The sequence below is a fragment of the Gilliamella sp. B2824 genome (genome assembly GCF_026536245.1).
In the GTDB taxonomy this organism is placed as follows: domain Bacteria; phylum Pseudomonadota; class Gammaproteobacteria; order Enterobacterales; family Orbaceae; genus Gilliamella.
This window is the reverse complement of the sequence record NZ_JAFNON010000014.1, coordinates 1-54,621: the sequence shown is the minus strand read 5'-3', so window position 1 is coordinate 54,621 and position 54,621 is coordinate 1. Positions and strand designations below refer to the sequence as shown.

Genomic DNA, 54,621 nt, shown 5'->3' with positions numbered 1-54,621 from the left:
CTAAGGCTACAATTTTTTCATAGTAATAATTTATCTTATCCCAATCATCAGGATAAAAACTTGGGTCATCTTTATACTTTTCATAGATATATGACGTTAATTCATTGAGCTCCTGAAGATAGTTGTCATGTTGCTCTTGTGTAATTAAATTGACCGCCAAAGCATGTCTGAATTCATTTTTCATGGTACTTTCGATTGTTTCCACTCGTTCTTTTTGGTCTCGCATACTGCACTCCTTAGGTAGTTTGGTGATATTAACGGCTGAATTATAACCAAATTTTTAAGGTCGTCCAAGCGGAAAGGCTCGCTATGCGTTCCTTTCCACCTGTACTAAAGGATAAAATTGGGTGGGTTGTCAATAGGTTACTGCGTCAAATGCTCGCTCGTTCACTGCGTGACTGCGACCTCCGCTTTGCTATTGACAATAGCAACACTGTGCAATTATTAACATAAAATGTAGACAACACTGTATATAAAATTGAATTCATGATCTGAATCAATACGTTAATTAGACAAATAAAAAATAATCATCTTATCGTATGAAAGTACGGTAAAGTTCGGGTGTCACTGAACATCCGAATTTATCTATGAGTTTAGTTCGTATAATTATATTATGCTAAATTCTGTATTGTTAGACGGTAAAGTCGGCCAACATTATACAATCTGCGACTTCAACATAACGCATTTTACATTATTCGAATCTTCGAATGTTATGAGATGTTACACATACTTTTTAAATAGATAGTAAGCACTACCACCTAATAATATTGTGATGGCATACAGTTTCCATAAACTATGCCAGATAATAGCAAAACTGACATTTTTTAGATAAATCTGCTTTGTTAGTTCGACAAAATGGCGCACCGGATTAATTTCTGTTAGATATTGTAAAAAAATTGGCATGTTTTCGACCGGCGCAATAAATCCTGATAATAATATTGCCGGCATCATAAAGGTAATAATACCAATAAATGCTTGTTGTTGAGTTGAACAAAGTGCAGAAATAAATAAGCCAAATCCAACTAACGATAATCCATAACTAAACATACATAAATAAAAATAAATGAGTGATCCTTGAAAGGTAATGCCATAAAGAAAAATGCTGGCAATCAGTATCAAACTGCCTTGTAACATGGCGACAATAATTGCTGGTATTGCTTTACCAGTAAAAATTTGCCAAGTCATTAAAGGTGAAATGCGTAACTGGTCAAGGGTACCTTGTTCGCGTTCACGTGCTACCGAAAGTGAGGTGACAATCATAACGCCGATAGTCGTAATTAACGCAATTAAGGACGGTAAGATAAAATGTTTATAGTCTAAATTACTGTTGTAACGATGACGGACAATCAATTGACTACTATTTTGCCCTAGTTGTTCTTGCTGATATTGCATAATAATTTGTTGAATATAGCTAGCAGCAATTTGCGCACTGTTAGACTTGCGACCATCTAAAATAATTTGGATTTGTGTGGATTGCCCACTAAGTAATTTTTGCGAGAAATCACTTGGAAATTGCACCGCAACTAAGGCTTTTTGATAATTAATTGTATCACTAATGGCCTGCTGTGAATCGAGTACTAATATTTTAGAAAAAGAACTCGAATGTGCAAATCGATTAATTAACTCTGAACTCGGTTCATCTATTGTTGGTCTATACACGGCTATTGTTGCATTGGTGACATCAAGCGTAGCAGCAAAAGGAAAGATAAAAATTTGCAGTAAAACTGGCATGACTAAAATAAGACGGGTTTGTTTATCTTGCCAAAGTAGGGCGAGCTCTTTTTTTATTAGAGTCAAAGTTCGATATAGGGTTATTGTGTTAATCAATTTTATCATAGTATTTGTTCCGGTTATCTTAATCTAATTGCATACGGGTTTTTTTTAATATCACCACAAATAAAAGACAGATGCAGATGATTAAAAAAAACGCATTAATTAGCATTACCGATACAATATCGCCGGCTAAAAACAGCGTTTGTAAAATATTGACGTAGTAACGAGCTGGGATGATATAAGTAACGAGTTGGATAATGGCCGGCATACTATTGATTTCAAATACGAATCCCGAAAGCATAACGGCTGGTAAAAATGCCGCGTTTAATGCAATCATAGCTGCATTAAACTGGTTGCGGGCTAATGTTGATATCAATAAACCCAGTTGTAAAATAACCAGTAAAAATAAACTACTCACAATTAATAATAGTGTAATCGAACCGCGAAAAGGCACTTGCATGATGCCCACCGTCACAATTACACAAATAATTAACGCGAGTAGACCAATTAGATAATAGGGAATAAGCTTTGATAATAAAAACTCTAACTTAGTCATTGGCGTTGATAATAACGCTTCCATCGTGCCACGTTCCCATTCACGAGCAATCACCAAAGCAGTTAGAATTGAACCTATCACTGTCATAATGATCGTGATAGCGCCAGGCAAAATAAAGTTTTTGCTTATCGCCGCTGAGTTAAACCAAACGTGCGAGGTTATTTCAATACCTTGACGATGGTCAATCAATCGTTGTTGATTTTGCTTTTGTTGCCAAATTTGCCATATGCTCGTTAAATAACCTTGTACAAAATTAGCAGTATTGGGTTCACTGCCATCGGTGATAAGTTGAATAGTTCCTTGGTGATTTTGTACTGCTTGCGCAAAATTAACGGGTATGACAACTATCCCTCGAATTTGTCCGGCGCTTAATTTTGTTGATAATTCATAGCGGTTATTTGAAAACACAGGATCAATAAAAGGGGAACCATTCAATTCTTGTACAAAATCATGAGCCGGCTGACTTTGTTGTTCGACTAATACACCAATACGAATTTTGTTGGAATCTAAACTAATACCATAACCAAATAGGAACAATAATAACAAGGGAATAATAATGGTGATTATCCAGCTACTTGGATCACGAAGGATTTGCTTAATCTCTTTGTTACACAGTGTCAATGTACGGCTGAATGAAAACATCATAATGTTTTTCCTGATTTAGCATCAACGACCAGTTTAATAAAAGTTTGCTCCATAGTTGCATTGTCGGCGACGGATTGCTTTAATTGATTTGGTGAACCTAAAGCAATTACTTTGCCACCATTAATTAAAGCGATACGATCACAATATTCAGCCTCATCCATAAAGTGCGTTGTCACCATAACCGTTACACCTTTTTCAACCAGACTATTAATATGAACCCAAAATTCACGACGCGTTATCGGATCGACACCTGATGTCGGTTCATCTAAAAAGACAATTTCGGGTTTATGCATCAAAGCACAAGCTAAAGCTAAGCGTTGTTTGAATCCTAGTGGCAATGATTCAGGTTTTTTAGCTAACATAGGCTCTAAATCGAATGCGGTTATCATCTCGTTCATGCGTTGTTTTTGTTCATCTGCCATCAAGCCATAAATCCCCGAAAAAAAGCGCAGATTTTGATACACACTCAATTTATCATATAGCGAAAAGCGTTGCGCCATATAGCCAATTCGTTCACGTACTTGGATCGCACTTTTTTTCAGATCTAACCCCAAGACTAAGGCTTTTCCGCGACTAACAGGCAATAAGCCGCACATCATTTTAAACGTTGTTGATTTACCTGCGCCATTTGGACCTAATAAACCAAAAATTTCGCCGCGTTTAATGGTAAAATTTACCTGATCTGTGGCAATAAAGCTGCCAAAAGTTTTTGTCAAATCTTTGGCTTCGATAACAATATCATCGAGTGATCCCGATATTTTCGGCATAATTTTACTCAATATCGATTCTTTATGAGTAATACCGCCAAGTAAATCGATAAATGCATCTTCAAAACGCCCACAAGTCGGTTTACTGGTAATATCGGGGATAGGCAGATGCTTTAATATTTGCTCAATAGATTGATCTGATTTTATAATCAAGCGAATATTATCGCCTTCAATCACACCGTCACTTACTGCGGGTAATTTTAAAACTGATTGTAATAACGTTCGATTTGATGTAGATGAAGAAAGCAAGTAAACTCGATTGGCAACGCGCTGGGTTAGCCGTTGCGGTTGTCCTTGAAAAAGTAATTCACCTTTATTAAGCAATAAAATGGATTTACATTGTTCAGCTTCGTCAAGGTAAGATGTACTCCAGATGATAAGCATCCCTTCATTGGCTAACTGATGCACCATTTGCCATAGTTCCTTGCGTGAAATCGGATCAACGCCAACACCCGGTTCATCAAGTAACAAAATTTGTGGATCGCCCAATAAAGTACAAGCTAGACCAAGTTTCTGCTTCATCCCGCCGGATAACTTACCGGCTAGTCGTTCAGTAAAGCGCGCCAAATCGGTAAATTTAAGCAGTTTATCGAAAATTTGCTGACGATCTTCGCTTTTGATATCACGTAGATCAGCAAATAAATTAAGATTTTCTAACACGGTCAAATCTTCATAAAGACCAAACTTTTGGGGCATATAGCCTACAATTGTCCGTAGTTGATCGCGGTTTTCTATCGGGTTTAATCCTGCAACAGTAATTTGGCCTTCACTTGGCGTAAGCAACCCTGCTAACATTCGTAACAAGGTAGTTTTGCCGGCGCCATCCGGACCCACCAAACCAGTTACCCCATGTGCGGAAAGGGTTATCGATAACGGCTTTATAGCAATTGTTACCGGTTGATTGTTTTGCACAAACTGTTTGGTGACCTTGTCGAGTACAATTTGCTGATGATTTTGCATAATGTCACCATTATTGTGAAAATTTAATGGTTACCGGCATACCTTGACGTAACATCTCATCTGCTTGCCCTTCACCGGTTTGGTTAATTTGAATTCGCAAACGGTAAACTAAATCAGTGCGTAATACGGGGGTTTCAACCGTTTTCGGGGTAAATTCTGCCGTAGGAGACACAAAGCCAATTTGGCCGATATAGGGTCTGTCCGGCTGAGAATCGGTATATACATAAACGGTTCGACCCGGTACGGCTTGACTTAAATTGACTTCATCGATATAAGCCCGTACCCAAACTGGCCTATCTAACGAAATCGCATAAATCGGTGTGCCTGCACTCAACATCGTACCGGCTTCAACTGCGCGAGTTAAAATGGTGCCGTCAGTAGGAGCATAAAGTTCGGTATCCGATAAATTAAGTTCAGCTTGTTCAAGCTGAGCTTTTGCCACAGCAACGGTTGCTTGTGCTGATTCAATTTCCTCTTTGCGATAACCGTTAGTGAGTTGATCTAGTTTTTGTTTTGCTGTCTGTAAATTGGCTTTGGCTTGATTTCGCAAGGTTAAGCTGTTATCCAGTTGATCTTTAGATATCGAGGCGGATTTAATCAATGTTGCCATGCGTTGATAATTGCTTTCGGCATAATCATAACTCGCTTGATACTGTAAGACTTGTGCAGCAGCTTGCGCGACTTCTTCTTTACGATAGCCGGTGGTGACTAAATCCAATTGCGCTTGCTGCATCATTAAATTGGCTTTCGCCTGATCTAAAGCAATTTGATAAGGTTTAGCATCAAGTTTAGCTAATAGATCACCTTGTTTGATATGATCGCCTTCTTCATGATTCAACTGCATTAAGCGACCTGAAACACGAAAACTACTATTCACAGTGCGAATATCGACATTACCATATAAAACCAGTGAAGCCGGGCTTTTATAAATAAACCAAACGATACAACTTATTGCCAAAATGAATAATAATATTAGAGGTATGAGCTGTTTTTTCTTCATAACTATTCTCGCTTATCGTTATTCAGTAAGGTGCTTTAAAAGTTTAGTTAAGATTGAACGTAACTGCTGCCGTTCTTCCTGCGAAATAATTTGCCAGGCAGCAACCACTTTCTGTTCGATAGGGGGTAACTCTTTTTTAAAAAAATTAGTCCCCTTATTTGTCAAAACCAGACAGTGGGAACGACGATCGTTCGCATCATCTTGACGTTCAATCAGACCATTTGCGACCAAGGTTTCGACACTACGGCTAACTTGGACACGCGAAAAATTGGTTAACTGACTGACTTGTGACGGCTTCACGCCGTCAGGTTGATGCCAATAAATTACCAGTAAAATAGCAAATAATTTGTCATCAAGCTGATACTGTTGATAAGTTTGGTTAAGATTTTCTAACAGTGTTTCGGTACTAAACTGCAATAAACGAGTCAAAAAAATCTCATCATAGTTGAATGAAAGTCCACGAGATTTAAATTTATCAATCAGTTTTTCAACGGTTGTAATAGGGATCGCCATAAAAAAGCCTTATTAAATTAGTTTCAATTGAAACTATATCAAATGAAACTAATTTTAACAATAACAATTTATAGCATTCATTAACAGGCTTTTATTTAAATGTTTTCCAATGGTAACGGCACTATTTTGCTGTTGGCTTTTAGTTGATTATTGACCGAATGAAAGATGTAATACCTGATAGAGATTGTGATTAACTAATGTCGGTTTTTCATGAAAAAAAGTGAAAATACAATACATCCATTTATCAGGATTATAGATTACTATCTGTCCTGTTTGATTTTGATGTGTAGGGTGTTTGAAGTCGAACCCTTTTAATTGTGGCTGAGTCGCAATGACAAAGTTTTCTTCTAACATGTATTTACTTTGTACAAAACGATCACTGAGATTGATTTGCGCAACTACGCCTATATGAATATTTTGCCAACCAAATGAAGTTAGAATATTGTCATAATAACCGTCAAATATGAACGTTGTCATGCCTTCTGTACGGCGCCAAATATAGAGTGGGCAATAGCTATTGGCAATATTATCGTTATCTTTTTCTGAAATTAAGTAAGCTTTAAATAATAAATCTTTAAAACCATCCGTTTTGTGGCCATTAGTCATAATTCGTTGTTTGATTATTTTCATATCATAATCAGCCGGTAAATTTATTTTATATTGCATTGCTTGCATAATTTGTCTCCTTTCAATGTTTGATTTAGTTTAGAAAAGGAATTGAGATTTGAATAATCCTCATTTATGATTGGGGTATCAAAAAAAGTGATAGGTACTGTTTTTAAATGAATTTTAAAGGATTATTGATTTTTAAAACGGTTTATGAGGTGAATAGTCTTAATAAAGCCGCTAAAATTTTGGGTTATACTCAATCAAACTTGACGGCTCATTTAAAAAAGATAGAGCATGAGTTAGGTGCAAGCTTATTTATTCGTCGATTTGATGGTGTCATACCTACAGAAGAGGGGCAACAGTTTTATCATTTCGCTATTCAAACACTCGATAGATTTGCACAGCTTAAGACATCATTTAAATTTCGCCAACCTACGCTATTAATTTCTGAACTTCTTTTCCAATTTATTGTGATTGAACAACAAAAATATGCAATTGGCTCAACAGAGATTGTTATAAAAAGAACCAGTGAGATGAACCATGTTATTAATGAGCAATTTTTTGATAATGTGATTACGTTTAAAAAATTTAATCATGCTGATTATTGTTTAGTGGCTACAAAATATTTACCTGTTACTTTTTTAAAAAGCCATTCAAATATCACTCATCAACAACTGCCTATTTTGATTAATAATGATGTTGATTGTCCGCTAAGAGCTAAGACTTTAGCTATATACCAACAGACGAGTAATATTATTACCGTTGATTCTTTAAGCCAATTGTTGAACCTTGTCGAAAAAGGGCAGGGAATTGCATTATTGCCGTTATTTTTGCAAAAAGATAATTTTGAAAAATTTAATGATGAACAGTATTTGATTGCATTTTATTGTTATCAACACCAATCGATTTAGTTTTTAAACCTTATTTATTATTTTTGTGATAATTTGCTGTGGTATTGACGGCGGTATTCGGTTGGTGTGCGTTCGGTTTTTTTTCTAAAAATTCGGCAAAAGTAGTTACTATCTTGAAAGCCCGATGCTTGTGCGACTTCTTTGACATTTAAATCATAATTTTTCAATAGTGATTTGGCATATTCTATACGTACATGATTTAAATATTCATTTAAGCCAATTTTGCCTTCGCGTTGAAATAGATGAGATAAATAGTTAGGCGAGATATAAAACATATTGGCTAAAAAGTCGCGGGTGATATCGTCACAAAAATGGGTATCGATATATTGTCGGATCGCTTGAAAAATGCTTGCCGTTTTCGATGCAGTTTCGACATTGACATTGAGCAGATCTAAGGTATTACTCAGTAGACTTTGTATCAAAAAATGCGCGGTTTGATTATTTTCTGCTGGTTGATTATGCCAAGTTAGTTCGGCGAGTGCTTGAATAATAAAAGCACCGACTCGTGGACCGCGCCTTAACGTATTGATTTGACCATAAGAGGTAAATTGGTTGCCATTCCAATGTAGTAAACTGAGGTTAATTTGTTGTTTGGCAAATAAAATGGTTAAAGTGGTGACAGGCTCTTCTAGAATGGGTTTATTCCAACTATGGACCACAGTATATAAGAGATCATGGGCTGAAAGCGTTTTGTGAATAATATTGCCGGCATTATCAGTCAATTGAATTTGTTGTGTACCTTCCAGCACAATCTCTATCTTCGGAAAATCAAGCTGGAATGCTTGCAGTGTTGGTGCATTGCTATTATCGGCAAAGAAGATGTGATTGATCTTCATTTGTCCGTTAACCAGCTTAGTTAGTGTGTTGTTGATGGATATTTTCATGCTATTTAAGTGAGTATGATATCAAGAAATACACGCTGTTTTATAGAGTATATTCCGTGAATGATGAAAGCAAAGAATAATAAAATATCTTTATAATTAAATGTATTAATTATGTGATCAAGATCTCATTTTTATATTTAGCGTACAAAAATCCAGTAAATAGCAAAATCGTCTTCTAGGCTAACAAAACAATATTTTTTACTATGCTAGTGTCTTATCACTTAGATAATTAACCTATATACCAAGGGGCATAGTATGGAATTATATTTAGATACAGCGGATATTTCAGCAATTAAACGCCTTGCTGCAATATTGCCAATTAAAGGTGTCACGACTAATCCAAGTATTGTGGCAAAATCAGAAAAGCCGATTTTTGAATTGTTAGCCGAGTTACAAGATCTGTTAGGTTCGGATAAAGTGCTTTTTGCTCAAGTATTGTCGAACCAGGCTAAAGAGATGATAAAAGAAGCTGAGCAACTAAGAAAAGCCGTGCCAACTATTGTAACTAAAATACCTGTTAATGCCGAAGGTTTAATTGCCATAAAGGAATTGAGCAAACAAGGAATACCAACTTTAGGCACGGCGGTATATGGAGCGGGACAAGGTTTTTTAGGTGCGCTTGCTGGGGCAAAATATATTGCGCCTTATGTTAATCGTATTGATGCGCAAGGCGGCAATAGTAAAGAGACAATTCAAGAGTTACAGACATTATTAGATTTACATTGTCCTGAATCTATGGTGTTAGCTGCCAGTTTTAGAACACCACGACAAGCCTTGGATTGTTTATTAGCAGGATGTCAATCAATTACGTTACCTGTGGATGTGGCTGAACAATTTATTTCTGATCCAGCTGTGGATGCAGCAATAGTAAAGTTTGAGCAAGATTGGTGCCATGCTTTTGGTTCCTTAACTTATTAATTCAAACTGTGAATACTGTTGTATGCATTGCTCGTAAAGCTAAGCTTTAATTGCGGTATTGAACGCAAAACGGTTAAATAAAAAGTTGGCTATATTTTGGTTATTTTATTGTATGATAATGCTAATAACATGGAATGAAAGGATCTTAAATATGACAGAACAACATAAGAGAGTGATTGTTAATGCAATATTGACAGTGGTTAAAATTGAAAAAGTATCCCATAGTTTTATTCGATTACACTTTACTTGTAGTAAGCCACTCACGATTGATAAGTCTTGGGTTTGTCCACATATTAAATTACTCTTTACTGATCCTGAATCTGGTCAGATTCCTTTTCCACAGTTAGATGAAAATAATAAAATTATTGTTAATGAACGAACTCGCCAATTGGCTCGAACTTATAGTGTGCGTTATTTTGATGAAGCAACACAACAATTGGCAATTGATTTTGCTATTCACCCAGAAGGTTTGGCAACGTTATGGGCACAGCGGGCAACTGTTGGTGATCAAGTTGGTGTAGTTGGGGTTGTATCTAAATTAAACGTTGATGATCAGCAGTTAGTTTTTATGGGCGATATCGCTGCCGTGCCTACTATTAGTTACGCTATTGAGCACTTGCCTGATTATCAAAAAGTCAATGCCTTTATTGAAGTTAATCATCCAACCGATGTATTACCCTTACCCGTTCGTGACAACCAACAAATTCATTGGTTAGTCCGTGACAAAGGACAACCAAGTCAACTGATTGATAGCATACTGGCGACAGATTTTACGGATAATCCACCACTCCTTTTTTGGGGGGGAATGGAGGCATCGCTAGCACAGCAGCTGCGTCGAGCGCTAAAAGACAAATATAGTAATTTACCAGCCGACGCATTCCAAATTACCAGCTATTGGCGTGAAGGATTAGCTGAAGGGCAATTTAAACACCGTGAATAATTAATTATTCTTATTGTATGAATATTCTTGCACATTTACATTTGGCAACATTGGCAAACAGTTCCTTGATTGGGAATAGTGTTGCCGATTTTGTGAAAGGTGATCCCTATTTAGCTTATCCACAAACTATTGCAGATGGCATTATGCTTCACCGAAGAATCGATAGCCTAATCGATTCTTTACCCGAAGTGAAGCAAGCTAAACAGTTATTTAGAAAAACTCACCAGCGAGTGGCGCCTATTGCATTAGATATTGTTTGGGATCATTTTTTGTCTAAATACTGGTCAGAGTATGGTATAAAATCTTATGCTGCCGTAGCTGAATTTAACCAGTTGACTAAAGAGCAAATTGCCCCTTTTATTACTGATTATCCACCCGATTATCAATATTTTATGCAGTCAATGTGGCAAGGTAAATGGCTTGAAAATTATGCTGATATCGAATTTATTGAAAAAGTACTTAAAGGTATGGCCGCGCGAAGACCTAGACTCAGTTTATTAAAAGAGACAATTGTTGATATTAAGCTACATTATTCAGCGCTTGAATCACTTTTTTTTAAGTTATATCCCCAAATGGTAAAATTTGTTAGTTCCAATCATTTTCAAGAAAACAGGCGATTATCGAAATAAGTTTAGTTAATCAACTTACCCGATAATCTTTAGTTATTAATTTGGAATAGTAAGTTTACCGTTTTCTTTCTTAATAACATTGTTACGATTTGGTGATTGTGAAATCGGCACTAAGTTTTTAATGGTAGCATCAAGGGTAATGTCATTATTACTTGCTCGTGGTTTTGTATGAACAACTTGGCTTTCAGGCAGGGTTGCTTTATTCGTTAGATTTGCCCATAACCACTCCATTGCATCTTCACCATAATAATCTATAGGAAGTAAAATGTTTTCAAATGGCGGTTTACCATCTAAATAGCTAGTGTTTTCAACTTCTATGTAACGTAATTGTGAATTTTTACCTTCAACTTGGCTATTTAATGCGACATAAGCTCGTGATGTGTAATCCGGTAATTGTTTGACATTATTACGGCCATGTACAATATAGGTTTTAATTCCATTTAAATTAGCCGAAGCAATGATCTGACCCATACCATATTGAACGCGCGGATCGTTTATTTTTTTATATAAACATATAGCCCCTTTACTATTATAATCAATGTTTTCTTTGCTTTCAGAGCTAGAATAGAAATCCCTTCTAGGTGAAATCACATCTTCATTATTGACCAATGCTAATGCAGTTGAATCATTACCAATCCATACAGGTAAATGTCCATCAGATAATCCCCAAAGTTGCTCAAAGGCGACTTCCTTTAATGGTGCAACTTTACCGGTATAGTAAATGGGATTTTGTTGTGTGCTAGCAACTGAATAGTTGCACATTCTTTCGGTGATGTCGTAGTGTCCGTAAGCGCTAATGTATTGATAAGGTAAACTGACCGTTTCTTTAAAATAAAAATAGGGTAATTGGATATCCATTTCAGGCGTCCACCCATATTTATGCAGCTTTTCAAGCGCTTCTTCAGGTGTGCCTTCTTTTAATAGTTTTGCTTGTTTTAAGTCATTACAGCGGTTTTGTGAAAAAACATATTTATCGGCAAAAGGAATATACTTATCTTTATTGTTTTCGATAATTGCTGGCACAGCACAAGGGATATAAAGTGAAGCGTATGCGCTGTATTCTGCTATCGATTGATATTGAATTTTAACAGGTGTATTTTTACCGAATTGTACGCTAGCGGCTATTTTTTTGGAATAAGGTACAATTTGTGGGTTAACTGCAACGATTCCTTTTATAATGTTATTTTTGTCAAGCTCGCCCGCTTTGAGTGCTGCGCCGCCACCATCACTCGCTCCATAGACTAATACTAATGTATTGTCTTTGTTGTATTTGATTGTTTTATCCGGTGAATATAATGTGTTGATTTGATAAAAGGCAAATTCAATGGATTGTAAAACAAATTCCCCCCAACGCTGCTCTGAATTCTGTCTTGAATGCAGTTGTTTTATGGCGTAGCGGTTGGGATAAGCTTTAACATACCTTTCTCGATTGTTAATATCTGGTTTAAAAAGAAGATTATCTGTTTGTGTTTTGCCATCAATGGCAAATCCACGCTGGTTAGTGATATCATAAATACCGTTGCCTAATCCTTTATCATTGTAAACAACTGCACAGTTGTGACGTAATCCCCATAATCCTCTAATTTGTACATCGTGGGCATTAAATAATCCATCGGAATCGGTGGCAGGCACCGCAACAATACAAGGTTTGTTTTTATCAAAATCCAAGGGGATTTGTAATAATAAACCGACAGTTTCTTCTTTATTTTTAAGGGTAGCTAAAACCTCAGTACCTGCCACTTTGCCATCAAATAATGGGGTTAAGGTTTTACGCTGATAACCAAAAAGAGTGCCTTCTCCTGTTTTAGTATCAATAAATCGGTTAAGTTTTAATTGCCTTAGTTCTTGAGTTGTTGGTTGCGTAGGGTTAGCCTGCTTAAGATTGATTTTAGTTGTTGATAGCGGTGTAAAGCCTAAACCCGCTGTGGCTAAGTCATCGCTATCACCATCATAATAGTTTGTACTTTCGATGGTTAACCATTGAGGTTTTACAATAGTATTATTCTCTTCACGGTTAATATTTAAACGTGTATTACCTTTGGCCTGTACTGTAAAAGCAATCGTAGTTGTAGTAAGCAGAATTAATGATGTTAATATTTTTATAGTTCTTGTGTTCATGAAAATATTTCCTTTTTTAACAACCAAGCTTGTCGTCAAATTATTTTTTATGTTGCTTGCAGTATTAATAATGTAACTATTTTCTAGGTAAATGATTATACACGATATTTTGTTTATTGGGATTGGTTTGGTAAATTAAGATTGCATAATCCCCAAAACGCCGCGATAATTTTTTCTGATAAACGTCTTTTTTGAACACAGATCCCAACGTCAAACGGTTCCATTAAATTGGTTGACCATTCAGTAATTCTTTCCCGAATTCTTTCAGGGCTATTTTCCATAACAACTTTAGGTAATAAGGCTACACCGCAACCTAGTGCAACCATAGAAACAATTGCCTCGTGACCTGCAACTGTTGCATAAATTTTGGGGCTCATAATTTTTTGCTGTTTAAACCACAAATCAATGCGGTGCCGGCTTGGGCCATGTTCCGGCAAAATAAAGGGTATATTATGCCAATCCGGTTTTTTTTGGTGTAATTTATCACTAAATGAGCTATTGAGCTTGGGTATGAGTAACACCATCTCTATTTCACCAAATTTTAAAAATTCGACTCCTGAAGGTAATTGTTTTGGTTTGCCTGCAATGGCTAAATCGACTTGATTGGACTGGATTTTTTCAACCGCATCTGCCGCATCGCCGGTTGAGAGTTTAATTTCTACAAGAGGATAATTAATTCGAAAGCGGTCAAGTATTTCAGGTAAATGGCTGTAAGCGGCTGTTACTGAACAAAATAGGGTTAATTCGCCAACTAATTGTTGATTGGATTGATCTAATTCTTGGCGCACTTGCTGATGCAAACTGATTACTTGCTGGGCAAAACGTTTTACCTTTTCCCCTTCTTGCGTTATTTGTACTTGGCGATTATCACGAATAAAAAGGGCATGACCAAAATGTTCTTCTAAGCGTTGTATTTGTCTGGATAACGTCGAAGGGCTTACATGCATAGCATCGGCGGTCATACCAAAATGGCATGTTTCGCATAAATGTAAGAACAATTTTAAATCACGAATATTCATAACAAAATCCAATTTATACTGAAAGCTAGGTTTTTTTGCAAACTTGCAAAACAGCACCTAATCAATACTAGTTTATGCAAACATTATGCATAGATAAACCAATAACGCAAATAACTGCAATGGTAAAAATTAACAAGTTCTGTTAAAATGCCCGATTATTTTTGTGCAGGATAATTATCGTTAATTTTATGACAGAACAAGCTTATTTAGATGAAGTAAATGCGCGTCGCACTTTTGCTATTATTTCACATCCCGATGCTGGTAAAACAACCATTACAGAAAAAGTGTTGCTATTTGGTCATGCCATTCAAACAGCTGGAACGGTAAAAGGTCGAGGCGCGAATGCCCAACACGCTAAATCCGACTGGATGGAGATGGAAAAGCAGCGTGGTATTTCGATTACAACTTCTGTCATGCAGTTTCCTTATAATCAATGTCTAGTCAATTTACTTGATACCCCAGGGCATGAAGACTTCTCAGAAGATACTTATCGAACTTTAACGGCCGTTGATAGTTGTTTAATGGTGATTGATGCAGCAAAAGGGGTTGAAGATCGTACGCGTAAATTAATGGAAGTAACGCGTTTACGTAATACGCCGATTTTGACTTTTATGAATAAGTTAGATCGTGATATTCGTGATCCTTTAGAATTACTCGATGAAGTTGAGAACGAGCTCAATATTATGTGTGCACCGATTACTTGGCCTATTGGTTGTGGCAAGTTATTTAAAGGTGTGTACCATTTAGCCAAAGATGAAACTTATCTATATCAAACAGGTCAAGGACATACCATTCAAGAAGTCCGTGTTATTAAAGGGTTAACTAATCCTGAATTGGATAAAACTGTTGGCGATGATTTAGCCGCTCAGCTTCGTGAAGAGCTTGAATTAGTGCAAGGCGCATCGAATGAGTTCGATTTACAAGCATTTTTATCCGGTGATTTAACCCCCGTCTTTTTTGGTACTGCATTAGGTAATTTTGGTGTTGATCATATGTTAGATGGCTTAACGGCTTGGGCTCCGCCACCGCAAGCTCGTCAAACGGATAAGCGAAAAGTCGAATCTAGCGAAGAAAAATTTAGTGGTTTTGTCTTTAAGATTCAAGCCAATATGGATCCAAAACACCGAGACCGCGTGGCATTTATGCGCATTGTGTCGGGTAAATATGAAAAAGGCATGAAATTGCGCCATGTTCGTCTTGCTAAAGATGTCAATATTTCTGATGCATTAACCTTTATGGCCGGCGATCGTGAACATGTAGAAGAGGCTTATGCGGGTGATATTATCGGATTACATAATCATGGTACTATTCAAATTGGTGACACCTTTACCCAAGGTGAAGATCTTAAGTTTACCGGTATTCCTAACTTTGCCCCGGAACTATTTCGCCGAATTCGTTTAAAAGATCCGCTAAAACAAAAGCAATTATTAAAAGGATTAGTGCAATTGTCTGAAGAGGGTGCTGTGCAGGTATTTCGACCATTAGCCAACAATGACTTAATTGTCGGGGCAGTTGGTGTACTTCAGTTTGATGTGGTCGTTGCTCGATTAAAATCTGAATATAATGTTGAAGCCATTTATGAACCGGTAAATGTGACCACCGCACGCTGGGTAGAATGTAGTGACGCGAAGAAATTCGAAGAGTTTAAACGCAAATGTGAGCAAAATTTAGCGTTAGATGGCGGTGATAATTTATCCTATATTGCGCCAAGTATGGTTAACTTAAATCTAACTCAAGAACGTTATCCAGATGTCGAATTTAGAAAAACACGGGAACATTAATTGTTATTATTTCTCCATTGTTGTTTAAAAAAATAAAGAGCTGGGTTTTCCCAGCTTTTTTATATTGTAGAGAAATTGAAACAATATAAAATAAAAGCGACTGTCAGTTCTAGTATTGGTACTTTGATGACTCAATTTATTGCAATAACATGGCTGACCAGTTGACTGTCAACATTTACGACAAGATTTAAAGTGCCTGATTTTTAGATAAATAGTCGACCAAGAAAATCAAGATCGATTACGTTGTAATTGACTCGTTTTTCTATCTCAATCCAATATTGTTATTGAACGCAACTTTTGACTTAGTTGATGACTTACATTTAACCAAACCGTTTTTAATCTAGTCATGTCGTCAAAAATGTGGTGAGTAAATTGCCCTAATAGATTAGTGATACATTGTGCTTTCATATTATGAATTACTAGATTATCTTTTAGTTAAGATAGATAATAGAAAACTTACACCTCAATTTTTAATCAGATAAATTTATAGGATTAAATTTTTGAAAAAATTACTAGAAACTGCTGTCAGTTTTCTTTTTTAGTAATTTATTAAATTCATCATAGAATATGACATTTTAGGCGGAGAATATATGCATAAGATAAAAATAACGCTCTTAATTGTGCTAGCTTTTTTTTACTTCAATTCCTCTTTTGCGATTGAAAATAAACTTTCACATCCCGTTTTATTAGAAAAGGTTCAACAAAGTGATCGCGATAATCGCCAATACGAAGTCATCGAACTAGCCAATAAAATGCGTGTATTATTAGTATCCGATCCTAAAGCTGTGAAATCATTAGCCTCGCTCGCCTTACCTGTTGGCTCTTTACAAGATCCTGCCGATCAACAAGGTTTAGCTCACTATACCGAACATATGGTCTTGATGGGGTCTAAAAAGTATCCTGAACCCGCTAGTTTTTCTCAATTCTTAAATCGCCATGCGGGTAGTTATAATGCGAGTACTGCTTCATATAGAACTGCATTTTATTTTGAGGTGGAAAATGGCGCATTTAATCATGCGTTAGATTATTTAGCTCAAGCGATTGCTAATCCTGTTTTAGATCCAAAATTTGCAGATAAAGAGCGAAATGCTGTTAATGCTGAACTGACAATGGCCAGATCGAATGATGGTTTTCGTATTGGACAAGTTGATTCTGAAACAATTAATCAAAAGCACCCTGCGTCACAATTTTCAGGGGGAAATTTAGAAACGCTAAGTGATAAATCAACGAGTAAATTACACGATGCGTTAGTTAATTTTCATAATAATTATTACTCAGCTAACATTATGGTCGGGGTTGTTTATAGCAATCAATCTATTAATAAATTGGCAAAACTTGCTGAAACTACTTTTGGTCAAATTCCTAATAAAAATATTCAAGCCCCAAAAGTTGATCAAACCGCTATGCCAAGTGACGTATTAGCTAAACAAATTACTATGTTACCCGCTCAGCCTAAAAAATTGATGCTTTTACAATTTCCAATTGAAAATAATTTAGTTAAATTTGCCGATAAAAGTGATGAATATATTGCTTATTTAATTAGCAATCGTAGTCAAAACACATTGTCAGAACAATTACAAAAGCAAGGATTGATTGAAAACATTAGTGCATCAAGCGATCCTATTCGTTATGGTAATAGTGGTGTTTTGAGCATTAATGTAAGTTTGACTGATGACGGCCTTGCTCAAAAAGATAAAGTGATAGCGGCTATTTTCAATTACTTACAATTAATACAAAAAGATGGGGTAAAGGATACTTATTACGAAGAACTTAAAAAAGTATTAGCACTTGAATTTAAATACCAAGATATTGAACGAGATATGTCTTATGTTGAATGGCTATCTGATCAGATGTTGCTTTATCCAATCCAAAATATTTTAAACGCTGACTTTATTGCATCGCATTTTGATAAAGATGCGATAGTAAACCGTTTAAAGAGCCTAACGCCAGATAATGCTAGAATTTGGACCATTGCACCAAATCAACCTACCGATAAAGTTGCCTATTTTGTTGAAGCACCTTATAAAATTGATGCTATAACTAGTGAACAAAAATCAAATTGGTCGAATTTAGCAAAAAGCTTTTCGTTTACTTTACCTGAACTCAATCCTTATATTCCAGATGATTTTACGATTGTTAACCCAAATAGCAATCAATCTGAGCCTTTAGAATTTAATAAGCGCGGTAATCATATCCATTTTGTTAGCCAATATTTTGGTCAAGAACCTAAAGCCGCAATTGTCGTTTCATTACGTAATGATCAAGCTTTTAGTGATGCTAAATCTCAAGTTGCGTTTGATTTGCTCGATTATCTTGTTAGTCGTAATCTAGCACAACTTCAATTCCAAGCTAATGTGGCTGGTATTGAATTGTCGACTAGCCGTGATAATGGTTTGATGGTGACAGCTGATGGTTTTAATCAGCACCTTCCCGAAATGGTATTAGCGGTACTTAATCGGTATCAGCAAATAATTGTTGATGAACAAAGTTTAGCCTTAGCTAAATCGTGGTATATCCAAAAATTAGATGCAATTGAGCATGCGAATAGTTATCAGTTAGCCGCCAATCCTGTCAATGCATTGTCTGTATTACCTCACTACTATGAACGTAATTTAAGAAGACAAATCACAGCAGATATCAGTGTTAACGATATTGTAGCTTATCGTGATGCGCTAATGACGCATTCAGTTCCTTATATGCTAAGTTTAGGTAATTTATCGAATCAACGCTCGTTAGATCTTTATCATAAAATTCAAGAAAAATTTGCGTCTAACGCTCAATTTACACCAATTGATAACCTTAAAATAAATGCACCATTAACAGCACGCATTACTCAAACGGCGAAAGCAACTGATAATGCTTTAATGATGAGCTATATTCCGACTAATTATGATCGAAATTCGAGCCGCATCTTGAGTTATACGCTTTCGAAGATTATATCGCCTTGGTTTTTCGATCAATTACGATCTAATGAACAGTTAGGTTATGCCGTTTTTGCTGTATCAATGTCAGTAGGCGATTCTTCAGGTATTAGCTTTATTATACAAAGTAATCAATACGACCCAGCCTATTTGCTAGGCCGTTATCAGCATTTCTATCCAATTATGCTGCAAAAATTACAAGCATTATCCAAAAATGATATAGAGCAATATAAAAAGGCGGTGCTTGAGGAATTGACAATGCCACCTCAAACGTTAAATGAAGAATTAGAACGCTATCTGGCTGATTATCGTTTATCGAATTTTTCGTTTGATTCACGCGATAAGAAAATAGCCGAAGTGAAAAAAATTGATAAGCAAGGCTTAATTGATTTTTATAATAACGCTATTGTTAAACAAAAAGGTTTGGTGTTTGCTTCGCAAGTATTAGGGCAAGCGTCACAAGCTTCGAAAAAACCAGAAGCGATTACTGAATATACTGAATTTGCAGATGCATCAAACTTACAAGATGTTTTGCTAAAATAGTTGACTAAAATGTGGATGTTACCTTAAACATTTTTAGCGAAAATTGGCATTGTTATCACCTTGTGATACACTGCCAAGATTCGAATATTTTGAGTCAATTATGATTAGTGAAGCAATTGATTATTTGGCAATAGGGCAGCGATTACGCGCTTATCGTATTGCCGCCTCACTTAAAGCCGAAGATGTAGCTGAGAGTTTAAGAATTTCAAGAGCTGCAGTTTATCGCTTAGAAAAAGGTGAAATCGTTAAAATTGAAACATTAGAGCGATTAGCACTATTGTTAGACACTTCTTTAGCGAGCCTACTTGGTATTGATACGGAATATTATTCAAGTGGCGAAGGGTTTTTTGAACGTATGCGTCAGTTGGAAGAACAATCAACCCATATTTATTCACACTTTGATCCCTTCTCTTTTTTGCTAACTTCACCACACTATTTATCGCATTTGGCCATGATGCTTGAGGAGTCTGGTGAAGCGATTGATTCAGATAAATATGCGGTGAGTTTATCAATTTTGAAACATCGTAAAACGCAATTTTATCAGTCTGTTCCTAAAGTGATTAATTTAATTAGTTTACGCAATGTTGAGCGTTTTTTGCATATTGGTTTAGTCGGTAATTTAACCATTTCGCCGGGGAAAAAATCGGAAAGAATGTTATTAGCACGTCAAGAAGTTTATCATTTAATTGAACTTTTAGAACACCAATCTTATGCGCCTACAATTGCTATTACTGAGCAGGCTATTCCGTCAATAGCTTTTCAAATCTTTTATCAAGATCAAAATCCGATCTCTTTAGCGATGAGTCCATTTCGTTTGGGGGAATTACCCAATGTGACAACGGGTATTGCTTCAATTACTTCATCATTTGATGCAATCAAGCGATATCGTTCTTTATTTGATAAATTATGGCAAAATAGTGCTAAAGATAAGCAAGCTATAGATTTGTTAAAAGCGACGCTAGAAAAATTTTAAAAAATATTTATAGAGAGTGATTATGTTATCTATAACATTACAACCGATAAAAAAAATTAATGGGACAATCAATTTACCTGGGTCAAAAAGTGTCTCTAATCGAGCATTACTATTATCCGCACTGAGTAAAGGTAATACCCGTTTGACCAATTTGCTTGATAGTGATGATGTCCGTTACATGCTTGATGCTTTAAAGGCTTTAGGTATTAAATATCAACTATCTGATGATCGTACTATTTGTGATATTCAGGGCATCGGTCGTCACTTGCAAGTGACTTACCCTTTGGAATTGTTTCTGGGAAATGCTGGCACTGCGATGCGTCCATTAACAGCGGCATTATGTTTGGGTAACAATAATATTATATTAACAGGCGAACCTCGTATGAAAGAGCGCCCAATAGGGCATTTAGTGGATGCTTTACGTCAAGGTGGTGCTAAAATTGACTATCTTGAAAACGAAGGTTACCCGCCACTGCATATTCATGGTGGTTTTAGCGGGGGTAATATCAACGTTGATGGAACGGTTTCAAGTCAGTTTTTAACCGCTTTATTAATGACTGCACCCCTAGCGGATAAAGATACCGAAATTACCATTATTGGTGATTTAGTTTCGAAACCTTATATTGATATTACAATCAAAATGATGGCGATTTTTGGTGTCACAGTTACCAATCATGATTATCAAAAATTTACCATTAAAGCCAAACAATGTTATCAATCTCCTGGCAATTATTTAGTCGAAGGTGATGCTTCGTCCGCTTCTTATTTTTTAGCCGCAGCGGCAATTAAAGGCGGTACGGTGCGTGTTACCGGTATAGGTAAAAAAAGTTTACAAGGCGACACCCAATTTGCACATGTACTTGAAAAAATGGGTGCTAAAGTGATTTGGGCAGATGATTATATTGAATGTACTCGGGGGGAATTAAACGGTATTGATATGGACATGAACCATATTCCCGATGCAGCAATGACTATTGCCACGACTGCTTTATTTGCCAAAGGATCGACGACAATTCGTAATATTTACAATTGGCGAGTGAAAGAAACCGATCGCTTATATGCGATGGCAACTGAACTGCGGAAGGTTGGAGCTACGGTTGAAGAGGGACCTGATTATATTACTATCGTTCCGCCTGCAAAATTAACGCATGCTAAAATCGAAACCTATAACGATCATCGCATTGCAATGTGTTTTTCATTAGTTGCACTATCCGATACGCCGGTGACCATATTAGATCCTAAATGCACTATGAAAACTTTTCCAGATTACTTTGAACAATTTGAACGATTAAGCGAATATTAATATGATTAAAACTGTTCCCGTCATTGCCATTGATGGACCTAGTGGCGTAGGTAAAGGCACATTATGCCAAGCATTAGCTAATCATTTTAATTGGCACCTTTTAGATTCGGGGGCTATTTATCGAGTATTGGCATTTTCAGCCTTGCAACAAAACATCGCACTTGATGATGAAAGTCAGCTTGTTAAATTGGCGTTAAATCTGCCTTTAACCTTCGATTCTACGGGGGCTGAAGTAAAAGTTTTATTACAGAATAACGATGTCACTAACGCTATCCGTACTGAACAAACAGGCGGAGCCGCATCAAAAGTGGCTTCGTTAAGTCAAGTGAGAGTTGCATTATTACAACGACAACGAGATTTTAAACAGGCTCCGGGCTTGATTGCTGATGGTCGCGATATGGGAACTGTCGTATTCCCAGATGCATCAGTCAAAATCTTTCTCGATGCCAGTGCGCAATCTCGAGCAGAAAGAAGAATGAAACAGTTGCAAGATAAGCAAAATCATGCTAAATTCGCCGAAATTTTGCAGGAAATAACAGCGCGTGATGAGCGTGATCGCAATCGGGCCGTTGCGCCGTTAAAACCTGCTGTTGATGCACTTATAATTGATACCACATCACTTTCTATTCAAGATGTTTTTAATCAATCTATTAAGTATATAAACCAAAAACTCGGGCAATAAATTTATTTATTGCTTGAACCAAGCTCCACAAAAGGATAGGTGGAGTTCCGTAAACAACCCCACAAGACATGATGTAATGTGGACGTTAATATTAATTTAAGTATATAAATATGACTGAATCTTTTGCTCAACTCTTTGAAGAGTCTTTAAATCAACTAGACACTCGTTCTGGTAATATGATCCGTGGTACTGTCGTTGCAATCGACAAAGATGTCGTTTTAGTTGATGCTGGTTTAAAATCTGAATCAGCAATTCCAGTAGAGCAGTTTAAAAATGCCCAAGGCGAATTAGAAGTTCAAGTCGGTGACGTTGTTGACGTTGTGCTTGACTCAATTGAAGATGGCTTTGGTGAAACAATCTTATCTCGTGAAAAAGCTAAACGTCATGAAGCGTGGCTGACACTAGAAAAAGCAGTTGAAGATGCTGCAACAGTTTTAGGTGTTATCAATGGTAAAGTTAAAGGTGGCTTTACGGTTGATCTTAATGGCGTGCGTGCGTTCCTTCCTGGTTCACTTGTTGACGTTCGCCCATTACGCGATACTTCACATATTGAAAATCGCGAAATTGAATTAAAAGTTATTAAATTAGATCAAAAACGTAACAACGTTGTTGTTTCACGTCGTGCCGTTATCGAATCTGAAAATAGCGCAGAAAGAGAACAACTTCTTGAAAATCTACAAGAAGGTTCAGAAGTTAAAGGTATCATTAAAAATCTTACTGATTACGGTGCATTCGTTGATCTTGGTGGGGTTGATGGTTTACTTCACATTACCGATATGGCTTGGAAACGTGTTAAACACCCAAGTGAAGTGGTTGAAGTGGGTCAAGAATTACTTGTTAAAGTGCTTAAATTCGATAAAGATCGTTCACGTGTTTCTCTTGGCTTAAAACAATTAGGCGAAGATCCATGGGTTTCAATCGCTAAACGTTACCCAGAAGGAACAAAAGTAACAGGTAAAGTAACTAACTTAACTGATTACGGTTGTTTTGTTGAAATTGAAACAGGTGTTGAAGGTTTAGTACACGTTTCTGAAATGGATTGGACAAACAAAAACATTCACCCATCTAAAGTGGTTAGCTTAGGTGATGTGGTTGAAGTTGTTGTTCTTGAAATTGATGAAGAACGTCGTCGTATCTCTTTAGGTCTTAAACAATGTAAACCAAACCCATGGTTACAATTTGCTGAATCACACAATAAAGGTGATAAAGTTAGCGGTAAGATCAAATCAATCACTGACTTTGGTATCTTCATTGGTTTAGATGGCGGTATTGATGGTTTAGTTCATCTTTCAGATATCTCTTGGAATATGCCTGGCGAAGAAGCGGTTAAAGCTTATAAGAAAGGTGACGATATCGAAGCGGTTGTGTTACAAGTTGACGCAGAGCGCGAACGTATTTCTTTAGGTATTAAACAATTAGAAGATGATCCTTTCAATAATTTTGCTGCAAACTATAAAAAAGGCACTATTGTTAAAGGTAAAGTAACTGCTGTCGATGCTAAAGGTGCAACTATCGAAATTGCTGATGGTATTGAAGGTTACTTAAAAGCTCAAGATATTGCTCGTGAACGTATTGAAGATGCAACTACTGCACTGAAAGTTGGTGACGAAGTTGAAGCTAAGATTGTTAATATCGATCGTAAGTCTCGTGCGATTTCATTATCAGTACGCGCTAAAGATGAAGCTGATGAAAAAGAAGCACTTGCTGCTGTAAATAATACTGCAACTCAAGAAGAAGCATCATTTACTAATGCAATGGCTGAAGCTTTCAAAGCTGCTTCAAAAACTGAGTAAAAATTGTTTATGTAAAGAGTAAAGAGGGCTTGCCCTCTTTTTCTTTTGTGGTATAAAATAAATCAGTTATTTACCACACAAAATAAATTAGGAGTGACCATGAACAGATCAGATTTAGCCGAAAAGATAGTTAACTGGCGGACACACCTTCCTGTACAACTAGTTGATGATGCTGTAAGAGATATTATCGAACAGATAGCTTTAGCTATGGAAAGTAATGATCGTGTTGAAATTCGAGGTTTTGGTAGTTTTAGTTTGAACTATCGCGCCCCACGTAAAGCGAGAAATCCTAGAACAGGTGGTAATGTTGAAGTTAAACATAAATATATCCCTCATTTCAAACCGGGTAAAGAATTACGTGAACGAGTTAATAATGCTGCCAAAGCATAAGTTTGCATAATATTACAAAAAAACCTTTGACTAAAATCAAAGGTTTTTTTATTTATAACAATTCGGGTATTTATCAATCAATGCTTGCAGCACCATTCTAGATTACCGACACCTCCTCTTTAGCTGTGATTCGTATTAACGTAAAAAATAAGTTTAGCTGAAAATCAGTTTAGTTTTGTAAAAGTTTTTCAACTAATTAATAAAATGGAAGCAATCTCTAGAAATTAGTAAATGGAATATTTTGAGAAAACAGTTATGTGATAGTTTGATAGCCAATCAAAATTAACCCTATCCAAAATCAATGCGGCAACTTTTTTCACTGGATCTATTAGCAATAATTTTTTCTTTAGGTTGTTTGCCACTTATGTTTTTACCTTCATTACCTTCTTATGAACAGTGGTATATGCTGGCTATTGTTCTTATTACTTTTATTTTGATTGTTCCATCAACGTTTTATCGCTTTACAATAATGATTGCGGTATTAATCCTTAGCTTTTTATGGTCTACTGCTTATAGTCATCAATATTTATCAAATGTTGAACCTTATATCGATAAGACCTTGGTTGTGCAAGCTAAAGTCGAAACAATTGATGTTCAAGCCGACAATATAACAGAACCGTATTACATAAAATTTGCCCTAATCAATTCTGACCAGCATTATTTGTCTTTTAATCCGACTATTTCAGTCTATTGGGATCAGCCAATTATTCCTAAGGCCGGTCAAATTTGGCAACTTACGTTGAAAACCAAAGTTAGCCAAGGTTATTTGAATGAAGGGGGTTTTGATAGTCAACGCTTTGCAATTGCCAATAGGCGCCTGTTATCAGCAAAATTAAAACAAGCTAAATTACTTGATGATAAGCGTAATGTTAGACAAGTTATAGCAGATTACGCTTTACCCTATATTAATCTATGTGTTTACCGAGGAATCCTGATTGCGCTTGCTTTTGGCGAACGCACACAAATAAGTGGTGAAGATCGCCTAATAATGATGCAAACCGGTATAGCTCATTTAATGGCAATATCCGGTATGCATATTCTTTTAGTTTTTTATTTTTGCTGCTTTATTGTTAAAACAAGTCTGTTTTTACTTCCAAATCGTTATATACATTATTTTGTACCAATCATAGTTGGTTGGCTAAGTGCATTATTTTATGCTTGGTTAACAGGATTTAATCCGCCAACACTGCGTGCGATATTCGCACTATCAATATGGATATACTTACGCTATCAAAGTTATCATTTAAGTGCTTGGCAAAAAATAAACCGAATTATTGCAATATTACTCTTATTTGATCCGTTGATGATTTTATCAGAAAGTTTTTGGTTATCTTGCTACGCGGTTATCAGTTTACTCTTTCTATCCCAATGGATGCCTTTACCAAACCGTTTTAAACAAAAAAAACGTTGGTATTTAATACGGTTATTGCATCTACAATTTGGCTTAACGTTATTATTATTACCTATACAATTTTTTATTTTTCACGGGATAAGTACTGTTGCATTATTCACGAATTTAATAGCAATTCCACTTATCACACTATGTACCTTTCCTGCTATTTTATTGGCACTATTATTTAGTTTGGTACATTGTTTTTATTTATCCTTGTGGTTTTGCTTTGTTGCAGATAGTTCTCTTAAAGGATTATTTTTATGTTTAAAAGCAATGAATGTATTGTGGTTGACATTACCGGCTAATTTTTATCTACTAAGTTTAATTGGTTGGTTGATGATTATTGTTATTCATACTGAACTTTGGCGTCATTTTTTCGTGACTATATTGTCTATTTTATGCTTAATGATTTCACCTTTTTTTGTCGTTCTTGATTATGTTTGGCGAGTAGACATGTTAGATGTTGGTCATGGACTGGCTATTGTGATTCATAATGGAAAGTCAGCTATTTTGTATGATACGGGTGCTAAATGGGATAAAAATTCAGTAGCACAGCAGGTCATTATACCGTTTTTATTGCAGCATAATTTAACAGTTGAAGGCATTATCATTAGTCACCAACATAATGATCATATTGGTGGGCTGAATATTTTAAAGCGTACCTATCCAAATGCGTGGTTGATGAGTTCATCATCATCATTGAATAATGATTATTTATGTTTAGCGGGGAATCACATTAGTTGGAACCAGCTTTCATTTAATATTTTATGGCCTAAAAAGCTGGTTAATTATGCGCAAAATAAAGACTCATGTGTGATACAAATAACGGATGGTCGATTCTCGGTATTGTTAACAGGGGATTTAGAACGAACGCAAGAGTATCAGTTAATTGAACAATATGGAGTTAAATTATCTTCAACATTTTTACAAGTTCCCCATCATGGTAGTATGAGCTCATCAAGCTATGCCTTTATAAATCGGGTAAAACCGAAAAGTGCATTGGTGTCGACTTCGCGCTATAATGCTTGGAACTTACCCGCAGATAAGATTACTTTACGTTATCATGAACTTAACTTAGATTATCATGTTACTGCAAGGACAGGTCAAATTAGTCTATTTTTTAATAAATTAACATGGAATATCAAAACAATGCGGGAACAAGTTCGTCCTAGGTGGTATCATGATTGGCTTGGGCGTTTACCTATTTATGAGTAAAATAATAGCCAATATCGCCATATTTATATTACGTCAAATATAGCAGTAATGGTAACAAAACATAATCAAGTGATAATAAATGATGATTGAAAAATTATGGTATGGTAAAAATAGATTATATTGGTTACTTATTCCTTTTTCTTTGTTGTATGGTTTGATTGTTTTTATTCGTCGCCAGTTATATCGATTCGGTCTTTTAAAATCATGGCATTCACCTGTTCCGATTGTTGTTGTTGGCAATTTATCCGTCGGCGGTAATGGTAAAACCCCTTTCACGATTGGTTTGATTCAAGCTTTACAAGCTAAAGGGTTCCATGTTGGTGTCGTTTCACGGGGATATGGCGGTAAGGCTGATTCTTATCCCTTAATTTTAGATAACAATACAACAACAGCCCAAGCGGGTGATGAACCGGTTCTGATTTATCAACGCACTCAGGCGCCTGTTGCGGTAGCACCGAAACGAGTTGATGCGGTCAAAGCTTTATTAAAACACTATCAGTTAGATGTTATTTTGACTGATGATGGCTTACAACATTATGCGCTAGCTCGTAACATAGAAGTTGTTGTAGTCGATGGTAAACGTCAATTTGGCAATGGGTGGTGGATTCCTGCTGGTCCAATGCGAGAGCGACAAAACCGTTTAAGATCAGTCGATGTGATCATCATTAATGGTGATAGCGATAGTCTGTTACCCGAGAAATATCCCAATAAAACTTATACTATGCAATTGGCTCCCAACTGTGCCATTAATTTGCTTACTCAAGAAAAAAAGCCATTATCTTCGTTACAAAATATCTGTGCTGTTGCTGGAATTAGCAATCCTAAACGTTTTTTTGATATGTTAACAATGATGAATGCGGATTTAATTAAAACGGTATCCTTTGCTGATCATCAACAATTTACTTTGCCATTGTTAGCAGATATTGCAACTGATCAACAAATCATTTTAATGACAGAAAAAGATGCAGTAAAATGTCAGCAATTTGCATTACCAAATTGGTGGTATCTACCTGTAGATGCCATTATACCTATGCCAGCAATTAACCATATCTGTTCATTATTAGCGGATATAACATCACATAGAGAATAAAATATGAAAGCGCTTCTTCTTAATGCTATTGCATGCCCTAAATGTCACGGCAAATTGCAATATGATAAAGAACATAATCAGCTAATTTGTCAAACTGATAAATTAGTTTTTCCTGTAAAGGATGGTATTCCCGTATTACTTGAAACCGAGGCGATGGCACTGACTCAAGTAAAATTTAATCAAGAATAGAACATTACAAGGATTAGTTATGAATTTTTCTGTTATTATTCCAGCAAGATATGCATCAAGCCGTTTACCTGCAAAACCTTTAGCAGATATACACGGTAAACCGATGATTGTACGAGTGATGGAACAAGCAAAAAAGTCATCGGCAAATCGAGTCATTGTTGCAACCGATCATCAGCAAGTTTTCGAGGTGGTAAAAAAGCATGGTGGAGAAGTGATTCTAACCAGTGATAAACATAACTCGGGGACTGAGCGTCTGGCCGAAGTCATTAATACCTTTCAATTTGCCGATGATGAAGTGATTGTTAATGTTCAAGGTGATGAGCCACTGATTCCCCCTATTATTATTGATCAAGTCGCTGAAAATTTAGTCAAATATAAAACAGGTATGGCTACTTTAGCTGTACCTATTGAGTCGGTTGAAGAAGCGTTTAATACTGGCGCTGTTAAAGTTGTGATGGATAAAGATGGTTATGCGCTCTATTTTTCTCGAGCGACTATTCCTTGGGAGCGAGATCGCTTCGCGAAAGCTAGCAATTTATTCAATCAATCCAGTATTGGTGATTTTTACCTTCGCCACATTGGTATTTATGCTTATCGAGCAGGTTTTATTCGTCAGTATATCAACTGGGCACCTTCTTCACTTGAGCAAATTGAAATGCTTGAACAGCTTAGAGTTCTTTGGTATGGTGAAAAAATTCATGTTGCAGTTGCTAAAGAGTCACCCGCCATTGGTGTTGATACGCAACAAGATTTAGAAAAAGTCAGAGAGTTATTTAAGGAGCAATAATGGCCATATTTAACGGCTTTTCTCAAGCGGGGCTAAATTTTTTACAAGATGCTTGGATTAACAATAGTAAAACCTGGTTTGATGAACATCGTTCTATTTATGATAACGATTTAGTTAAACCATTTAAGTTATTGGTTGAACAATTAACCCCAGAAATGTTAAAAATCGATGAGTGGTTTGAAACCAAGCCAGCGATAGGTAAAACCATATCACGCATTCATCGTGATACTCGATTTTCCAAAGATAAGACATTATATCGAAGTCGATTGTGGCTAACATTTAAACGACCAAATAAGGACTGGAAAGAAGCGCCAGCTTATTTTTTTGAAATTAGTCCGGATAGTTATCAATATGGTTTAGGTTATTATTGTGCATCAAAACAAACTATGGATATTTTTCGAGAAGAGATTGCTAATGATACTGCTAAGTTTTTAGAGATGATTCGTTGCGTCAAAAAACCTTTTGAGTTGGTTGGTGAAAGTTATAAACGACCGCTGGTTAAAGATCAAGATGAAAAGATAGCAACATGGTATAACCGTAAAAGCTTAGCTGTTATGGTAACCAATAATCATATAGCTGATGTATTAGATAGTGATCTGCCAAATAAATTGATAAAAGGATTTAAAAAAATCGTCCCTCTATATGATTATTTAATGCGGGTTGAAATGATCAAAAATATACCTAAACTTTAATTGATGTCAGAACAGTAGGGCATCAACGTGCCCTATGTCTCATTATTCGTCAGTGCTTGGGTTAACTATCTGTATATTATTTAATCAGTTAAATGTTGGGGAAATTTAATACCAGCTCTTTTACGCCGTTAATGATAAATTGGGTACCGACACAAACTAATAAAAATCCCATAATTCTAGAAGTTGCTTCAATACCACTTTTCCCCATAAATCGCATGATACTGCCAGCACTACGCATACAAAACCATAAAATAATACACAATAATAATGGCACCATTATTGAAGTGGTATAAACAACCCAAGTCGATACGTTGTAACCACCACCTTTAACCGTTGAAGCCATACTAATAATCATCGCAATCGTACCCGGACCAGCAGTACTGGGCATTGCTAATGGGACAAACGCGATATTATTTGACGTTTCTCGTTTTTTTGCATCGGCTTCTAACGTTTTATGAGATGGTTGCTGGGGGAATAGCATTCTAAAACCGATAATACCGACTATCATTCCACCTGCAATACGTAATCCAGGAATTGATATACCAAAAGTATTCATCACTAATTGCCCACCATAAAACGAGACAACCATGATAATAAACACGTAAATACAAGTCATTTTAGACTGATAGTTACGCTCTTCATTGGTCATATCACCGGATAAACCTAATAGTAACACAACAGTCGTTAATGGATTAGTTAATGGTATGAAAAGAATTAGACCAAAGCCAATAGTTTGTATAAGTTCCAGCATATCAATTTCAAGACTTAATAAAAAACATTAAGATAAGTATAATTGAAATTGATTAGATATGATACATGGGCGTAATAAAACGCCCAAAAAATCATTTGGTTGATTAGAAAGGAATATCGTCATCAAAATCCATTGGTGGTTCAGGGGCTTTAGGTTGTGGTGCTGGCGCACTTTGAGCTGCTTGTCGGGTCGACGCTGGCGCTGACGAAAAATTATTTGCGCTTTGTCCCCAATTTTGTGAGCCATCATCAAAGCCTTCGTTACTCGCGCCACGCGATCCCAAAATTTGTAAGGTACCCCCCATAGTATTGATAACTACCTCAGTGGTATACCGATCTGTTCCCGATTGATCTTGCCATTTTCGAGTTTGCAATTGTCCTTCAAGATAAACTTGCGTTCCTTTTCTAATGTATTCGCCAGCAATTTCAGCTAATTTACCAAACACGACAACTCGATGCCATTCAGTGCGATCACGGTTTTCACCGGTTTGTTTATCCTTCCATGATTCTGATGTTGCAACACTAAAATTAGCGACAGCATTACCATTTGGCATGTAACGGACTTCAGGATCTTGTCCTAAATTACCAACTAAAATGACTTTGTTTATTCCTCGATTTGCCATTATAAACTCCTAAAAATTGCATAAAGATTTAATTTCGATATTGTAGCATGAGACAGAAGTAACATCACCGTATTTAATTTAATTATGCGAGCTATTATCCATTTTTAAACATTGAGAAAGATTTGTCTCACCATAGGAATTTCTTATTATAACAGGTATAATGCCACACATTTGTTGTGTAGTGTTCTAAACATATTTTTACTGGAGGCCTTATGATTAATGCGTTTGGACTAAAAAACAAACAGTTAGTGAAAATTAATGAAGGCGATATAAATAATGCGACTTGGGTTGATTTAATTGAGCCAGAAGAAGCCGATCGTGATTTTGTTTTAACCCATTTAGGACAAAACTTAGCAACGAGTATAGAGTTAGATGATATTGAGGCGTCAGCCCGTTTTTTTGAAGATAACGAAGGATTACATGTGCACTCGTTCTTTTTTTATGAAGATGCAGAAGATCGAGCAGGTAATTCTACTGTTGCATTTACAGTCCATAATGGACGTCTTTTTACCTTAAGAGAACGTGATCTTCCTGCGTTTCGTTTATATCGAATGCGGTCACGATATCAGAGCATGATAGACGGTAACCCTTGGGAAGTATTACTCGATCTATTTGAAGTTAAAGTTGAGCAGTTAGCCGATCAGATTGAAAATATCTATAGTGAATTAGAGGAGTTGAGTCTAATTATTATGGATCGCTCTTCACAAGAACATTATGATGAAGCGATTACCTCTTTAGCTGAGTTAGAAGATACCGCATGGAAGGTAAGACTTTGCTTAATGGATAGCCAAAGAGCGGTGAACTACTTAGTTCGACGAGCAAAAATGCCAGTTGATCAGTTAGAACAAGCACGTGAAGTTATTCGTGATATTGAGTCGCTTGTTCCACATAATGAATCCTTGTTCCAAAAAGTAAACTTTTTAATGCAAGCTGCAACTAGCTTTATTAATATAGAACAAAGCCGGATTATCAAGATTTTCTCAGTTGTATCTGTTGTATTTTTACCGCCAACGGTAGTTGCTTCGGCTTACGGAATGAACTTTGAAAACATGCCTGAATTAAAATGGGAATATGGTTATCCATTCTCATTAATATTAATGTTACTTGCTGGCGTTGCACCTTATATCTATTTTAAATTAAAAAAATGGTTATAGATAAAGCATATTGGATATAGTTGGTAATTATTAACTATATTGATTTATTCTCGAGTTATCGCCTTGATGTTAATCAAGGTGAACTAGTTATGCATATACTGATAGTAGAAAGTGTTCATTTTGATGCTTATTATCTATCATTACCGTTCAAACTGTTGGTATGCTTTGACTAAGTTTATGAGTAAAGATTATCAATTAATTTGAAATCAAATAGAGTAAAGGATCACAATTAGTTTATTAGTACTACTTGATAAATAGTATGACCAGTGTTAAACAAGAACGGTCATTTGTACAATGGCTACATTTGAATAACGCCGAATAAAGCGAAATTCAAACAGTTCTTGCTTACTTTTTTAGGCGTACAATAAAATTGCATCGGTAAGAAGCAGCGCATCTTAAAATAACGTTATGTTTCACGCCAAAAATCATTGCTAGCGGTGAGATTTTTAACTTATTTGACTTGCCTTGTAACGAGTAGCTCAAAAATGTTTTAAATACCGATGATTTTGTACGCAGCAATAGGATTTAAACACAATTTGTAATAGAAGGGAATAACATGAGTCAATATGCTTTAGTCACTGATATTGGTGGAACCAATGCCCGTTTTGCGTTGTACGATTTAACCACTAACAAATTATCTGCTATCACAAAAATTCTGATTTCAAAAGATGATGATCTATTAGTTTTGATTAAAAACTATCTTGCTAATCAATCAATCAGTGTCGATATGGCCTGTATTGCAATTGCTTGCCCTATTGATGATACAGATATGGTGAATATGACCAATAATAATTTGTCGTTTTCACGTTCAGCGTTGATTAAAGCATTAAACTTAAAACAACTTGAAGTAATTAATGATTTTACGGCTGTATCGACTTCTATTCCACAATTAACCGATAAAGATTTAGTAAAAATCGGCGGGGATGACGCCGATTTAAATTACCCAATTGCGATTTATGGTGCTGGAACTGGTCTTGGTGTGTCGCATTTAATAAAAGTTAATCAACATTGGATCAGCTTGTCTGGAGAAGGTGGGCATACTGAATTACCAATGACCAATGAGAAAGAAGATCGTCTTTTAGCTGAGTTACGCAAAAAGTTTGGACGCGTATCGTCTGAGCGTTTTTTATCTGGAAATGGTATTGTAAATATATACCAAGCATTATTAAACATTAATAATCAACCTATAGAAGAGATTACGCCAGATGTAATTGTCAAAAAAGCGTTGTCCAATAGTTGTCCACTTTGTTTAGAAACGCTAACCTATTTTTGTACTTTTATGGGACGATTTGGTGGCAATTTAGCATTAACACTGAACACACAAGGTGGCGTTTACATTGCTGGTGGCATCGTACCACGTTTTATCGAGTTTTTTAAATCTTCACCTTTTCGGCATGCTTTTGAAAACAAAGGACGAATGTCGTACTTGGTTAAAAAAATCCCTGTTTATGTCATTACTCATGAAGATCCCGGTCTATTAGGTGCAGGTGTTTATTTACAAAATAGTCTTAATAAAATGAAGGAGTAGGTTCATCGGTTATGATGTGGTGTTATATTTATCGAAGTCCAAAAAAAGAAAATTGTTATTTATATCTGGAAAAGGAGAATGATTTTTCTACTATTCCTGAAAAAGTAATGTCAATTTTTGGTTCACCTGTATTGGTGATGAAAGTATTATTAGACGGTAAACGCCGTTTTGTTGTTGGTACTTCGGATGAAATAGAAGAAAAAATAAAAGCAGATGGTTTTTTCTTACAAATGTTAAAAGAAGATGATTTTAAAGTATGACAGAGCGATTTTGGGAATCTAAAACCTTAGATCAATTAACTGATGCACAATGGGAACAGTTGTGTGACGGCTGTGGTCAGTGCTGTCTTAATAAGTTGATGGATGAGGACACCGAAGAAATCTTGTACACCAATGTTGCTTGTAACTTGCTTGATTCTAATACGTGTCGTTGTAAGCATTATCACAATCGTTTTAAATATGAGCCTGATTGTATTAAGTTAACGCGTGAAAATCTTCTTACGATTGAATGGTTACCGTTAACTTGTTCTTATCGTTACTTTTTACAAACAGGGCAGCTACCCGAATGGCATCCACTCATTACCGGTGATAAAAAGCTTATGCATAAGCTGAAAATATCAGTTAGAAAACGTATTGTGTATGAAAAAGATGTAATTTGTTGGGAAGATCATATTCTATAAAAGGGAGTATACTCCCTTTTTTAAAAGCTTTTATAATATTAGCCAAATACTCCCGACCATATCGATGGCAAATAAATTCAAGAACATTAGAATAAAAATAAAAATCATAAATGAAATATCAATCATGCCAATAGGGGGAACAATGCGTCGAATGGGTGCGATAAAGGGTTCAGTCAACTCTGCCAGTAGCTCATCAGCGACCGATTGTCCACGGCTAACCCAACTTAGGATAGCTCTAAATAACAGTAACCAAAATAATAAATGACCAAAGGCGTGTATCATAGCAGCAACGGCATATGCTAAATACTCAGGGCTCCAAACTGGCGCATTAATCATGGCAAAATGTAAAATAAAAATAATTTTAACTAGCGCGACCAGATAGAAAATTAACCAGGTTGCACTATCAACTCTTCCTATTGACGGAATTACTTTACGTAATGGTCCAATAATGGGTTGAGAAATGCGAACTATAAATTGAGTAAATGGATTATGAAAATTAACTCTTACACTCTGCATCCATAGACGTAAAATGATCACATACAGACAAACAGTTAAAACAGCTCTTCCCAAGAAGATCAGTGATATCATTTAACACTCCTAAAAATTTTATAAGTTTGCAATATATCATAAATACTGCCTTGCGCCAAAGATCGCCGAGCCAATTCTAACCATAGTACTGCCTGCAACGATTGCTGCTTGCATATCAGCAGACATGCCCATAGATAATGTATCAAGAAATGGATAATCTATTTGTAGTGATTTTAAAAGTTGTTGCATCTGCTTAAATACATCTAATTGCTTGTTAAAATCATTCTCGATTTCAGGAATAGCCATCAAACCACGTAAATTCAAATTGGGTAATGCTATAACTTGCTTAACTAAGTCAGCGACTTGATTGGGTGCAATACCAGACTTGCTCGCTTCTTGACTTATATTTACTTGAATTAATACATTAAGTTTATTCATATTGGCTGGCCTTTGCTCATTTAATCGCTGAGCGATTTTAAAACGATCAATTGTGTGCATCCAATCAAAATTTTCTGCCACTAATTTTGTTTTGTTTGATTGTAATGGGCCAATAAAATGCCAAATTAAAGGGGCATTGGGCATATTTTGTTTAAAAAATTGAATTTTTTCGACGCCTTCTTGAACATAGTTTTCGCCAAAGGCAAACTGACCTGCGCTAATAGCTTGTTCGATTAATGTCACAGGTTTTGTTTTACTGACGGCAATTAGTTCAATGCTATTGGGATCTCTTTCGCATTCTAACGCAATATTTTTAATTTTGTTTTTAATGGTGAGTATATTGTCATGTACTGTATTCATGTGAATCCCGAATCAAAGTTAGTTGGAATAATTGAATGTTAAATTCATTTTTGGCTCTTAGTGTAACGCAAAATGCCTCTGATTTGCACCTTTCAAGTGGTGAAGCTGCCTGTATTCGAATCAATGGGCAATTACAATTTTTATCAGAACACAGGTTATCACCAATAAGTTTAGAGACTGAACTATTATCATTATTAACTGGCGATCAAAAACAACAATTATATCAAAATAAGCAAATTGACTTCGCTTATCAGGTAAATGACTTAGGCAGATTTAGAGTGAATATTTTTTATCAATATCGGGGAATCTCAGCCGTTTTTCGTATAATTAAACAACACATTCCGACCCTTGCCGAGATAAAGGCGCCTGAAATTTTTAAACAACTTATCAATTATGAAAGTGGTATTATTTTAATTACCGGTTCAACAGGGAGTGGTAAGTCAACCACACTAGCATCTTTAATTAATCACATTAATTTTAATCAATCAAAGCACATATTAACCTTAGAAGATCCGATTGAATTTATTTATCATAATCAAAAATCATTAATCCAACAAAGAGAGTTAACAAATTTGGATCAGACTGTTGATAGCCTTTTAAGGCAAGATCCTGACATAATATTGCTTGGGGAATTACGTAACAAAAAAGCTATCCAAACCGCATTAACAGTAGCTGAAACAGGACATTTAGTTTTTGCTACGTTGCATACAAATTCTGCTATTGAGACTATTAATCGTATTATTGATGTATTTGAAGACAGTTCACGAGATTTTATTCGTACTCAATTATCACATAGTTTAAAGGCAATAATAAGTCAGAAACTAGTCACCACCGATAATGGACGTAAAGCTTTATTTGAAGTACTGATTAACAACCCTGCTGTCAGTAATTTAATCAAAGAAGGCAAAGTTAAACACATTTATTCTTTAATGCAAACTGGACAACAATATGGCATGCAAATTATGCCCAAGCAGTTTGAATAGTTTAAAAAATTATAAAAAATAGTATGTTACCATTTTAAGACTAAAATAGTTATCGGTTTATTGAGTTGATCATTTTTATAATTTTTATATTCTTTGCTAAGAAAATTATACAATTATATTATGATATATTTAAAAATATCTGGTATTATTTGCGAGCACTTGATTACTTAATCTAATTGAGTTTTATTAATTAAAAATCAACCTATTGAATTTTATGAAAAAATTAAGTAAATCGCTACAGGGAGTGGCAAAAATATGTTAAAATATGGTCTTAATCGGGCATCGGGCATCGGGCATCGGGCATCGGGCATCGGGCATCGGGCATCGGGCATCGGGATTTATTAGCGCATCAAGTCGTTAGCGGTCAGCATACTTTTCAATTTTTATTATCGAACTCATCACCCGTTCCTTTTATAATTTCTTTTTCTATTTATCTACTAACTATTTCAGTTTTATTGCCGCAGCAGCTTACTAAAGCGACATTGTTTTATGCAAAACAATCATTATTAAGTAGATGGTTAATAAAATTAGTAATAACCAGCCCTCTACTTTCTTGTTTACTATTATTGTTATTAGTTGATACGGTGTTAATAAATTTGGCTTATGGTCTAACAACACAAACAGCGCAGGTAATAAATGGAAAAGGTCCTTATTTAAGTTTTGATAACGGAAAGACCGAGTCAAATACAGTTTTGCCATTATTATCGTTGACCTTACCAAATAACAAAGTGATATTGGCATCTGAAGATAATTCAAGTATGACTAATCCTATTTTAATGGATGGCGGCTCTGTCACATTTAATGATATAAAAACAAGCATACCTTTCACTAGTTACCCTTCAACCACGTTAGCGAATGTCATTGTGAAAAACAATTATTGGCGGGATGAGGATGGTGATAAACTTTTAACCATAACGGGGAATTTGAAGGTAAAGTGGGAAACAGCTAATGGTGATGATGTGACAAATTATGTCAAGTCAAATCCAAATTATCAGCTAAATGCGTGTCAATCACCGTATAAAATGACAATGAGTGCCGATAGTGGATCGTTAGTCACGACTTTTGGCTTACCAAGTATAAGTATATTCAGTGGTGGAAGCCATAGTTACTATCTAGATTATAACGTTCCGAAAGCATGTTTTGCTAAACCGAGTGTTATCAATGGTAGTGGTTTTTTTGCTGGTCCTTCAGAGCAATGGGATCCAACCAACGGTTTTAAATTACAGGATTTAAATCAACCCGAGTCTAATTTTCCAACGACGGGTTCAAATGGTTTGAATTTTTCATTAATAGTTGAGGGGATTTCTGCACAAGCAGTTATTTCAGCTAATGGTTCAGTGGTTAAACCAGAAGCAGGGGTAGGGGTAACTTTACAATTAACGCCTAAAAGTAGTAATTTGATTGATGTTACACTTATTGGCCCCAATAAAGATTCCGCAAGTAAGTGGTTTTCTCCAACTACATTTAAAATTTATGCGGATAATAAAAAGCAACTACTGTTGTATTCATTCAAAATATCCCGTTGGTTTATTGCTGATCCAAGTGGTGCTAGTGGGTTAGGGCAAGTTGATAGTGACTATGATAAAACCAAAAGTTTTTGCAATGGTTTATTATATTATCGAATACCAAGTGTTCGCGATTATACCAATGGCAATGGTAATGATTGGTATGGTGGTTTACCTAATTTCACTTATTTAGATTATCAAAGAAGAATTAGTTATAAAGATAGCTCAGCAAAATGGGTTGGTGGAATATTTAGTGAATGGGGTATGACTTATACTGATGAAGGCGAATATGCTGCTAGCGATTGGCGTTATTGGCATGGCTACTGGACCAGCGATATTTACAGTGATGGTAATCCATTTTATGTTGATCCTAGTTTGGTTGGTGGTGGTTCTGGTGTTAGCCATAAATTTCCTCAAAGTTATATTAATATTAGGGCAGCTTGTGTGAATAATTACTAATAACACTAGAGCACTAATATTATTTATTTCAGCAGCTAACGGATTTAGATATAAAACATAATAAAACAATTAATCTTATGCTTGTAGTGCGAAGCACACCAAGCAAGTTGAAAAAAGGTTAATATGGCATAAGAACCTTATTGCGCAAAGCGCGGTAAGGTTCTAAAAATTTGAATAAATTTTAGTCATTAGCTGTTTTAAAATTCCAATGAATTATCAAAATTAGATATCAATGAATACTCAAGAGAAAATCAATTTAACAGAAAATTGTTCAGCTGTGTGCTTTATTAAAGATAGTGGTTTATTTTGTAGACTTTATAATCAGTCAGCTTACATTGTTACTCAATTGCTTAAGCGTTCTTTAAAATTACAAGTTAAACAAATAAAAAAGCTAGATAATCAGTATGTGATTAGTTGTGGTTTACCAATAAAAAGTGTTTTTACTTATTTTCCTCAAGTCAATAAAACAGATTGGGGATATCAATTGAATGGCGAGTTTGATACTCATGCTTATCCAAAATGGCGGGCTGAGCAAATATTATTAGCAGAGAATAAAATTAAACAACAAAATATTGCTTTAATACCTGAGGATGTTATATCGCAAACTCATTTTAATTTATTAAATTTGTCTCAAACTTTCCGATTAACATCACATCAAATAGCTTATTTAATCAATCGCCCAATAACTAAATATCCGAGCTATACAGATAATCAGTTTTTGAACGAATTAAGGCGTTGTTTAATCGGTAACTCTATTGAACAACAAAATGAATGATTTATTGATCAATCTAAAATAAACATAATTATAAAGTTTTGAACTTCAGCTAAAAAGTACTCTATAATAATTAGATAAATCTTTCTTTGATAGGAGTATAAGTAAATGGAACAAAAAATTGGATTTATTGGTTTAGGAAATATGGGGAATGCCATTTTACAAGGGATTTTATTAAGTAATATTGTTCCTGGATCTCAGCTTTATGTTTATGACCATCATCCAGAAAAAGGGCAACTCCTTAATCAAGAATATGCTGTTAATAATCTTAATTCTGAGCGTGAAGTTGCGCGTGAATCAGATATTGTTATTATTGCGGTTAAACCTAATGTCATTGTAGATGTATTGAACGATATTCAAAAAGAGTTAAAAAAGAATACAATTGTTATCTCAATTGCAGCCGGTGTAACTATTAAAACTATTGCTAAAAGCGTTGGTTATGAGCAAAAGATTATTCGAGTGATGCCAAATACGCCGGCATTAGTAAATGCGGCAATGTGCTCAATTACCCCTAACACTGAAGTGACAGACGATGAGTTAGCAATCGTGCAGTCGTTATTGAATTGTATTGGTGAAACCGAAGTTGTGCCTGAATATTTAATTGATGCGGTTGTTGGCGCTAGTGGATCTTCACCTGCATTTGTATTTATGTTTATTGAAGCGATTGCTGATGGCGCTGTTAAAGGTGGTTTGTCGAGAAAACAAGCTTATAAATTTGCAGCACAGACGGTGTTAGGATCGGCAAAACTGTTACTTAAAACCGGTAAACATCCAGGTGAATTAAAAGATATGGTTTGCTCGCCTGCTGGAACAACTATCGAAGGTGTACAAGTTCTTGAAGAAAAAGGGTTTCGAGCAGCAGTAATCGATGCCGTAGAAGCAACAATCAAAAAATCGAAAGATCTGTCCGAAAAATAAATTGTTAAGTGTGACATATTACTCTAATAGAAATTCATTTTGTATTCCTTCCTGTTAGAGTAATGAAATGTTAAAAGTAAAACATTTCTTGCATTCAATCGGAATTTATGCGTTAATAGTTACCAGCATATAACATGCAGATTTATTTTGTAACATTTAGATATTCGCAGTTTGTAGTTTACTTTATATCAGGGATTCGTATTAGTTTTCTTCAGTCTCCTCTTCTTAGTGTTAATAAGTAGTCTAGGTTTTATGTTTTAAAGATGGCCGTCATCGGCTAAGATTAATTTATTTATAGGAAGATTGTTATGTCTAAGAAAACTGGTCAAGTTAAATGGTTTAATGAAAGTAAAGGTTTTGGTTTTATTTCGCCTGCAGATGGCAGCAAAGATGTATTTGTACACTTTTCAGCGATTTCTGGTGATGGCTTTAAAACGCTAGCTGAAGGTCAACAAGTAGAATTTTCTATCCAAGATAGTCCTCGTGGTCCAGCTGCTGCTGACGTTATTCTAATTTAAATACCTCCCATCATATCCTATCTTATCAGCAACTATTTGCTGGTAAGATTACAAGCAAAATAATTCTACATATACACTTTTAAAAAAAATCTTATAACATATCAATAGTAAAATAATATGAGGAAAAAATGAAAAAATTACTACTTACAATCTCATTACTGGGAATATCTTCTTTTGCCATGGCAGACCTATCAGCGTCTTGTAAAACTTATTTTGATAAAGTGGATAATTTAATCAAAGCCATTCCAGATAATGCAGCGACTAAACAACAAACGGATATGTTGAAACAAAATCTAGAATTGGGTAAAAAGCAAGTTATTGCAATGTCTCAAGCTGATCAAGAAAATGCTTGTAAGAAAGGATTAGAGGCATTAAAACAAGCAGAAGCAGCATTATCTTCTAAAAAATAATGCGCTAAAGTTGATTTATCGTTTATTACGATGTCGAAAATCCCAAGGGGCTATAGGATTTTTATCTTTCCAAAGCCCTTTTTTGTTTTGTTTGGCTTGCGTTTCTAATCTTACCATTTCTTGATTATTTGCTATCCCTTTATAACGGTAAGCCCAAGCATAGCCACTTTCAACCATCTTAGCATTGATATTTATCTTATTGGAAAATACAGTACCTAACGTTCGTTGATAGATATCTTTTTTACTCTCTTTTATAAAAACAGCTTTACCCGCAACAAGTGACGCTAAATATTTTCTCGACACATTGCCATAAGCTTGTTTTTTTTCGGGCGCATCGATATCTAACAATCTAACTCGAATTTTTTGTTTAGTGTTGGTTAATACATCAATTGTATCGCCATCAATCACTTTGACTACTTTGCCTGCAAAATCAGCATAAACAAAAGAACTGAATAAAAAAGAAAAAACAATAATAATAAAAAAACGTTTTAACAAAATCATATTTAAAAACTTAAAAAATAAACTTATTATGGCGATGACCAACAAATGATGAACTAGTTTATATTGTTATAAGGAATGTCATTTGATCATAGGCACAATAGATAACTAGGTTGAGCTGCAATGACAAATAGTAAAAACATGTTGTTATTAATGATACTCAATCAACCACTGTTGTCTAATAAATCGTTATTTTAGCCTTACAACTAGTGCGTTATAAGGCTAAGTAACCTTTATTATGAATTAAAATTCGCTGGTATCTTTAAATAATCCAACTTTTAAATCAGTTGCTTCATAAATTAATTTACCATCAACATAAACTTCGCCATCTCCAATTCCCATAATTAATTTACGGTTAATGACGCGTTTAAAATGAATTTTATAAGTCACTTTTTTATTTTTTGGCAGGATCTGACCTTTTAATTTTAATTCGCCAACACCCAGTGCGCGTCCTTTACCTTTACCACCAATCCAACCAAGATAAAAGCCGACTAATTGCCATAATGCATCTAAGCCTAAACAACCAGGCATCACAGGATCGTTTTTAAAGTGACATTTAAAGAACCATAAATCAGGATTGATATCGAATTCTGCTTCAACATAACCTTTACTATAGTTACCGCCATCTTCATTCATTTCAATCACACGATCCATCATTAACATTAGATCAGAAGGTAAAGGAGGACCATCATGACCAAATAATTCACTATTGCCTGATTTAATCAAATCTGCTTTATCATACGAAGACTTACGTTCAAATGTCATAAAAAAACCTTTTATTTGTTGTTATTACTTCATGGTCAAAATAACGGTATTATTCATATCCATGTTATAAAAATAGATAGTGTTTAAACAGTATCAGTTTAACTCATTAATTAATGAGATTTTGCTTTAAAGTGTATTGGTTATTATTATTTTTTGCAATATTTTTGCCATCTACTCAACCAACTGTCGTGTTTTTTATCTTGCACTAACAGTGACTGCATGCGTGCCTGAATCAATTTGTATAAGCTAATACCATGCTCATCTTTATAGGGAATACCCGTTAGTAAATACAAGGCATCGGCAATATGCTCAACTGCCCAAATTGAAAATTTATTTTCTATCACTGCATTAATCACTTCATCGCTTAAACTCAAATGGCGTTGGTTACTGGCGGGAATAATGACTCCTTGTTGGCCAGTTAAGCCTTGATGCTGACAAACGGCAAAAAAACCTTCTATTTTTTCATTTACCCCACCAATTGACTGTACATGACCAAACTGATCAACCGAACCGGTAACAGCTAATTGTTGATCGATAGGTTGATTGGATAATGCACTAATGAGTGCACAAAATCCAGCCAGTGAAGCACTATCACCATCGATTTCACTATAAGATTGTTCAAACACTAAAGATGTTGAAAAAGGTAATTGATGATTTATCGCAAATTCTGACATCATAAATGCTTGCATTATCATCATTCCTTTAGAATGAATGTTGCCTGCAAGGTCAGTTTTACGTTCAATATCAATCAATTCACCATCACCAAAATGAATAATGCAGCTTAAACGAGAGGGTTCCCCTATGGCTCTTGGATAACCCGGATATTCAATGACAGATAACCCATTTATTTGCCCAACAACCTGATCTTTGGTATTAATCATTATCTGGTTGGTAAATATTTCATCATAAAACCGCTCAGTTAAATAACTTTCGCGCCAAAGTTTTTGCTTGATTGACTTGATTATAGCTGACTCATCAATGACACTATTTTCCATATAATGGGCTGCATTAACTAATAGGGTGTAAACCCAATCAACTGCCATAGGAAGATAAAATTGATCACCGGTATAACGTGTTGCCTCTTTATATAACTTAGTGAATGCTGATTTATCAATATGTGGTAAGTTTTGATTCTCAGCTATAAATTCTAAGTAACTAAACCACTGTTCTATCTGTAAAGAGGCGTTAACGGCTAATTCGTTTTCAAACTCACTATAAATTGAAGTGGAGTAAAACTCGGGATCGAGATCTTGTAATTCGGTTAAGCTTAATCTATCACCGACTAAAATAATGCGTAAATCAAGAGGCATTTTTGGAATAGCAATAGGCAATGGGGGTAATTCATCGGCAGAAAACCATTCAAACTCTTGTTTTATCACCATCTGTTTTAATTTAAACCACATAGATGGTTGGGCAAGTAACGAGCGGAGTCCTAAAATCAAAAAACCGCCATTGGCTTGATGAACTAAACCTGCTTGTAATTTGATAGGATCATTTTCCGGTTGTCGAACGCAGCCTAATAGCATTTCACTATCGAAAGATAGGGCTGTTAAACACGTATCTTGAACAGCAAAGTTATCTTGTTTACTTTTGGCTTTTGTTAGCGTGATTTTGTTATCATTGATATAGTAACTAAAGCCTAAAATAGAGGTTGAAATACTAGGTTTAATTGCTTGTTTAAATAAACTAAAAAACAGTTCGCTTTCTGTCCCTTTTAGGAGCATAAACCGAGGGGTATAAGCTTGCTTTTGCTTTGGGCACAATAGTGAAAAGGCATCGGCAATTCGTGGTTGCCATGTTAATAAATTATTTACCTCTTTAGTGGCTAAATCAGTAGGTATTTTTTTGTTATTAACGATGATTTCGATTTGTTTTAAATCTGGTTGAAGCTGTTGTGCTTCGAGTTGTTTGATTGCCAAAATGAGTATCTTTTTTGTTAGCCAAATAAATCTATAAATTATAGCAAGTATCGATTGTAACGCCAACAAATTACCGAGATCTTTATGCTAACAAATAAAAAATTTACAGAAAGATTTTTCAAAATCAGGTAAACTATGCCGTAAATTAATAGTTACTAATCATTGTTATCATCATTGCCAACAATTAAATATGCTCAAACTTAAAAATAATCATTTTAAAGATGAACAAGTTTCACAAATTGTGAGCTGGGGACACTGGTTTACATTATTTAATATTTTTGTCGTAATTATTCTTGGTAGTCAATACTTGATGATTGCGGATTGGCCTCGCACATTTATGGGAAGATTTTATGCTATTATTAGTGCGATTGGGCATTTTAGTTTTTTGACTTTTATTGCTTACTTGATTTTACTTTTTCCATTAAGCTTTTTTATTTATTCATCAAGGTGGCAACGCATCATTGCAACAATTACAGCTACCTTAGGTATTACCTTACTTTTAATTGATATTGACGTTTTTTCGCATTTTCGAATGCATCTTAATTTATCGATTTGGCAATTGCTAACTACGCAAAAGGCTTCTTTTTTAAGTACTGCATTTATTCTTATTCCGTTTATCCTCTTTATTGAGATTTTATTTGCAATCTGGAGCTGGAAAAAGTTACGTAGCCTTACTAAACGTAAACGATTTGCAAAGCCAGTTGTCCTTATATTTATTCTTTGCTTTATTTCTTCCCATCTTATTCATATTTGGGCTGATGCTAATTTTTATCGACCAATAACCATGCAGCGTTCAAGCTTGCCGCTGTCTTATCCGCTTACCGCGAGGCATTTTCTTGAGCGTTATGGTTTTATTGAGCAAAATGATTATCGTAATCGGGTTATTCAAGAAGGTAATCCATTCGCACTTGCAATTGAGTATCCACTTGGGCGTATCACATTTGATACCGAACAACAGATGAAAAATGTGGTAATGATTGCTATAGATGGATGGAATTATGATTTGCTTGATGACACTATGCCTGCATTAAATAAATTTGCGCATAACAGCCTCTTTTTTACTAATCATTATGGTGCAAGCAATCAGTCATATTTAAATGATTTTTCACTGTTTTATGGGTTAGATCCCAATTATTACAACAGTATTTTAGCGAGTCACAAAACTTCGGCTTTAATTGATGCAGTAATAAAACAACATTATAATTTAGGTTTATTTTCGGCCGATGGTTTTGCCGAACCTCTTTATCGTTATGCATTACTCTCTAATTTTACCTTACCTGAACCTAAAAAACAGACTAATCGACAAGTCACTGATAACTGGATGGCATGGCATGACAAACAAAACGAATTGGACAACCATGCACCTTTATTTTCTGTCATTCAATATTCACTGGGTTCTAAAAATAAAAACGTACCGATAACTGAATTAAAAACTGAGGCAAAAAAATTAGATCAGTATTTAGAATCGATAATTAGTTACTTAAAATTATCAAATTCATTTGATAATACGATTATTGTTATCACTGGATCGAATGACATTAAGATTAATGAAAATTTGAAAATTGCATTACGTGATAATACAAAGAGTTTTAGTCGGGAATCACTAAAAGTACCATTAATTATTTCTTGGCCAAATAAAGAGGCCAAACAAATAAGTGATGTAACTACGCAAACTGATATTTTAAGTACATTAATGCAAGAAGCATTCAATGTTACCACACCACCTCAACAATATAGTCAAGGTAAAAACTTATTTGATCAAAAATCTAGACAATGGATCATTGCTGGCAATGAAAGCGAAATAGCCGCGCTTTATAGTGATAAAACCGTTGTTCTTGATGAATTTGGGCGCTCAAAAATTTATGATTTAAACGATAAATTAGAAAAAGATCAGAAGATAAGTTTACCAATATTCTTACAAATTGTAACCGAGAATCGCCGGTTTATGGTTTTTGATGATTAAGAGTAAAAAAAGGGTGAAGATTACTTCACCTCTTTCCCCATTGCTTGTAAATCGGCATGATAAGATGAACGAACGAATGGACCACACGCCGCATGGGTAAATCCCATATTTAATGCGATTTGTTTTAACTCATCAAATTCTTCGGGTGGCACATAACGCTCAACCGGTAGATGATATTTGCTTGGTTGTAGATATTGACCTAACGTTAGCATAGTTACGCCATGAGTACGAAGGTCTTTTAATACTTGAATCAGTTCTTCATTAGTTTCACCAAGTCCTACCATTAAACCAGATTTTGTGGGTATTTCAGGATGTCTTTCTTTAAAAGCGGCTAATAATTTTAGTGAACCTTGATAACTGGCACCAGGACGAATTTTTTTATAAAGGCGTGGAATATTTTCTAAATTATGATTAAACACATCTGGTGGATTGTCACTTAACACCTTAACCGCTTCATCAATGCAACCACGAAAATCTGGGGTCAAAGTTTCAACTTTAATATTAGGGCTTAATGCTCTAATTTCTTTGGTACACGAAGCAAAATGGCTCGCGCCGCCATCTTTAAGATCATCACGATCTACCGAGGTAATTACTACATAACGCAGTCTCATTTCTTGTATAGTTTTAGCTAATTTTATGGGTTCTTCACGATCTGGCGGTAAAGGTCGTCCGTGTGCAACGTCGCAAAATGGGCAACGACGAGTACAAATATCGCCTAAAATCATAAAAGTCGCCGTTCCATGATTAAAGCACTCAGCTAAGTTAGGACAAGAAGCCTCTTCACAAACTGAATGTAAACCGTGTTTGCGCATGGTATTTTTAATATGCGAAATGTTATCAGAATGAACTGGTAATTTGATTTTCATCCATTCCGGTTTTTTTAGTGGCGCAGCGTCTTGTATTGTAATAGTTGGGATTAATCGTGTTTTATCAGCATCACGATATTTTGAGCTTCTGATTATTGTTTCATTATTTTGCATAATTTATATCTTATTAGTTTGTTAACTGCTTGATGAAATTATTGGTTAACAATTGTTTTATTTTTTTACGATCAATTGGCGAGACATATTCTTTTAATTGTGTCATTTGTAATCCGGCATAACCACAAGGATTGATATTTTTAAACGGTCCAAGGTCCATATCAATATTTAATGCAAGCCCATGTAATGTGCAACCTCTTTTAATATGTAACCCGAGTGAACAGATTTTCTTGTTATTGATATACACGCCCGGCGCATCGGCTTTAGCGTAAGCTATAATACCATAGTGTTGCAAAGTATCGATGACACTCTTTTCCAAATAACTGACAATATCACGAATGCCGATCTTACGTCGTTTCAAATCAAATAATATATACATAATCTGCTGACCAGGTGCGTGATAGGTAATTTGTCCGCCGCGATCAGTTTGTACAATCGGAATATCTGTTTTGCATAACAAATGTTCTGGCTTACCAACTTTTCCTTGTGTAAAAACAGGATAGTGCTCAACTAACCAAATTTCATCCAATGTTTGTTCATTGCGATTAAGCGTAAATTCATGCATGGCTTGATAAGTTTGCAGGTAGGGCTGTATATCTAAATCCTGAATAATAATATTTTCTGCTTTCATCTTCACTGTAGCGTTTATCTGCCATTTTTATCAAAATCTTACATCTATATATCAGATTTTACTATAACTTGACAATACATAGCTAATCACGGTATAACCAATCCCATTAATTCAGATAAATTAATTTTTATTAAATTTGATTTATATCAATTGATTATGGGTTTATTTAAATTAATAATTGAAATGGTTGATTAATTTGATAGGAATTAACATTCTTTTCTAAACTATGGTTTGCTTTACTTTTTCTTTGAAAATGGCAGACTTATACTAAATAAGCTCCGTAATGCAGAGTAGAAGGTTATAAGTTAGTTATGGCTTAAGTTATAGCTAAGGATAGCAAAAGCTGCATTTTTTTTAACAAAAAAGAGGTTTTTATATGTCGGACATGCAAGTGAATGATATCGATCCTATTGAAACACAAGATTGGCTAAAAAGTCTTGATTCAATTATTCGTGAAGAAGGCATCGAACGTGCACAATATATTATTGAACAAATAGTCAATAAAGCCAAAGATGGTGGTGTTCCTTTACTTTTTGGTTCTTCAACCAGTAATTATATCAATACCATCCCTGTAGAAGAGGAGCCAGCATATCCGGGGGATTGGGAAATTGAAAGACGCATTCGTTCAATTGTTCGTTGGAATGCTATTATGATGGTACTTAGAGCATCTAAAAAGGATTTAGAGCTTGGCGGTCATATGGCATCATTTCAGTCTGCTGCTACATTTTATGAAGTTTGTTTTAACCACTTTTTCCGTGCCAGAAATGAGAAAGATGGTGGTGACTTAATTTATTTCCAAGGTCATATCTCACCGGGAATTTATTCACGTGCATTTATTGAAGGTCGTTTGACTGAAGAACAATTAGATAATTTCCGTCAAGAAGTTCATGGTAAAGGTCTATCATCTTATCCTCATCCAAAATTAATGCCTGAATTCTGGCAATTCCCAACTGTTTCTATGGGATTAGGTCCGGTTAGTGCGATTTTCCAAGCTCGATTCTTAAAATATCTAAACCATCGTGGGCTTAAAGATACCTCAGAACAAACTGTCTATGCATTTTTAGGTGATGGTGAAATGGATGAGCCAGAATCAAAAGGGGCAATCACAGTTGCAACCCGTGAAAAACTAGACAATTTAGTTTTTGTTATCAACTGTAATTTACAACGCTTAGATGGCCCTGTTACTGGTAATGGTAAAATTATCAATGAACTCGAAGGTGTATTTGCTGGTGCGGGTTGGAATGTCATTAAAGTGCTTTGGGGTGATCGTTGGGATAAATTATTACAAAAAGATAAATCAGGTAAATTAATCCGTCTAATGAACGAAACACTTGATGGTGATTACCAAACATTAAAATCTAAAGATGGTGCTTATGTTCGTGAACACTTCTTTGGTAAATACCCTGAAACCGCAGCCTTAGTTAAAGATATGTCTGATGAAGAGATCTTTAGATTAAATCGAGGTGGTCAAGATCCATCTAAAATGTTTGCTGCATTTATGCGAGCAAAACAGACTAAAGATCGACCAACTGTAATTTTAGCTCATACTATTAAAGGTTATGGTATGGGTGAAGCGGCTGAAGCCAAAAATATTGCTCACCAAGTTAAAAAAATGAATATGGATGGTGTTCGTCATGTTCGTGATTTCTTTAATATTCCTGTGACTGACGATGCACTTGAAAAATTACCTTATATTAAATTTGAAGAACATACACCTGAATACAAATATATCCATGAACGTCGTAATGCGCTGCATGGCTATGTTCCGTCAAGATTAACTAAGTTCTCTGGAACAGTTTCTATTCCACCATTAAGTGAGTTTGCGCCATTACTTGAAGCACAAACTAAAGAAATTTCAACAACAATTGCGTTTGTTCGTGCTCTTAACATCATGCTTAAGGACAAAGAGTTAGCACCACGTTTAGTGCCAATTCTCGCTGATGAAGCACGTACTTTTGGTATGGAAGGCTTATTCCGTCAAATTGGTATCTATAATCCACATGGACAACAATATACCCCACAAGATAGAGAACAAGTCGCTTACTATCGTGAAGATGAAAAAGGTCAGATTTTACAAGAAGGAATCAATGAATGTGGTGCGACAGCTTCTTGGATTGCTGCTGCAACTTCATATAGTACTAATGATTTCCCAATGATTCCATTCTATATTTATTACTCAATGTTTGGTTTCCAACGCATTGGTGATTTAATGTGGGCAGCTGGCGATCAACAAGCTCGCGGATTTATGATCGGTGGTACATCTGGGCGCACAACCCTAAATGGGGAAGGCTTACAACACCAAGATGGTCATAGCCATATTCAAGCTTTAACTATCCCGAATTGTATCTCTTATGATCCTGCCTATGCTTATGAAGTCGCTGTTATAATGCAAGATGGCTTACGTCGTATGTATGGCGAACAAGAAAATGTATACTACTACATCACAACTCTTAACGAAAATTATGCGCAACCAGCGATGCCAGAAGGTGCAGAAGAGGGGATCCGTCGAGGTATTTATAAACTTGATACCGTTGCAGGTCAAGCAGGTAAACCAACTGTTCAGTTATTAGGTTCAGGCTCTATATTACGCCATGTTCGTGATGCGGCTGATATCCTAGCGAAAGATTATGGAGTTAACTCAGAAGTTTACAGTGTAACATCATTTACCGAGCTTGCTCGCGATGGACAAGATTGTGAACGTTACAATATGTTACATCCAAGTGAAACACCAAAAGTGCCTTATGTTGCACAGGTGATGAATAATAATCCAGCGGTTGTGTCAACTGACTATATGAAACTGTTTGCTGAACAAATCCGCGGTTTTGTTCCTGCCGAAAGCTACCGAGTATTAGGTACTGATGGCTTTGGTCGCAGTGATAGTCGAGAAAACTTGCGCCATCATTTTGAGGTAGATGCATCTTATGTTGTTGTTGCTGCATTGGGTGAACTTGCTAAACGTGGTGATATTCAAGCTAGTGTGGTTGAAGAAGCCATCAAAAAATTTGAAATCAACCCAGATAAACTCAACCCACGTATTGCATAAGAGGTAAAAAGAATGAGTATAGAAATAAAATTACCCGACATTGGTGGTGATGAAGTTGAAGTAACCGAAATTTTGGTCAAAGTCGGTGATAAAGTTGCTGTTGACGATAATATTATGACTGTTGAAGGTGATAAAGCGTCAATGGAAATTCCTGCACCACAAGCAGGCGTTGTAAAATCTATCATTGTGAAAGTTGGTGACAAAGTAAAAACTGGCGTTGCAATTATGGAATTTGATGAAGATGGTGCAAGTGCACCAGCTACCAAAGAAGAGCCAAAATCAGCGCCAGCTGCACCTGCTGCTCCAGCCGCAAGTCAAATTGTTGATGTCAATGTACCTGATATTGGTGGTGATGAAGTTGAAGTCACTGAAATTTCGGTTAAAGTTGGTGATAGCGTAGCAATCGACGATAACATCATCACTGTTGAAGGCGATAAAGCATCAATGGAAGTGCCTGCAACCGTTGCTGGTGTTGTTAAAAACATTGTTGTTAAAGTTGGCGATAAAGTTAAAACTGGTTCTAAAATAATGGAATTTGAAACGGCAGCATCGACTGCACCAGCGAAAGCTGAAAGTTCAGCGCCAGTATCAACACCAGCTCAAGTAGCTCCGGCGCCTGCAACAGTAGCTGAGCCGGCTAAGGCATCAGCTCCAGCAACCACGGGCAATGATTTTGTTGAAAATGATGCTTATGCACATGCAACACCATCGGTTCGTCGTTTAGCTCGCGAATTTGGCGTTAATCTTGCTAAAGTGACACCAACAGGTCCTAAACATCGTATTTTACGTGAAGATATTCAAGCTTATGTTAAAAATGCGGTTAAACAAGTTGAAAGTGGCAATGCAGGTGGTGCATTACCTGGCTTACTACCATGGCCAAAAGTTGATTTCAGTAAATTTGGTGAAGTAGAATCATTACCATTAACTAAGATTCAAAAAGTATCAGGTGCTAATTTACATCGCAACTGGGTCATGATTCCGCATGTTACTGAATTTGATGAAACAGATATTACTGATCTAGAAGCATTTCGTAAGCAACAAAATGCTGAAGCTGATAAGAAAAAACTTGATCTTAAGATCACACCACTTGTATTTATTATGAAGGCGGTAGCAAGTGCGTTAACGGCTTACCCACGCTTTAACAGTTCATTATCTGAAGATGCACAAACCTTAATCATTAAAAAATACATTAATATTGGGGTAGCGGTTGATACGCCAAATGGTTTAGTAGTGCCGGTATTTAAAGATGTGAATAAAAAAGGTATTGTTGAACTTTCACGTGAACTGGCTGAAATTTCTAAAAAAGCGCGTGACGGTAAATTAACAGGTTCAGACATGCAAGGTGGTTGTTTTACTATTTCTAGCCTAGGTGGAATTGGTACCACTTCATTTACTCCAATTGTAAATGCGCCTGAAGTCGGAATTTTAGGGGTATCACGCTCTACTATGAAACCTGTTTGGAATGGTAAAGAGTTTACACCACACTTAATGTTACCATTGTCATTATCATTTGATCACCGTGTGATTGATGGTGCTGACGGTGCACGCTTCTTAAGCCATATTGTTAACGTATTATCCGACTTACGTCGTTTAGTGATGTAGTGGAGGAAAATAGATTATGAGTCAAGAAGTTAAAACACAACTTGTAGTTTTAGGTGCAGGGCCAGCGGGATATTCCGCTGCGTTCCGCGCAGCCGATCTTGGTTTAGATGTCACCTTAGTTGAACGTTACTCAACGCTAGGTGGGGTGTGTCTGAACGTCGGTTGTATTCCTTCCAAAGCATTACTGCATGTTGCTAAAGTAATGGATGAAGCCAAATCATTAACTGAGCATGGTATTCATTTTGGTACCCCAAAACTTGAATTAGATAAAGTACGCGGTTGGAAAGAGAAAGTCATTAATCAGCTCACTAATGGATTAGCGGGTATGGCTAAAATGCGTAAAGTGAACGTAATTCAAGGTGAAGCGCAATTTACTGGCAGTCATACTATGGATGTGACATCGTCAAAAGGCATTACCAAAATTACCTTTGATAATGCGATTATTGCTGCTGGTTCTCGCCCAATTACATTACCATTCATTCCTCATGAAGATCCGCGTATTTGGGATTCAACCGATGCATTAGCATTAACCACCATTCCTAAAAAATTATTATTAATGGGTGGGGGAATTATTGGACTCGAAATGGGTACTGTTTATCATGCCCTAGGTTCAGAAGTGGATGTGGTTGAAATGTTTGACCAAGTGATTCCTGCGGCTGATAAGGATGTCGTTAAAGTCTTCACTAAACAAATCCAGAAGAAGTTTACCCTAAGACTGGAAACTAAAGTCACTACCGTTGAAGCAAAACATGATGCCATTTATGTCACCATGGAGAAAAAAGACGGAACGACCGAAACGCATACCTATGATGCTGTGTTAGTCGCAATTGGACGTACACCAAATGGTAAACTAATTGGCGCTGAAAAAGCTGGCGTAAATGTTACCGATCGTGGCTTTATCGAAGTTGACAAACAAATGCGCACTAATGTACCGCATATTTATGCGATAGGTGACGTAGTGGGTCAACCAATGCTTGCGCATAAAGGTGTGCATGAAGGGCATGTTGCTGCTGAAGTAATTGCCGGTAAAAAACACTTCTTCGATCCAAAAACTATTCCTTCAATTGCATACACTGAACCTGAAGTAGCTTGGGTTGGTTTAACTGAAAAAGAAGCCAAAGCTAAAGGTATTGATTACGAAGTAGCAATCTTCCCATGGTCAGCATCAGGACGCGCGATTGCTTCTGATTGTTCAGAGGGTATGACAAAACTGATCTTCAATAAAGCTGATAATCGCTTACTTGGTGGAGCGGTTGTCGGTGTGAATGGTGGAGAGTTGCTAGGTGAAATCACTTTAGCTGTTGAAATGGGATGTGATGCAGAAGATATTGCATTAACTATTCATGCTCATCCGACATTACATGAATCGATCGGTTTAGCGTCCGAAATTTATGAAGGATCGGTAACCGATCTACCGAATGTAAAAGCGAAGAAAAAATAGTTAAAACAGACTTTTTAACTGTATATAAAATGCCATTAGCATTAAAAATGCTAATGGCATTTTTATTTCGATTAGCAATCCCTTTTCAACTCCAATAACAAACGCATTATTTAACTTTTTATTTATTGGTTTGATTTAAATTCAGGACTTTATATCTCAA

Annotated in this window: 49 protein-coding genes; 30 read left to right on the top strand and 19 right to left on the bottom strand. The window is 35.7% G+C overall.

All coding sequences use genetic code 11. The features are described 5' to 3' along the window. The 7 genes from J3U56_RS11175 to J3U56_RS11145 form a co-directional block, all read right to left on the bottom strand. The coding region (locus J3U56_RS11175; RefSeq protein WP_267367750.1) for a hypothetical protein at positions 1-226 on the bottom strand (226 nt) is incomplete at its 3' end. A 494-nt stretch (positions 227-720) separates the two neighbouring features. After that, a complete protein-coding gene (locus tag J3U56_RS11170; protein WP_267344842.1) occupies positions 721-1,836 on the bottom strand; it encodes an ABC transporter permease in 1,116 nt (371 codons plus the stop codon). 19 nt (positions 1,837-1,855) lie between these two features. After that, positions 1,856-2,974: an ABC transporter permease gene (locus tag J3U56_RS11165; protein WP_267332472.1), complete on the bottom strand. Its 1,119-nt coding sequence runs from the start codon at positions 2,972-2,974 to the stop codon at positions 1,856-1,858. Continuing rightward, positions 2,971-4,701: an ATP-binding cassette domain-containing protein gene (locus J3U56_RS11160; RefSeq protein WP_267367748.1), complete on the bottom strand. Its 1,731-nt coding sequence runs from the start codon at positions 4,699-4,701 to the stop codon at positions 2,971-2,973. Before J3U56_RS11160 ends, J3U56_RS11165 begins: the two co-directional genes overlap by 4 nt. Before the next feature lie 10 nt (positions 4,702-4,711). Continuing rightward, entirely contained in the window at positions 4,712-5,701 is a 990-nt protein-coding gene (hlyD, locus tag J3U56_RS11155; protein ID WP_267344845.1) for a secretion protein HlyD, read from the bottom strand. An 18-nt stretch (positions 5,702-5,719) separates the two neighbouring features. Continuing rightward, entirely contained in the window at positions 5,720-6,214 is a 495-nt protein-coding gene (locus J3U56_RS11150) for a MarR family transcriptional regulator (RefSeq protein ID WP_267344847.1), read from the bottom strand. Positions 6,215-6,361: 147 nt separating this feature from the next. Continuing rightward, entirely contained in the window at positions 6,362-6,889 is a 528-nt protein-coding gene (locus J3U56_RS11145) for a DUF4865 family protein (protein WP_267348279.1), read from the bottom strand. 107 nt (positions 6,890-6,996) lie between these two features. On the opposite strand from J3U56_RS11145, the gene J3U56_RS11140 reads away from it, so the two are divergent. Continuing rightward, positions 6,997-7,734 carry a LysR family transcriptional regulator gene (locus J3U56_RS11140; RefSeq protein ID WP_267348277.1) on the top strand — a complete coding sequence of 246 codons (738 nt, stop codon included), beginning with the start codon at positions 6,997-6,999 and terminating at the stop codon, positions 7,732-7,734. A 17-nt stretch (positions 7,735-7,751) separates the two neighbouring features. On the opposite strand, the gene J3U56_RS11135 is transcribed toward J3U56_RS11140, so the two are convergent. Then, positions 7,752-8,570 carry a helix-turn-helix transcriptional regulator gene (locus J3U56_RS11135; protein WP_267348275.1) on the bottom strand — a complete coding sequence of 273 codons (819 nt, stop codon included), beginning with the start codon at positions 8,568-8,570 and terminating at the stop codon, positions 7,752-7,754. Positions 8,571-8,873: 303 nt separating this feature from the next. Here J3U56_RS11135 and fsa point away from each other — a divergent pair, with 303 nt between their 5' ends. The 3 genes from fsa (at position 8,874) to J3U56_RS11120 (ending at position 11,105) form a co-directional block, all read left to right on the top strand. Further along, positions 8,874-9,536: a fructose-6-phosphate aldolase gene (fsa, locus tag J3U56_RS11130; protein WP_267367745.1), complete on the top strand. Its 663-nt coding sequence runs from the start codon at positions 8,874-8,876 to the stop codon at positions 9,534-9,536. A gap of 151 nt (positions 9,537-9,687) precedes the next feature. Continuing rightward, positions 9,688-10,476 carry a siderophore-interacting protein gene (locus J3U56_RS11125; RefSeq protein ID WP_267367743.1) on the top strand — a complete coding sequence of 263 codons (789 nt, stop codon included), beginning with the start codon at positions 9,688-9,690 and terminating at the stop codon, positions 10,474-10,476. Positions 10,477-10,493: 17 nt separating this feature from the next. Beyond that, positions 10,494-11,105 (top strand): ACP phosphodiesterase, encoded by a 612-nt coding sequence (locus J3U56_RS11120; protein WP_267332481.1) that lies wholly within the window; start codon positions 10,494-10,496, stop codon positions 11,103-11,105. A 36-nt stretch (positions 11,106-11,141) separates the two neighbouring features. On the opposite strand, the gene J3U56_RS11115 is transcribed toward J3U56_RS11120, so the two are convergent. Then, entirely contained in the window at positions 11,142-13,223 is a 2,082-nt protein-coding gene (locus J3U56_RS11115) for a 3-hydroxybutyrate oligomer hydrolase family protein (protein ID WP_267332482.1), read from the bottom strand. 113 nt (positions 13,224-13,336) lie between these two features. Further along, positions 13,337-14,242, bottom strand: a complete 906-nt coding sequence (gene ilvY, locus J3U56_RS11110) for an HTH-type transcriptional activator IlvY (RefSeq protein WP_267332483.1) — start codon at positions 14,240-14,242, stop codon at positions 13,337-13,339. Positions 14,243-14,430: 188 nt separating this feature from the next. Between ilvY and prfC the strand changes: the two genes are divergently transcribed. The 12 genes from prfC (at position 14,431) to J3U56_RS11050 (ending at position 29,994) form a co-directional block, all read left to right on the top strand. Further along, complete coding sequence (gene prfC / locus J3U56_RS11105) at positions 14,431-16,023, top strand: peptide chain release factor 3 (RefSeq protein WP_267344851.1); 1,593 nt, start codon at positions 14,431-14,433, stop codon at positions 16,021-16,023. A gap of 590 nt (positions 16,024-16,613) precedes the next feature. After that, positions 16,614-19,487, top strand: a complete 2,874-nt coding sequence (gene ptrA / locus J3U56_RS11100; RefSeq protein WP_267367741.1) for a pitrilysin — start codon at positions 16,614-16,616, stop codon at positions 19,485-19,487. 100 nt (positions 19,488-19,587) lie between these two features. After that, the gene (locus J3U56_RS11095) at positions 19,588-20,460 is read left to right on the top strand and encodes a helix-turn-helix domain-containing protein (protein WP_267332486.1); all 873 of its coding nucleotides are present in this window, start codon (positions 19,588-19,590) and stop codon (positions 20,458-20,460) included. Between the two features lie 19 nt (positions 20,461-20,479). After that, positions 20,480-21,763, top strand: a complete 1,284-nt coding sequence (gene aroA / locus J3U56_RS11090; RefSeq protein ID WP_416379533.1) for a 3-phosphoshikimate 1-carboxyvinyltransferase — start codon at positions 20,480-20,482, stop codon at positions 21,761-21,763. A gap of 1 nt (position 21,764) precedes the next feature. Next, positions 21,765-22,445, top strand: a complete 681-nt coding sequence (gene cmk, locus J3U56_RS11085) for a (d)CMP kinase (RefSeq protein ID WP_267344853.1) — start codon at positions 21,765-21,767, stop codon at positions 22,443-22,445. 110 nt (positions 22,446-22,555) lie between these two features. Continuing rightward, a complete protein-coding gene (gene rpsA, locus J3U56_RS11080; protein ID WP_065634839.1) occupies positions 22,556-24,238 on the top strand; it encodes a 30S ribosomal protein S1 in 1,683 nt (560 codons plus the stop codon). Positions 24,239-24,337: 99 nt separating this feature from the next. Beyond that, a complete protein-coding gene (gene ihfB / locus J3U56_RS11075) occupies positions 24,338-24,628 on the top strand; it encodes an integration host factor subunit beta (RefSeq protein ID WP_065634838.1) in 291 nt (96 codons plus the stop codon). 364 nt (positions 24,629-24,992) lie between these two features. Continuing rightward, a complete protein-coding gene (locus tag J3U56_RS11070) occupies positions 24,993-27,236 on the top strand; it encodes a DNA internalization-related competence protein ComEC/Rec2 (RefSeq protein WP_267367738.1) in 2,244 nt (747 codons plus the stop codon). Between the two features lie 82 nt (positions 27,237-27,318). Further along, positions 27,319-28,326, top strand: coding sequence for a tetraacyldisaccharide 4'-kinase (gene lpxK / locus J3U56_RS11065; protein WP_416380358.1), 1,008 nt, complete (start codon positions 27,319-27,321; stop codon positions 28,324-28,326). 3 nt (positions 28,327-28,329) lie between these two features. Continuing rightward, positions 28,330-28,515, top strand: coding sequence for a Trm112 family protein (locus J3U56_RS11060; protein ID WP_267332491.1), 186 nt, complete (start codon positions 28,330-28,332; stop codon positions 28,513-28,515). Positions 28,516-28,534: 19 nt separating this feature from the next. Beyond that, entirely contained in the window at positions 28,535-29,302 is a 768-nt protein-coding gene (kdsB, locus tag J3U56_RS11055) for a 3-deoxy-manno-octulosonate cytidylyltransferase (protein ID WP_065634835.1), read from the top strand. Beyond that, a complete protein-coding gene (locus tag J3U56_RS11050; RefSeq protein ID WP_267332492.1) occupies positions 29,302-29,994 on the top strand; it encodes a DUF2461 domain-containing protein in 693 nt (230 codons plus the stop codon). The genes kdsB and J3U56_RS11050 overlap by 1 nt, the downstream gene beginning before the upstream one ends. 88 nt (positions 29,995-30,082) lie before the next feature. Here J3U56_RS11050 and J3U56_RS11045 read toward each other — a convergent pair whose 3' ends face one another. Together J3U56_RS11045 and J3U56_RS11040 are read right to left on the bottom strand one after the other, a co-directional pair. Further along, positions 30,083-30,745, bottom strand: a complete 663-nt coding sequence (locus J3U56_RS11045) for a MarC family NAAT transporter (protein WP_267332493.1) — start codon at positions 30,743-30,745, stop codon at positions 30,083-30,085. A gap of 103 nt (positions 30,746-30,848) precedes the next feature. Next, complete coding sequence (locus tag J3U56_RS11040; protein WP_267332494.1) at positions 30,849-31,367, bottom strand: single-stranded DNA-binding protein; 519 nt, start codon at positions 31,365-31,367, stop codon at positions 30,849-30,851. A 212-nt stretch (positions 31,368-31,579) separates the two neighbouring features. Here J3U56_RS11040 and corA point away from each other — a divergent pair, with 212 nt between their 5' ends. From corA to J3U56_RS11020, 4 genes are all read left to right on the top strand, one after another. Continuing rightward, complete coding sequence (gene corA / locus J3U56_RS11035; protein ID WP_065634831.1) at positions 31,580-32,521, top strand: magnesium/cobalt transporter CorA; 942 nt, start codon at positions 31,580-31,582, stop codon at positions 32,519-32,521. 556 nt (positions 32,522-33,077) lie between these two features. Continuing rightward, positions 33,078-34,049 (top strand): glucokinase, encoded by a 972-nt coding sequence (locus tag J3U56_RS11030; RefSeq protein ID WP_267332495.1) that lies wholly within the window; start codon positions 33,078-33,080, stop codon positions 34,047-34,049. Between the two features lie 11 nt (positions 34,050-34,060). After that, a complete protein-coding gene (locus J3U56_RS11025; RefSeq protein WP_081297552.1) occupies positions 34,061-34,309 on the top strand; it encodes a YcgL domain-containing protein in 249 nt (82 codons plus the stop codon). After that, positions 34,306-34,728, top strand: a complete 423-nt coding sequence (locus tag J3U56_RS11020; protein ID WP_267332496.1) for a YcgN family cysteine cluster protein — start codon at positions 34,306-34,308, stop codon at positions 34,726-34,728. The genes J3U56_RS11025 and J3U56_RS11020 overlap by 4 nt, the downstream gene beginning before the upstream one ends. Positions 34,729-34,758: 30 nt before the next feature. Here J3U56_RS11020 and J3U56_RS11015 read toward each other — a convergent pair whose 3' ends face one another. Then, a complete protein-coding gene (locus J3U56_RS11015; protein WP_267332497.1) occupies positions 34,759-35,316 on the bottom strand; it encodes a YggT family protein in 558 nt (185 codons plus the stop codon). Positions 35,317-35,352: 36 nt separating this feature from the next. Then, complete coding sequence (locus tag J3U56_RS11010; protein ID WP_267344858.1) at positions 35,353-36,054, bottom strand: YggS family pyridoxal phosphate-dependent enzyme; 702 nt, start codon at positions 36,052-36,054, stop codon at positions 35,353-35,355. 35 nt (positions 36,055-36,089) lie between these two features. On the opposite strand from J3U56_RS11010, the gene J3U56_RS11005 reads away from it, so the two are divergent. From J3U56_RS11005 to J3U56_RS10980, 6 genes are all read left to right on the top strand, one after another. Continuing rightward, positions 36,090-37,037, top strand: coding sequence for a type IV pilus twitching motility protein PilT (locus tag J3U56_RS11005; protein WP_267348269.1), 948 nt, complete (start codon positions 36,090-36,092; stop codon positions 37,035-37,037). Positions 37,038-37,621: 584 nt separating this feature from the next. Then, positions 37,622-39,001, top strand: coding sequence for a hypothetical protein (locus tag J3U56_RS11000; RefSeq protein ID WP_267367732.1), 1,380 nt, complete (start codon positions 37,622-37,624; stop codon positions 38,999-39,001). Between the two features lie 232 nt (positions 39,002-39,233). Further along, positions 39,234-39,776, top strand: coding sequence for a hypothetical protein (locus J3U56_RS10995; protein ID WP_267348265.1), 543 nt, complete (start codon positions 39,234-39,236; stop codon positions 39,774-39,776). Positions 39,777-39,881: 105 nt separating this feature from the next. After that, positions 39,882-40,691 (top strand): pyrroline-5-carboxylate reductase, encoded by an 810-nt coding sequence (proC, locus tag J3U56_RS10990; RefSeq protein ID WP_267332501.1) that lies wholly within the window; start codon positions 39,882-39,884, stop codon positions 40,689-40,691. A gap of 308 nt (positions 40,692-40,999) precedes the next feature. Beyond that, positions 41,000-41,209: a cold shock domain-containing protein gene (locus tag J3U56_RS10985; RefSeq protein WP_267332502.1), complete on the top strand. Its 210-nt coding sequence runs from the start codon at positions 41,000-41,002 to the stop codon at positions 41,207-41,209. Positions 41,210-41,337: 128 nt separating this feature from the next. Beyond that, on the top strand, positions 41,338-41,619 hold the full coding sequence (locus J3U56_RS10980; RefSeq protein ID WP_267344861.1) for a DUF5339 domain-containing protein: 282 nt from the start codon (positions 41,338-41,340) through the stop codon (positions 41,617-41,619). Between the two features lie 15 nt (positions 41,620-41,634). Here the strand turns inward: J3U56_RS10980 and J3U56_RS10975 are convergent, their stop codons facing one another. The 3 genes from J3U56_RS10975 to J3U56_RS10965 form a co-directional block, all read right to left on the bottom strand. Then, positions 41,635-42,120, bottom strand: a complete 486-nt coding sequence (locus J3U56_RS10975; RefSeq protein ID WP_267332504.1) for a thermonuclease family protein — start codon at positions 42,118-42,120, stop codon at positions 41,635-41,637. A 240-nt stretch (positions 42,121-42,360) separates the two neighbouring features. Continuing rightward, positions 42,361-42,882 carry a bifunctional 3-hydroxydecanoyl-ACP dehydratase/trans-2-decenoyl-ACP isomerase gene (gene fabA, locus J3U56_RS10970; RefSeq protein ID WP_065634819.1) on the bottom strand — a complete coding sequence of 174 codons (522 nt, stop codon included), beginning with the start codon at positions 42,880-42,882 and terminating at the stop codon, positions 42,361-42,363. A 146-nt stretch (positions 42,883-43,028) separates the two neighbouring features. Next, positions 43,029-44,606, bottom strand: coding sequence for an AAA family ATPase (locus J3U56_RS10965; protein WP_416380357.1), 1,578 nt, complete (start codon positions 44,604-44,606; stop codon positions 43,029-43,031). Positions 44,607-44,991: 385 nt separating this feature from the next. Here J3U56_RS10965 and J3U56_RS10960 point away from each other — a divergent pair, with 385 nt between their 5' ends. Continuing rightward, a complete protein-coding gene (locus J3U56_RS10960; RefSeq protein ID WP_267332506.1) occupies positions 44,992-46,764 on the top strand; it encodes a DUF3413 domain-containing protein in 1,773 nt (590 codons plus the stop codon). Positions 46,765-46,784: 20 nt separating this feature from the next. Here J3U56_RS10960 and lipA read toward each other — a convergent pair whose 3' ends face one another. Both lipA and lipB read right to left on the bottom strand, forming a co-directional pair. Next, positions 46,785-47,744 carry a lipoyl synthase gene (lipA, locus tag J3U56_RS10955; protein ID WP_267367726.1) on the bottom strand — a complete coding sequence of 320 codons (960 nt, stop codon included), beginning with the start codon at positions 47,742-47,744 and terminating at the stop codon, positions 46,785-46,787. Between the two features lie 13 nt (positions 47,745-47,757). After that, positions 47,758-48,375 (bottom strand): lipoyl(octanoyl) transferase LipB, encoded by a 618-nt coding sequence (gene lipB / locus J3U56_RS10950; RefSeq protein ID WP_267367722.1) that lies wholly within the window; start codon positions 48,373-48,375, stop codon positions 47,758-47,760. A 376-nt stretch (positions 48,376-48,751) separates the two neighbouring features. Here lipB and aceE point away from each other — a divergent pair, with 376 nt between their 5' ends. From aceE to lpdA, 3 genes are read left to right on the top strand one after another with little or no spacing between them, the layout of a single operon-like run. Continuing rightward, the gene (aceE, locus tag J3U56_RS10945; RefSeq protein ID WP_267348259.1) at positions 48,752-51,418 is read left to right on the top strand and encodes a pyruvate dehydrogenase (acetyl-transferring), homodimeric type; all 2,667 of its coding nucleotides are present in this window, start codon (positions 48,752-48,754) and stop codon (positions 51,416-51,418) included. Between the two features lie 12 nt (positions 51,419-51,430). Next, entirely contained in the window at positions 51,431-53,020 is a 1,590-nt protein-coding gene (gene aceF, locus J3U56_RS10940) for a pyruvate dehydrogenase complex dihydrolipoyllysine-residue acetyltransferase (protein ID WP_416380356.1), read from the top strand. Positions 53,021-53,036: 16 nt separating this feature from the next. Further along, positions 53,037-54,461 carry a dihydrolipoyl dehydrogenase gene (lpdA, locus tag J3U56_RS10935; protein ID WP_267332510.1) on the top strand — a complete coding sequence of 475 codons (1,425 nt, stop codon included), beginning with the start codon at positions 53,037-53,039 and terminating at the stop codon, positions 54,459-54,461. Positions 54,462-54,621 lie beyond the last annotated feature (160 nt).

Excerpts from the sequence above, each read along its gene's own strand:
- J3U56_RS11170 (WP_267344842.1), bottom strand. The coding sequence starts at position 1,836 with ATGATAAAATTGATTAACACAATAACCCTATATCGAACTTTGACTCTA.
- J3U56_RS11165 (WP_267332472.1), bottom strand. The coding sequence starts at position 2,974 with ATGATGTTTTCATTCAGCCGTACATTGACACTGTGTAACAAAGAGATT.
- J3U56_RS11160 (WP_267367748.1), bottom strand. The coding sequence starts at position 4,701 with ATGCAAAATCATCAGCAAATTGTACTCGACAAGGTCACCAAACAGTTT.
- hlyD (WP_267344845.1), bottom strand. The coding sequence starts at position 5,701 with ATGAAGAAAAAACAGCTCATACCTCTAATATTATTATTCATTTTGGCA.
- J3U56_RS11150 (WP_267344847.1), bottom strand. The coding sequence starts at position 6,214 with ATGGCGATCCCTATTACAACCGTTGAAAAACTGATTGATAAATTTAAA.
- J3U56_RS11145 (WP_267348279.1), bottom strand. The coding sequence starts at position 6,889 with ATGCAAGCAATGCAATATAAAATAAATTTACCGGCTGATTATGATATG.
- J3U56_RS11140 (WP_267348277.1), top strand. The coding sequence starts at position 6,997 with ATGAATTTTAAAGGATTATTGATTTTTAAAACGGTTTATGAGGTGAAT.
- J3U56_RS11135 (WP_267348275.1), bottom strand. The coding sequence starts at position 8,570 with ATGAAGATCAATCACATCTTCTTTGCCGATAATAGCAATGCACCAACA.
- fsa (WP_267367745.1), top strand. The coding sequence starts at position 8,874 with ATGGAATTATATTTAGATACAGCGGATATTTCAGCAATTAAACGCCTT.
- J3U56_RS11125 (WP_267367743.1), top strand. The coding sequence starts at position 9,688 with ATGACAGAACAACATAAGAGAGTGATTGTTAATGCAATATTGACAGTG.
- J3U56_RS11120 (WP_267332481.1), top strand. The coding sequence starts at position 10,494 with ATGAATATTCTTGCACATTTACATTTGGCAACATTGGCAAACAGTTCC.
- J3U56_RS11115 (WP_267332482.1), bottom strand. The coding sequence starts at position 13,223 with ATGAACACAAGAACTATAAAAATATTAACATCATTAATTCTGCTTACT.
- ilvY (WP_267332483.1), bottom strand. The coding sequence starts at position 14,242 with ATGAATATTCGTGATTTAAAATTGTTCTTACATTTATGCGAAACATGC.
- prfC (WP_267344851.1), top strand. The coding sequence starts at position 14,431 with ATGACAGAACAAGCTTATTTAGATGAAGTAAATGCGCGTCGCACTTTT.
- ptrA (WP_267367741.1), top strand. The coding sequence starts at position 16,614 with ATGCATAAGATAAAAATAACGCTCTTAATTGTGCTAGCTTTTTTTTAC.
- J3U56_RS11095 (WP_267332486.1), top strand. The coding sequence starts at position 19,588 with ATGATTAGTGAAGCAATTGATTATTTGGCAATAGGGCAGCGATTACGC.
- cmk (WP_267344853.1), top strand. The coding sequence starts at position 21,765 with ATGATTAAAACTGTTCCCGTCATTGCCATTGATGGACCTAGTGGCGTA.
- rpsA (WP_065634839.1), top strand. The coding sequence starts at position 22,556 with ATGACTGAATCTTTTGCTCAACTCTTTGAAGAGTCTTTAAATCAACTA.
- ihfB (WP_065634838.1), top strand. The coding sequence starts at position 24,338 with ATGAACAGATCAGATTTAGCCGAAAAGATAGTTAACTGGCGGACACAC.
- J3U56_RS11070 (WP_267367738.1), top strand. The coding sequence starts at position 24,993 with ATGTTTTTACCTTCATTACCTTCTTATGAACAGTGGTATATGCTGGCT.
- lpxK (WP_416380358.1), top strand. The coding sequence starts at position 27,319 with ATGATTGAAAAATTATGGTATGGTAAAAATAGATTATATTGGTTACTT.
- J3U56_RS11060 (WP_267332491.1), top strand. The coding sequence starts at position 28,330 with ATGAAAGCGCTTCTTCTTAATGCTATTGCATGCCCTAAATGTCACGGC.
- kdsB (WP_065634835.1), top strand. The coding sequence starts at position 28,535 with ATGAATTTTTCTGTTATTATTCCAGCAAGATATGCATCAAGCCGTTTA.
- J3U56_RS11050 (WP_267332492.1), top strand. The coding sequence starts at position 29,302 with ATGGCCATATTTAACGGCTTTTCTCAAGCGGGGCTAAATTTTTTACAA.
- J3U56_RS11045 (WP_267332493.1), bottom strand. The coding sequence starts at position 30,745 with ATGCTGGAACTTATACAAACTATTGGCTTTGGTCTAATTCTTTTCATA.
- J3U56_RS11040 (WP_267332494.1), bottom strand. The coding sequence starts at position 31,367 with ATGGCAAATCGAGGAATAAACAAAGTCATTTTAGTTGGTAATTTAGGA.
- corA (WP_065634831.1), top strand. The coding sequence starts at position 31,580 with ATGATTAATGCGTTTGGACTAAAAAACAAACAGTTAGTGAAAATTAAT.
- J3U56_RS11030 (WP_267332495.1), top strand. The coding sequence starts at position 33,078 with ATGAGTCAATATGCTTTAGTCACTGATATTGGTGGAACCAATGCCCGT.
- J3U56_RS11025 (WP_081297552.1), top strand. The coding sequence starts at position 34,061 with ATGATGTGGTGTTATATTTATCGAAGTCCAAAAAAAGAAAATTGTTAT.
- J3U56_RS11020 (WP_267332496.1), top strand. The coding sequence starts at position 34,306 with ATGACAGAGCGATTTTGGGAATCTAAAACCTTAGATCAATTAACTGAT.
- J3U56_RS11015 (WP_267332497.1), bottom strand. The coding sequence starts at position 35,316 with ATGATATCACTGATCTTCTTGGGAAGAGCTGTTTTAACTGTTTGTCTG.
- J3U56_RS11010 (WP_267344858.1), bottom strand. The coding sequence starts at position 36,054 with ATGAATACAGTACATGACAATATACTCACCATTAAAAACAAAATTAAA.
- J3U56_RS11005 (WP_267348269.1), top strand. The coding sequence starts at position 36,090 with ATGTTAAATTCATTTTTGGCTCTTAGTGTAACGCAAAATGCCTCTGAT.
- J3U56_RS10995 (WP_267348265.1), top strand. The coding sequence starts at position 39,234 with ATGAATACTCAAGAGAAAATCAATTTAACAGAAAATTGTTCAGCTGTG.
- proC (WP_267332501.1), top strand. The coding sequence starts at position 39,882 with ATGGAACAAAAAATTGGATTTATTGGTTTAGGAAATATGGGGAATGCC.
- J3U56_RS10985 (WP_267332502.1), top strand. The coding sequence starts at position 41,000 with ATGTCTAAGAAAACTGGTCAAGTTAAATGGTTTAATGAAAGTAAAGGT.
- J3U56_RS10980 (WP_267344861.1), top strand. The coding sequence starts at position 41,338 with ATGAAAAAATTACTACTTACAATCTCATTACTGGGAATATCTTCTTTT.
- J3U56_RS10975 (WP_267332504.1), bottom strand. The coding sequence starts at position 42,120 with ATGATTTTGTTAAAACGTTTTTTTATTATTATTGTTTTTTCTTTTTTA.
- fabA (WP_065634819.1), bottom strand. The coding sequence starts at position 42,882 with ATGACATTTGAACGTAAGTCTTCGTATGATAAAGCAGATTTGATTAAA.
- J3U56_RS10965 (WP_416380357.1), bottom strand. The coding sequence starts at position 44,606 with ATGCTCCTAAAAGGGACAGAAAGCGAACTGTTTTTTAGTTTATTTAAA.
- J3U56_RS10960 (WP_267332506.1), top strand. The coding sequence starts at position 44,992 with ATGCTCAAACTTAAAAATAATCATTTTAAAGATGAACAAGTTTCACAA.
- lipA (WP_267367726.1), bottom strand. The coding sequence starts at position 47,744 with ATGCAAAATAATGAAACAATAATCAGAAGCTCAAAATATCGTGATGCT.
- lipB (WP_267367722.1), bottom strand. The coding sequence starts at position 48,375 with ATGAAAGCAGAAAATATTATTATTCAGGATTTAGATATACAGCCCTAC.
- aceE (WP_267348259.1), top strand. The coding sequence starts at position 48,752 with ATGTCGGACATGCAAGTGAATGATATCGATCCTATTGAAACACAAGAT.
- aceF (WP_416380356.1), top strand. The coding sequence starts at position 51,431 with ATGAGTATAGAAATAAAATTACCCGACATTGGTGGTGATGAAGTTGAA.
- lpdA (WP_267332510.1), top strand. The coding sequence starts at position 53,037 with ATGAGTCAAGAAGTTAAAACACAACTTGTAGTTTTAGGTGCAGGGCCA.